Origin of the sequence: Pseudomonas sp. efr-133-TYG-23 (assembly GCF_030209215.1) — a bacterium.
In the GTDB taxonomy this organism is placed as follows: Bacteria; Pseudomonadota; Gammaproteobacteria; order Pseudomonadales; family Pseudomonadaceae; genus Aquipseudomonas; species Aquipseudomonas rhodesiae.
Window position 1 is genome coordinate 1 of the sequence record NZ_JARVSL010000041.1, and the last position, 57,671, is coordinate 57,671.

At 59.6% G+C, this 57,671-nt stretch carries 53 protein-coding genes and 1 tRNA gene (1 of these 54 running past the window's edge); 29 read left to right on the forward strand and 25 right to left on the reverse strand.

Annotation, left to right across the window (positions count from 1 at the left end; translation table 11 throughout):
• Positions 1-89: 89 nt before the first annotated feature.
• Positions 90-1,289, reverse strand: a complete 1,200-nt coding sequence (gene tyrS / locus QRN41_RS24030; protein WP_167417609.1) for a tyrosine--tRNA ligase — start codon at positions 1,287-1,289, stop codon at positions 90-92.
• A 211-nt stretch (positions 1,290-1,500) separates the two neighbouring features.
• On the opposite strand from tyrS, the gene QRN41_RS24035 reads away from it, so the two are divergent.
• Together QRN41_RS24035 and QRN41_RS24040 are read left to right on the forward strand one after the other, a co-directional pair.
• Complete coding sequence (locus tag QRN41_RS24035) at positions 1,501-2,919, forward strand: peptidoglycan DD-metalloendopeptidase family protein (protein ID WP_167417610.1); 1,419 nt, start codon at positions 1,501-1,503, stop codon at positions 2,917-2,919.
• A 3-nt stretch (positions 2,920-2,922) separates the two neighbouring features.
• Entirely contained in the window at positions 2,923-4,014 is a 1,092-nt protein-coding gene (locus tag QRN41_RS24040; protein WP_034139523.1) for an anhydro-N-acetylmuramic acid kinase, read from the forward strand.
• A 65-nt stretch (positions 4,015-4,079) separates the two neighbouring features.
• Here the strand turns inward: QRN41_RS24040 and erpA are convergent, their stop codons facing one another.
• Together erpA and argC are read right to left on the reverse strand one after the other, a co-directional pair.
• Positions 4,080-4,430, reverse strand: a complete 351-nt coding sequence (gene erpA / locus QRN41_RS24045; protein ID WP_007906865.1) for an iron-sulfur cluster insertion protein ErpA — start codon at positions 4,428-4,430, stop codon at positions 4,080-4,082.
• 164 nt (positions 4,431-4,594) lie between these two features.
• Positions 4,595-5,629, reverse strand: a complete 1,035-nt coding sequence (gene argC, locus QRN41_RS24050; RefSeq protein WP_285422200.1) for an N-acetyl-gamma-glutamyl-phosphate reductase — start codon at positions 5,627-5,629, stop codon at positions 4,595-4,597.
• A 135-nt stretch (positions 5,630-5,764) separates the two neighbouring features.
• Here argC and hemJ point away from each other — a divergent pair, with 135 nt between their 5' ends.
• The 6 genes from hemJ (at position 5,765) to coq7 (ending at position 10,215) form a co-directional block, all read left to right on the forward strand.
• Positions 5,765-6,193, forward strand: coding sequence for a protoporphyrinogen oxidase HemJ (gene hemJ, locus QRN41_RS24055; protein ID WP_094064192.1), 429 nt, complete (start codon positions 5,765-5,767; stop codon positions 6,191-6,193).
• Positions 6,194-6,217: 24 nt separating this feature from the next.
• Positions 6,218-7,180: an NAD(P)H-dependent flavin oxidoreductase gene (locus QRN41_RS24060; RefSeq protein ID WP_167417611.1), complete on the forward strand. Its 963-nt coding sequence runs from the start codon at positions 6,218-6,220 to the stop codon at positions 7,178-7,180.
• Between the two features lie 71 nt (positions 7,181-7,251).
• Complete coding sequence (locus QRN41_RS24065; RefSeq protein WP_167417612.1) at positions 7,252-8,214, forward strand: DUF805 domain-containing protein; 963 nt, start codon at positions 7,252-7,254, stop codon at positions 8,212-8,214.
• A gap of 62 nt (positions 8,215-8,276) precedes the next feature.
• Positions 8,277-9,065 (forward strand): SDR family NAD(P)-dependent oxidoreductase, encoded by a 789-nt coding sequence (locus tag QRN41_RS24070; protein ID WP_047882516.1) that lies wholly within the window; start codon positions 8,277-8,279, stop codon positions 9,063-9,065.
• A 46-nt stretch (positions 9,066-9,111) separates the two neighbouring features.
• On the forward strand, positions 9,112-9,450 hold the full coding sequence (locus QRN41_RS24075) for a histidine triad nucleotide-binding protein (RefSeq protein WP_167417613.1): 339 nt from the start codon (positions 9,112-9,114) through the stop codon (positions 9,448-9,450).
• A gap of 117 nt (positions 9,451-9,567) precedes the next feature.
• Positions 9,568-10,215 carry a 2-polyprenyl-3-methyl-6-methoxy-1,4-benzoquinone monooxygenase gene (gene coq7 / locus QRN41_RS24080; protein ID WP_083377941.1) on the forward strand — a complete coding sequence of 216 codons (648 nt, stop codon included), beginning with the start codon at positions 9,568-9,570 and terminating at the stop codon, positions 10,213-10,215.
• 62 nt (positions 10,216-10,277) lie between these two features.
• On the opposite strand, the gene QRN41_RS24085 is transcribed toward coq7, so the two are convergent.
• Entirely contained in the window at positions 10,278-10,700 is a 423-nt protein-coding gene (locus QRN41_RS24085) for an OsmC family protein (protein WP_034101039.1), read from the reverse strand.
• Between the two features lie 246 nt (positions 10,701-10,946).
• On the opposite strand from QRN41_RS24085, the gene crp reads away from it, so the two are divergent.
• Positions 10,947-11,591 carry a cAMP-activated global transcriptional regulator CRP gene (gene crp / locus QRN41_RS24090; protein WP_034101041.1) on the forward strand — a complete coding sequence of 215 codons (645 nt, stop codon included), beginning with the start codon at positions 10,947-10,949 and terminating at the stop codon, positions 11,589-11,591.
• Here crp and QRN41_RS24095 read toward each other — a convergent pair.
• From QRN41_RS24095 to QRN41_RS24160, 14 genes are all read right to left on the reverse strand, one after another.
• Complete coding sequence (locus QRN41_RS24095; protein ID WP_040267161.1) at positions 11,588-12,283, reverse strand: lipoate--protein ligase family protein; 696 nt, start codon at positions 12,281-12,283, stop codon at positions 11,588-11,590. The genes crp and QRN41_RS24095 overlap by 4 nt on opposite strands.
• A gap of 143 nt (positions 12,284-12,426) precedes the next feature.
• Complete coding sequence (gene trpC / locus QRN41_RS24100) at positions 12,427-13,263, reverse strand: indole-3-glycerol phosphate synthase TrpC (protein WP_040267160.1); 837 nt, start codon at positions 13,261-13,263, stop codon at positions 12,427-12,429.
• Positions 13,260-14,309 carry an anthranilate phosphoribosyltransferase gene (trpD, locus tag QRN41_RS24105; protein ID WP_034115267.1) on the reverse strand — a complete coding sequence of 350 codons (1,050 nt, stop codon included), beginning with the start codon at positions 14,307-14,309 and terminating at the stop codon, positions 13,260-13,262. Before trpD ends, trpC begins: the two co-directional genes overlap by 4 nt.
• Before the next feature lie 9 nt (positions 14,310-14,318).
• Positions 14,319-14,912: an aminodeoxychorismate/anthranilate synthase component II gene (locus QRN41_RS24110; RefSeq protein ID WP_034101046.1), complete on the reverse strand. Its 594-nt coding sequence runs from the start codon at positions 14,910-14,912 to the stop codon at positions 14,319-14,321.
• Between the two features lie 9 nt (positions 14,913-14,921).
• Entirely contained in the window at positions 14,922-16,403 is a 1,482-nt protein-coding gene (gene trpE, locus QRN41_RS24115; protein ID WP_034101048.1) for an anthranilate synthase component I, read from the reverse strand.
• Between the two features lie 71 nt (positions 16,404-16,474).
• The gene (locus QRN41_RS24120; protein WP_034139534.1) at positions 16,475-17,293 is read right to left on the reverse strand and encodes a phosphoglycolate phosphatase; all 819 of its coding nucleotides are present in this window, start codon (positions 17,291-17,293) and stop codon (positions 16,475-16,477) included.
• On the reverse strand, positions 17,290-17,964 hold the full coding sequence (rpe, locus tag QRN41_RS24125; protein ID WP_034101050.1) for a ribulose-phosphate 3-epimerase: 675 nt from the start codon (positions 17,962-17,964) through the stop codon (positions 17,290-17,292). Before rpe ends, QRN41_RS24120 begins: the two co-directional genes overlap by 4 nt.
• Before the next feature lie 84 nt (positions 17,965-18,048).
• Positions 18,049-19,197 carry an iron-containing alcohol dehydrogenase gene (locus QRN41_RS24130; RefSeq protein WP_236217959.1) on the reverse strand — a complete coding sequence of 383 codons (1,149 nt, stop codon included), beginning with the start codon at positions 19,195-19,197 and terminating at the stop codon, positions 18,049-18,051.
• A gap of 140 nt (positions 19,198-19,337) precedes the next feature.
• Complete coding sequence (locus QRN41_RS24135) at positions 19,338-20,162, reverse strand: ABC transporter permease (protein ID WP_034115270.1); 825 nt, start codon at positions 20,160-20,162, stop codon at positions 19,338-19,340.
• 12 nt (positions 20,163-20,174) lie between these two features.
• On the reverse strand, positions 20,175-21,422 hold the full coding sequence (locus QRN41_RS24140) for an ABC transporter permease (RefSeq protein ID WP_034101053.1): 1,248 nt from the start codon (positions 21,420-21,422) through the stop codon (positions 20,175-20,177).
• Between the two features lie 95 nt (positions 21,423-21,517).
• Complete coding sequence (locus tag QRN41_RS24145) at positions 21,518-22,558, reverse strand: ABC transporter substrate-binding protein (RefSeq protein WP_034139536.1); 1,041 nt, start codon at positions 22,556-22,558, stop codon at positions 21,518-21,520.
• A 45-nt stretch (positions 22,559-22,603) separates the two neighbouring features.
• Complete coding sequence (locus tag QRN41_RS24150) at positions 22,604-23,716, reverse strand: ABC transporter ATP-binding protein (RefSeq protein WP_034139537.1); 1,113 nt, start codon at positions 23,714-23,716, stop codon at positions 22,604-22,606.
• A 225-nt stretch (positions 23,717-23,941) separates the two neighbouring features.
• Entirely contained in the window at positions 23,942-24,571 is a 630-nt protein-coding gene (locus QRN41_RS24155) for a response regulator (protein ID WP_034101058.1), read from the reverse strand.
• Positions 24,572-24,589: 18 nt separating this feature from the next.
• Entirely contained in the window at positions 24,590-26,584 is a 1,995-nt protein-coding gene (locus QRN41_RS24160; protein WP_285422201.1) for a PAS domain-containing sensor histidine kinase, read from the reverse strand.
• A 77-nt stretch (positions 26,585-26,661) separates the two neighbouring features.
• On the opposite strand from QRN41_RS24160, the gene QRN41_RS24165 reads away from it, so the two are divergent.
• A complete protein-coding gene (locus tag QRN41_RS24165) occupies positions 26,662-27,636 on the forward strand; it encodes an alpha/beta hydrolase family protein (RefSeq protein ID WP_094064202.1) in 975 nt (324 codons plus the stop codon).
• A gap of 61 nt (positions 27,637-27,697) precedes the next feature.
• Here QRN41_RS24165 and QRN41_RS24170 read toward each other — a convergent pair whose 3' ends face one another.
• The 3 genes from QRN41_RS24170 to QRN41_RS24180 are packed head-to-tail and all read right to left on the reverse strand — an operon-like array spanning position 27,698 to position 30,163.
• On the reverse strand, positions 27,698-28,465 hold the full coding sequence (locus tag QRN41_RS24170; RefSeq protein ID WP_285422203.1) for a TerB family tellurite resistance protein: 768 nt from the start codon (positions 28,463-28,465) through the stop codon (positions 27,698-27,700).
• Between the two features lies 1 nt (position 28,466).
• Complete coding sequence (gene murU / locus QRN41_RS24175) at positions 28,467-29,141, reverse strand: N-acetylmuramate alpha-1-phosphate uridylyltransferase MurU (RefSeq protein WP_285422204.1); 675 nt, start codon at positions 29,139-29,141, stop codon at positions 28,467-28,469.
• Positions 29,138-30,163, reverse strand: a complete 1,026-nt coding sequence (locus QRN41_RS24180) for an aminoglycoside phosphotransferase family protein (RefSeq protein ID WP_285422205.1) — start codon at positions 30,161-30,163, stop codon at positions 29,138-29,140. Before QRN41_RS24180 ends, murU begins: the two co-directional genes overlap by 4 nt.
• Positions 30,164-30,293: 130 nt before the next feature.
• Between QRN41_RS24180 and QRN41_RS24185 the strand changes: the two genes are divergently transcribed.
• The 11 genes from QRN41_RS24185 (at position 30,294) to QRN41_RS24235 (ending at position 44,355) form a co-directional block, all read left to right on the forward strand.
• Entirely contained in the window at positions 30,294-33,095 is a 2,802-nt protein-coding gene (locus QRN41_RS24185; RefSeq protein WP_034139543.1) for an LPS-assembly protein LptD, read from the forward strand.
• Positions 33,070-34,410: a peptidylprolyl isomerase gene (locus QRN41_RS24190; protein ID WP_285422206.1), complete on the forward strand. Its 1,341-nt coding sequence runs from the start codon at positions 33,070-33,072 to the stop codon at positions 34,408-34,410. The genes QRN41_RS24185 and QRN41_RS24190 overlap by 26 nt, the downstream gene beginning before the upstream one ends.
• Complete coding sequence (gene pdxA / locus QRN41_RS24195) at positions 34,407-35,396, forward strand: 4-hydroxythreonine-4-phosphate dehydrogenase PdxA (protein ID WP_285422207.1); 990 nt, start codon at positions 34,407-34,409, stop codon at positions 35,394-35,396. The genes QRN41_RS24190 and pdxA overlap by 4 nt, the downstream gene beginning before the upstream one ends.
• A complete protein-coding gene (gene rsmA / locus QRN41_RS24200) occupies positions 35,393-36,205 on the forward strand; it encodes a 16S rRNA (adenine(1518)-N(6)/adenine(1519)-N(6))-dimethyltransferase RsmA (RefSeq protein ID WP_034101068.1) in 813 nt (270 codons plus the stop codon). The genes pdxA and rsmA overlap by 4 nt, the downstream gene beginning before the upstream one ends.
• Before the next feature lie 106 nt (positions 36,206-36,311).
• Complete coding sequence (gene apaG, locus QRN41_RS24205) at positions 36,312-36,692, forward strand: Co2+/Mg2+ efflux facilitator ApaG/CorD (protein ID WP_034101069.1); 381 nt, start codon at positions 36,312-36,314, stop codon at positions 36,690-36,692.
• Complete coding sequence (locus QRN41_RS24210; RefSeq protein ID WP_285422208.1) at positions 36,692-37,543, forward strand: symmetrical bis(5'-nucleosyl)-tetraphosphatase; 852 nt, start codon at positions 36,692-36,694, stop codon at positions 37,541-37,543. Before apaG ends, QRN41_RS24210 begins: the two co-directional genes overlap by 1 nt.
• 32 nt (positions 37,544-37,575) lie before the next feature.
• A complete protein-coding gene (gene glpE / locus QRN41_RS24215; RefSeq protein ID WP_285422209.1) occupies positions 37,576-37,905 on the forward strand; it encodes a thiosulfate sulfurtransferase GlpE in 330 nt (109 codons plus the stop codon).
• A gap of 285 nt (positions 37,906-38,190) precedes the next feature.
• The gene (locus tag QRN41_RS24220; protein WP_034101074.1) at positions 38,191-40,113 is read left to right on the forward strand and encodes a PrkA family serine protein kinase; all 1,923 of its coding nucleotides are present in this window, start codon (positions 38,191-38,193) and stop codon (positions 40,111-40,113) included.
• Positions 40,114-40,228: 115 nt separating this feature from the next.
• The gene (locus tag QRN41_RS24225) at positions 40,229-41,500 is read left to right on the forward strand and encodes a YeaH/YhbH family protein (protein WP_034139548.1); all 1,272 of its coding nucleotides are present in this window, start codon (positions 40,229-40,231) and stop codon (positions 41,498-41,500) included.
• Positions 41,497-43,062, forward strand: a complete 1,566-nt coding sequence (locus QRN41_RS24230) for a SpoVR family protein (protein WP_034101076.1) — start codon at positions 41,497-41,499, stop codon at positions 43,060-43,062. The genes QRN41_RS24225 and QRN41_RS24230 overlap by 4 nt, the downstream gene beginning before the upstream one ends.
• A gap of 63 nt (positions 43,063-43,125) precedes the next feature.
• Positions 43,126-44,355, forward strand: coding sequence for a multifunctional CCA addition/repair protein (locus QRN41_RS24235; RefSeq protein ID WP_285422210.1), 1,230 nt, complete (start codon positions 43,126-43,128; stop codon positions 44,353-44,355).
• Here QRN41_RS24235 and folK read toward each other — a convergent pair.
• Both folK and folB read right to left on the reverse strand, forming a co-directional pair.
• Entirely contained in the window at positions 44,350-44,868 is a 519-nt protein-coding gene (folK, locus tag QRN41_RS24240; RefSeq protein ID WP_034101079.1) for a 2-amino-4-hydroxy-6-hydroxymethyldihydropteridine diphosphokinase, read from the reverse strand. The genes QRN41_RS24235 and folK overlap by 6 nt on opposite strands.
• Positions 44,859-45,212 (reverse strand): dihydroneopterin aldolase, encoded by a 354-nt coding sequence (folB, locus tag QRN41_RS24245; RefSeq protein ID WP_034101080.1) that lies wholly within the window; start codon positions 45,210-45,212, stop codon positions 44,859-44,861. The genes folK and folB overlap by 10 nt, the downstream gene beginning before the upstream one ends.
• Positions 45,213-45,286: 74 nt before the next feature.
• Between folB and plsY the strand changes: the two genes are divergently transcribed.
• Positions 45,287-45,856, forward strand: coding sequence for a glycerol-3-phosphate 1-O-acyltransferase PlsY (gene plsY, locus QRN41_RS24250; RefSeq protein ID WP_285422211.1), 570 nt, complete (start codon positions 45,287-45,289; stop codon positions 45,854-45,856).
• A gap of 19 nt (positions 45,857-45,875) precedes the next feature.
• Here plsY and tsaD read toward each other — a convergent pair whose 3' ends face one another.
• Positions 45,876-46,901 carry a tRNA (adenosine(37)-N6)-threonylcarbamoyltransferase complex transferase subunit TsaD gene (gene tsaD / locus QRN41_RS24255; protein ID WP_034139550.1) on the reverse strand — a complete coding sequence of 342 codons (1,026 nt, stop codon included), beginning with the start codon at positions 46,899-46,901 and terminating at the stop codon, positions 45,876-45,878.
• A gap of 202 nt (positions 46,902-47,103) precedes the next feature.
• Between tsaD and rpsU the strand changes: the two genes are divergently transcribed.
• The 5 genes from rpsU (at position 47,104) to QRN41_RS24280 (ending at position 55,612) form a co-directional block, all read left to right on the forward strand.
• Complete coding sequence (gene rpsU, locus QRN41_RS24260) at positions 47,104-47,319, forward strand: 30S ribosomal protein S21 (protein ID WP_002551877.1); 216 nt, start codon at positions 47,104-47,106, stop codon at positions 47,317-47,319.
• A 444-nt stretch (positions 47,320-47,763) separates the two neighbouring features.
• A complete protein-coding gene (gene dnaG, locus QRN41_RS24265) occupies positions 47,764-49,737 on the forward strand; it encodes a DNA primase (protein ID WP_034139551.1) in 1,974 nt (657 codons plus the stop codon).
• 67 nt (positions 49,738-49,804) lie between these two features.
• Positions 49,805-51,655: an RNA polymerase sigma factor RpoD gene (gene rpoD / locus QRN41_RS24270; RefSeq protein WP_034101087.1), complete on the forward strand. Its 1,851-nt coding sequence runs from the start codon at positions 49,805-49,807 to the stop codon at positions 51,653-51,655.
• Positions 51,656-51,776: 121 nt separating this feature from the next.
• Complete coding sequence (locus QRN41_RS24275; RefSeq protein ID WP_285422212.1) at positions 51,777-55,520, forward strand: EAL domain-containing protein; 3,744 nt, start codon at positions 51,777-51,779, stop codon at positions 55,518-55,520.
• 15 nt (positions 55,521-55,535) lie between these two features.
• A tRNA-Ile gene (locus QRN41_RS24280) sits at positions 55,536-55,612 on the forward strand.
• 102 nt (positions 55,613-55,714) lie between these two features.
• Here QRN41_RS24280 and QRN41_RS24285 read toward each other — a convergent pair.
• A complete protein-coding gene (locus QRN41_RS24285) occupies positions 55,715-56,140 on the reverse strand; it encodes a VOC family protein (protein WP_285422213.1) in 426 nt (141 codons plus the stop codon).
• Between the two features lie 243 nt (positions 56,141-56,383).
• Between QRN41_RS24285 and QRN41_RS24290 the strand changes: the two genes are divergently transcribed.
• Positions 56,384-56,830, forward strand: a complete 447-nt coding sequence (locus QRN41_RS24290; RefSeq protein ID WP_034115283.1) for an Lrp/AsnC family transcriptional regulator — start codon at positions 56,384-56,386, stop codon at positions 56,828-56,830.
• Positions 56,831-56,997: 167 nt separating this feature from the next.
• Positions 56,998-57,671: the 5' portion of a flavin monoamine oxidase family protein gene (locus QRN41_RS24295; RefSeq protein ID WP_034101758.1), read on the forward strand. The gene runs 1,009 nt beyond the window's last position; the window shows 674 of its 1,683 coding nt (coding positions 1-674); it begins with the start codon at positions 56,998-57,000; its stop codon lies beyond the right edge, outside the window.

Sequence of the window (57,671 nt, forward strand, 5' to 3'; positions counted from 1 at the left end):
GTTTACCAAGGAGTTTTCCGTTTCGACTGCGCCGGAAGTGGGGCGAATTATAGACAGATATAATTCGCCGTCAACACTTAATTTCAGGATTATTCCGATTTGAGCGTAATACGTGCAAATGCCTTCTTGCCAGCCTGGCAAACATGGGTCGCGCCCAGCTGATATATAAAGGAGCGTTCCACAACCTCACCATCAACTCGCACGCCACCCGATCCCAAAAGATCACGCGCAACCGCCGAGTTCTTCACCAACCCTGCCTTATTAAGGACAGCCGCGATTGGCATGGCCTCAGTCGCAGTCAGCTCAACCTCCGGCAGGTCGTCAGGCAACTCGCCATCCTTCATACGATTGCCCGCAGCACGATGAGCGCTGGCAGCAGCCTCCTCACCATGAAAGCGCGCAACGATCTCTTCGGCCAGCTTGATTTTCACGTCACGAGGATTGACCCCTGCTTCAACCTCAGCACGCAGTGCATTGATCTCATCCATCGAGCGGAAGCTCAACAGTTCGAAGTAGCGCCACATCAACGCATCAGGAATCGACACAAGCTTTCCGTACATCACACCCGGCGCTTCCTGGATGCCCACGTAATTGCCCAAGGACTTGGACATCTTCTTAACACCATCCAACCCCTCCAATAGAGGCATGGTCAGAATGCACTGAGCCTCCTGTCCATAAGCGCGCTGCAGCTCGCGCCCCATCAGGAGATTGAACTTCTGATCCGTACCACCAAGCTCAACGTCCGCGCGCAACGCTACCGAGTCGTAACCCTGAACCAGCGGATAGAGGAACTCGTGGATCGCGATCGGCTGATTGGTGGAGTAGCGCTTGTCAAAATCATCGCGCTCCAGCATGCGTGCCACGGTGTACTGGGAGGTCAGACGGATAAAGTCTGCCGGCCCCATCTGATCCATCCAAGTGGAGTTGAACGCCACTTCGGTCTTGGCTGGGTCGAGAATCTTGAACACTTGGGTTTTGTAGGTCTCGGCATTGTCGAGAACCTGCTCGCGCGTCAACGGAGGGCGCGTCGCGCTCTTGCCACTGGGGTCACCGATCATCCCGGTGAAATCACCTATAAGGAAGATCACCTGGTGCCCCAGCTCTTGGAACTGACGTAGCTTATTAATAAGCACGGTGTGCCCTAGGTGCAGATCCGGCGCCGTCGGATCAAAGCCGGCCTTGATACGCAGGGGCTGGCCACGCTTGAGCTTTTCAATCAGCTCAGCTTCGACCAACAGTTCTTCCGCACCACGTTTTATCAGCGCTAGCTGCTCTTCAACCGACTTCATAACAGACCCGCAAGGCTCAGATTCAAAAGGGAACCAACCATACAAGATCAGGGACTAATTACAAGTTTTGCCCTGCGAACGGACACCGTTCAGCAAGCCCAGCGTTCGCGAGCTTGCGCCACAGATGATTTGGTTATATTTTATACAGTTATTTCATCTTCATCATGTCATTCATCTTTTCCATTTCATCTTTTCAAAGTCAAAATTACCTATGACCACTGAACCGTCTAAAGCGCCGCCGCTTTACCCGAAGACCCACCTGCTCGCCGCAAGTGGTATCGCCGCTCTTCTCAGCCTGGCACTCCTGGTATTCCCTTCCAGTGACGTGGAAGCCAAACGGACGTCTCTGAGCCTTGACTTGGAGACTCCGGCTGAACAACTGACACAAGATCAAGACGCTTCTGAGGTTCAACAAGCCACAAATGCTCCCGTCGAATCACCCTTCGCTCAGATAGAAAGCTCTCCCGAGGACACCCAGCAAGCCGCTCAGAGCCAGCCCGCGCCGGCTGCAACCCCTGCGAAAAACCCGCAACACCGCGAAGTGATCGTTTCTAAAGGTGACACGCTGTCTACCTTGTTCGAAAAGGTTGGCCTCCCGGCCACATCCGTAACCGAAGTGCTTGCCAGCGATAAGCAAGCCAAGCAATTCACTCAGCTCAAACGTGGCCAGAAACTTGAATTCGAACTGACCCCCGATGGCCAACTGAGCAACCTGCACACCAATCTCAGCGACCTGGAAAGTATTACGCTGACCAAGGGCGCTAAAGGTTTTGCCTTCAATCGCATCACCACCAAGCCAGTGATGCGCTCCGCCTATGTTCACGGCGTGATCAACAGCTCACTCTCGCAATCCGCCGCCCGAGCCGGCTTGTCACACAGCATGACCATGGATATGGCCAACGTGTTTGGCTACGACATCGACTTCGCCCAGGACATCCGCCAGGGTGATGAATTCGACGTGATCTACGAGCAAAAAGTCGCTAACGGCAAAGTGGTCGGCACCGGCAACATTCTTTCCGCGCGCTTCACCAATCGCGGCAAAACCTACACCGCTGTGCGCTACACCAACAAACAAGGCAACACCAGCTACTACACCGCTGATGGCAACAGCATGCGCAAGGCCTTCATCCGTACCCCGGTAGACTTCGCGCGCATCAGCTCGCGCTTCTCCATGGGTCGTAAACATCCGATCCTGAACAAGATCCGCGCCCACAAAGGTGTCGACTATGCTGCCCCGCGCGGCACGCCGATTAAGGCTGCCGGCGATGGCAAGGTCTTGCTGGCCGGCCGTCGAGGCGGTTATGGCAACACCGTGATCATCCAACACGGCAACACTTACCGCACGTTGTACGGCCACATGCAAGGGTTCGCCAAAGGCGTGACGACTGGCGGCACCGTGAAGCAAGGCCAGGTCATCGGCTATATCGGCACCACCGGCCTATCCACCGGCCCGCACTTGCATTATGAGTTCCAGGTCAACGGCGTACACGTCGACCCATTGGGCCAGAAGCTGCCGATGGCCGACCCCATCGCCAAGGCCGAGCGCGCACGCTTCATGCAACAGAGCCAACCGCTGATGGCGCGCATGGATCAGGAGCGCTCTACCTTGCTGGCATCGGCGAAGCGCTAAGCGATGCCGCGCTATATTGGAGTGATGTCCGGAACCAGCCTGGATGGCCTGGACATTGCGCTGATCGAACAAGATTCGGCGATCAAGTTGATCGCCACTCACTACATCCCGATGCCAGATACGCTGCGCGCCGACCTCCTGAGCCTGTGCGCCAGCGGGCCGGATGAAATTGCCCGCTCAGCCATCGCCCAACAACACTGGGTATCGCTCGCAGCCCAAGGCATTCATGCCTTGCTGGAACAGCAGGCGCTCAAACCGACGGACATTCGCGCGATCGGCAGCCACGGCCAGACAATTCGCCACGAGCCTTCCCGAGGCTTTACGGTCCAGATCGGCAACCCCGCACTGCTCACTGAATTGACCGGAATCACCGTCGTCAGCGACTTCCGCAGCCGCGATGTGGCTGCGGGCGGCCAAGGCGCGCCTCTGGTACCGGCCTTTCATGAGGCACTATTTGGCGAGCGCACTGGCAGCCGCGCGGTATTGAATGTGGGCGGGTTCAGCAACCTCAGCCTGATCGAGACCGACAAGCCCGTCGCGGGCTTCGACTGCGGACCAGGCAACGTACTGCTGGATGCGTGGATCCATTGGCAACGGGGCGAGCACTTTGACCGTGATGGTCAGTGGGCCGCCAGCGGTAACGTTGAGCAGCAGTTGCTCAGCACACTGCTCAGCGATCCGTTCTTCTTGACCAAGGGCCCGAAAAGCACCGGCCGTGAAGTGTTCAACCTGGATTGGCTGCAACGGCACCTTGCCCGCCTACCGACGTTCGCTCCCCAAGATGTCCAGGCAACCTTGCTGGAACTGACGTCGCTGACCATCGTCGAGTCCCTGCGAGCAGCACAAAGCCACACTGAAACCCTGCTGGTGTGTGGTGGTGGCGCCCATAACACCACGCTGATGAACCGCCTGGCCGATCTACTGCCCTCCACTCACGTCAGTACGACCGCTCCATACGGCGTTGACCCGGACTGGGTAGAGGCCATGGCATTTGCGTGGCTGGCACACTGCTGCCTGGAAGGTATCCCCGCTAACCGCCCAAGCGTCACCGGCGCGCGCGGGCTGAGAATACTCGGCGCGATCTATCCCGCCTGAACCCCAGACAGCAAAACGCCGCTTGGCCGATCAAAGCCAAGCGGCGTTTTTGTATGCGCTATCGATTAGATCGAGAACGAAGACCCGCAACCACAGGTGGTGGTGGCATTAGGGTTTTTGATCACAAAACGCGAGCCTTCCAGACCTTCCTGATAGTCCACCTCAGCGCCAGCCAGGTACTGGAAGCTCATCGGATCGACGACCAGGCTTACACCCTCGCGCTCAACGATGGTGTCGTCATCGGCCACTTCTTCATCGAAGGTAAAACCGTATTGAAACCCTGAACAACCGCCGCCCGTAACGAATACGCGCAGCTTCAAGCGATCATTACCCTCTTCATCGACCAGGCTCTTCACCTTGTGCGCAGCACCGTGGGTGAATTGCAAAGCCGTGGGGGTGAAGGATTCAACGCTCATGCTGATAATCTCCCGGCGTCGCGCCGCCATATGCGTAATGGCGGGCATTATCCGCTTCTCCTAGAAAAGCGGTCAACTATTGTTACGGTATATCAATCTGCTCGGCAGGGCTTAAAAACACAAAAGGCCCGATCAACGGGCCTTTTGCAAAGTAACAGACGCCCTTACGGCAACATGCCCGCATGGGACAAGCCCAGCTTCTCATCTAGGCCAAACAGGATGTTCATGTTCTGTACTGCCTGGCCTGACGCGCCTTTGACCAAGTTATCAATCACCGACAACACCACGACCAAGTCACCGTCCTGCGGGCGATGCACGGCGATCCGGCACACATTGGCACCACGTACGCTGCGGGTTTCCGGATGGCTGCTGGCTGGCATTACGTCGACGAACGGCTCGTTGGCATAGCGTTTTTCAAACAGTGCCTGCAGGTCTACCGAACGATCGGTCACGGTCGCGTAGAGCGTGGAGTGGATACCACGGATCATGGGGGTCAAGTGCGGCACGAAGGTCAGCCCAACGTCCTTACCGGCAGCGCGACGCAGCCCCTGACGGATTTCCGGCAAGTGACGATGCCCTTTTACCGCGTAGGCCTTCATGCTTTCCGACGTCTCGGAGTACAAAGAACCCACCGCGGCGCCGCGCCCCGCGCCACTGACACCTGATTTGCAATCAGCGATCAGACGCGAAGCATCCGCCAGGCCGGCTTCAAGCAACGGCAGGAACCCCAACTGAGTCGCGGTTGGATAGCAACCCGGCACGGCGATCAGGCGCGCCTGCTTGATCTGCTCACGATTGACTTCCGGCAGACCGTACACCGCTTCTTCCAACAACTGCGGTGCGCCGTGAGGCTGACCGTACCACTTGGCCCATTCGTCGGCGTCCTGCAGGCGGAAGTCCGCCGACAGATCGATGACCTTGGTTCCCGCAGCCAGCAACTCGCCAGCCAGTGCATGGGCGACGCCGTGGGGGGTGGCGAAAAAAACCACATCGCAGGCGCCCAAGGTTTGGGTGTCCGGGACGCTGAACGCCAGGCCGTCGTAATGGCCGCGCAGGTTCGGGTACATATCCGCCACAGCCAGGCCGGCCTCGGATCGGGAGGTGATGACCACCACCTCAGCTTGCGGATGCTGAGCCAACAGACGCAGCAATTCGACACCGGTGTAACCCGTGCCGCCGACGATACCGACCTTGACCATAAACCTGCCCTCAACGAACCCACTGGAAAGCCGTCGATAATAGGGGCCGCATCGATCTGCGACAACCGCCAACGTGACGTATGGACGCATCTGCCACTACTATCCTCGCTACCGTGAACCTGGGAATAACTAAAAATGCTCTATCTATGGGTCAAAGCCTTCCACATCGTCAGCATCGTCTGCTGGTTTGCAGCGCTGTTCTATCTGCCACGCCTGTTCGTCTACCACGCTCAAAGCGAGGACACCGTCAGCAAGGAACGCTTCAGCATCATGGAGCGCAAGCTGTACCGCGGCATCATGAATCCGGCGATGCTTGCCAGCCTTGTCTTCGGTATCTGGCTGATCGCGCTGAACCCCGGCATCTTCAGCACGGGCGGCTGGATTCACGCCAAGCTGACCCTGGTCGTGCTGCTGATCGGTTACCACCATATGTGCGGCGCTCAGGTAAAACGTTTTGCCCGTGGCGAAAACACCCGCAGCCATGTCTTTTATCGCTGGTTCAATGAAGTTCCAGTTCTGATATTGCTGGCTGTCGTAATTTTGGTGGTGGTCAAACCGTTCTAACGTCAATCAATCGGGGTACATCCAATGTCGCTGCCCGCTCTGCTCCAACAACGTCTGCGCCTACCCGTGGTGGCTGCGCCGATGTTTCTGATTTCCAACCCACAGCTGGTCCTGGCGTGTTGCCGCAACGGGATCGTCGGCAGCTTTCCGGCGCTCAACCAGCGTGAAAGCAGCGGTTTCAAAGCCTGGCTGGAAGAAATCGAAGCGGGTCTGGCGCAGTTGGATAGCCCCGCGCCCTATGCCGTCAACCTGATCGTGCATGGCAGCAACCCACGCCTTGAGGCCGACTTGGCGATCTGCGTCGAGCACAAAGTGCCGATCGTCATCACTAGCCTTGGCGCGGTCAAAGAGGTGGTGGACGCGGTGCACAGCTACGGCGGCCTGGTGTTTCATGACGTCACTACCCGGCGGCACGCCGAAAAAGCTGCCGAAGCCGGCGTGGATGGCTTGATCGCCGTGGCCGCCGGCGCCGGTGGTCATGCCGGGACCTGGAGCCCGTTCGCGCTGATCGCCGAGATCCGTCAATTCTTCGATAAAACCGTACTGCTGGCAGGCTGCCTCAACCACGGGCATGAGGTTCTCGCTGCTCAAATCATGGGCGCAGACCTGGCCTATCTGGGCACCCGTTTTATCGGCACCACCGAAAGCCACGCTCCGGATGCGTATAAAGAGATGCTGCTCACATCGCGCGCCGCTGACATCGTGCACACTCCCGCTGTCTCCGGCGTGCCTGCAAGCTTTATGCGCCAGAGCCTGGAAAACGCCGGTTTCGACTTAAATGCGTTGCAAGGCAAAGGTGAAGTCAACTTTGGCTCCAAGCTCAAACCGTTGAACGACGAAGCCAAGGCCTGGAAGACTGTTTGGTCCGCCGGCCAAGGTGTCGGTGAGATTGATGATTTACCCAGCGTCGATGAACTCGTTGCCCGCCTGAATGCCGAATACCGCGAGGCGCAAAAACAGGCGACACAGTTACACTGGCCACGCTGAACAACCCTGCAAGGCCCGCGCATTGGCACGGGCCTGCACTCCCCTAATGTTTGAATGACAAGGATGCCCGCATGAGCGACAACCGTTTCAAGATTGTGTTTGATGGAGCCTTGCTCCCGGGTGTCGAAAGCACCACGGCCAAGCTGAACCTGGCCGAACTGTTCAAAAGTGACGTCGAGGCCATCGAAAAACTCTTCACCGGCCGCACCGTCGCGCTCAAACGCGACCTGTCCCGGCCGGACGCCGAAACCTACCTGACCGCGCTGAAAAACGCCGGGGTCGATGCACGCATCGAAGCCGAGCAGCCGCTGGCCTTCAGTCTCGCCGAAACTCACGAAACGGATTCCGGCTCCACCGATTTCTCCAGCCCCGCCGCATCACCGTACGCGCCGCCACGGGCTGCCGTGGGTGACAACCTGCCGGAATATGCCACCCTCAAAGTGTTCACCATCAATGGGCGCATCGGTCGCCTGCGGTACCTGGCATGGACGCTGGTACTGACCGTCGCAATGCTTGTGGCAGCCGGCATCCTGAGCACCGTGGGTTTTGCCGTGGCGACTGCCTCGCCGACTATCGCCATCATCCTCGGCTCGCTGCTGGGTTTCGCGCTATTCGTGGCGCTCGTCGTCGTGAGCGTGCAGATCGGCGTGCAGCGCTTGCACGACCTGGGCTGGTCCGGCTGGTTGTATTTGCTTAACCTCGTTCCGCTGGTCAACAGCGTTTTCCCGCTATTACTGCTGGTATTGCCGGGTAACACAGGCGCCAACCAGTACGGCGCGCCTCCGCCGCGCAACTCCACCGCGGTCAAAGTCCTGGCTTCGCTGTGGCTGGCCTTTATCCCTTTGATGTTGATCATCGTGGTCGGCCTTGGGATGAACGGCTATCTCGATCAACTCGAAAGCAACGTAGACAGCAGCTACGAAAGCAGCTCCATGACATACGACGAGGACGCCGACCAGAGCGGTACCGTCGAGGAAGAAGACACGCAAAGTGCTGACGAAGCGGCCGACCCTGTAGACTCTCCAGATCAGTAAAGAAACGCCCCGTGTCGATGATGCCCCCATCATCGGCACGGGACGTTGCGATGGAGAAACGCATGACCCGTTACGCTCTGATCACCGGTGCCTCCAGTGGCATTGGCCTGGCTTTGGCCGAAGCATTGGCCCGTCGCGGTCGCAGCTTGATTCTGGTGGCCCGCCAGCGTGATCAGTTGGAAAGCATTGCAATCGAATTAACTCAACGCTTTGGCGTAGAGGTGCTGTTTCGCGCCTGTGACCTGGGCGAGCCGCTACGTTTATCCGGGTTTCTGCTGGAGCTTGAAGAAGGCGAGCGGCAGATCGATCTGCTGGTGAACTGCGCCGGCATCGGTACCAGCGGGCCGTTTCTGGCTCAGGACTGGATGACCGAGCAGGATCTGATCGAAGTCAACATCCTCGCCCTGACCCGCATGTGTCACGCCCTGGGGAATGCCATGGCGTTGCAGGGCGGCGGGCAGATTCTCAACGTCGCCTCGATTGCGGCTTTTCAGCCGGGCCCGTGGATGAGCAGTTATTACGCCAGCAAGGCGTATGTGCTGCATTTTTCCGAGGGCCTGCGCGAAGAGCTGAAAAGCTGCGGCATCAAGGTCTCGGTGCTGTGCCCAGGGCCGACGCGCACCGCGTTTTTCGGCACGGCAAACATGGACGCCGCCAAGCTCGAACGCAGTGACCAGTTGATGAGCCCGGAGCAAGTGGCGCTCTACACCGTACGCGCGCTGGAAAAGAACAAAGCCATCATTATTCCCGGGCGACGCAACCGCTGGCTGGCATTCAGCCCTCGATTCAGCCCGCGCTGGCTGGCCCGCAAGATCGCCGGCGCAATCAATAAGGCCTATTGCCCCCGCTGAGCGCCTGAGTACACTCAACCTGCCCTTTCATCATGGAGAAACCGCTGTGGATACTCTGTTCACCAAGATCATCAACAGAGAAATACCCGCGAAGATCATCTACGAAGATGATCAAGTCCTCGCTTTCCACGACATCGCCCCGCAGGCACCGGTGCATTTTCTGGTGATTCCGAAAAAGCCTATCCGTACATTGAACGACCTCACCGAGGCCGATAAAGGTCTGGCCGGCCATATCCTGTTCACAGCCCAGCGCCTAGCCCTGGAGCTGGGTTGCGAAGAAGGTTTCCGCGTGGTCATGAATTGCAATGAGCTGGGCGGACAAACCGTTTATCACATCCATATGCACATCCTGGGTCAGCGCCAGATGAACTGGCCGCCGGGCTGATCGCCCTATAAGCCGGGGTCAAGTCTCAAGGCTGCGACCCCATGCCCTTGATGCAGCGCAAACGCGCCCCTCTCTCTTGCGGTAAACTGGCCGCCGAGATTCTTCCCGGAGGTCAGCATGACTACCCAACGTCACTACTCGCCGATTGACCGTCTGTTGCTGCAAGCCGATACGGCCATGCGCACGCTGCTGCCCTTCAGCGGCCAACCTTACCGTCCATCTCCCGCTCTGCTGCAGCCCGATGTGCAGATGAACGAGGCCGACACCCGTCACGTCGCCGGTTTGATGCGCATCAACCATACCGGCGAAGTGTGTGCCCAGGCGCTGTATCAGGGCCAGGCGCTGACCGCCAAGCTGCCGCAAGTGCGCGCGGCCATGGAACATGCGGCAGAGGAAGAAATCGACCACCTGGCGTGGTGCGAACAGCGCATCCGTCAACTGGGCAGCCACCCTAGCGTGCTGAACCCGCTGTTCTACGGCTTATCGTTTGGCATCGGCGCCGTGGCGGGCCTGGTCAGCGACAAGGTCAGCCTGGGTTTCGTCGCGGCCACGGAACATCAGGTGTGCAAGCATCTGGACGAGCATCTGGAACAACTGCCCAGTGAAGACGACAAGTCCCGCGCCATTCTTGAACAGATGCGCGTCGACGAAGAACACCACGCCGAAAGCGCCCTGGACGCCGGCGGCTTCCGCTTCCCGGCACCGGTACGCTTCGGCATGAGCCTGCTGGCCAAGGTCATGACCAAAAGCACGTACCGCATCTGACCCAAACGGCAGACGCAAAAAAGGGCGCTTTCAAAGCGCCCTTTTCTTTGGTCGACGGGTTATCAACCCAACTCGACGATCTCGTAATCATGGGTAATGGCCACACCGGCCGCGCCCAACATGATCGACGCCGAGCAGTATTTTTCGGCCGACAATTCGATGGCACGTTTGACCTGAGCCTCTTTCAACCCCCGGCCTTTCACCACGAAGTGCATATGGATCTTGGTGAAGACCTTCGGATCTTCGCTGGCGCGCTCTGCGTCTAGGAAGGCTTCGCAGCTTTCTACGGCCTGACGGGATTTTTTCAGGATGCTGACCACATCGAAATTGCTGCAACCACCTACACCCAGCAGGAGCATTTCCATCGGGCGTACACCCAGGTTACGGCCACCGGCTTCCGGCGGGCCATCCATGACCACCACATGGCCACTGCCCGACTCACCGAGGAACATGGCTTCGCCCGCCCATTGGATGCGTGCCTTCATCGCCCAGACTCCACTGCTTAAAAAGGGTCGCCAGCTTAGCACAGGGGCCGATCACGGCAGTGCATCCCATGAAAGTGAATCGATAACAGGGTTTGCTCGGTAAATTCCCTAATCGAGTCAGAATGTGTCTGTTAAGCTGGCGTCAAATCGATGGCTCATTGCCACACTTTATCCAGCTTGTCTCTGTGCCGATACGCTGCATACAACAACGCCAACCCCTTTGCGACGCCTTTTCGGGATACAACCATGGTTGCCCTTACTCCCATACCCAAGATCAAGAACATAGACAAGTTGCTGATGCACTGCCAACGCCGACGTTATCCGGCCAAGCACAACATCATCTGTGCCGGCGAGCGTTCCGAAACGCTGTTCTTTATCGTCAAGGGTTCCGTCACCATCCTGATCGAGGATGAAGATGGCCGGGAAATGATCATTGCCTACCTCAACACAGGGGACTTTTTCGGCGAACTGGGCCTGTTCGAACAGGCCGGCAAGGAACAGGAACGCAGCGCCTGGGTGCGCGCGAAGGTGGAATGCGACGTGGCCGAGATCAGTTACGCCAAATTCCGCGAACTGGCGCAACACGATCCCGATATTCTTTACGCCCTCAGCGGCCAGATTGCCCAACGCCTGCGCGACACCACGCGCAAGGTCGGCGACTTGGCGTTCTTCGACGTCACCGGGCGCGTGGCCCGTTGCCTGCTGGAGTTGTGCAAGCAGCCGGATGCCATGACCCACCCCGATGGCATGCAGATTAAAGTCACGCGCCAGGAAATCGGGCGCATTGTCGGTTGTTCGAGGGAAATGGTCGGTCGCGTACTCAAGGACTTGGAAGAACGCAACCTGGTGCACGTCAAAGGCAAGACGATGGTGGTGTTCGGCACTCGCTAGACCGGCATGAAGCTGGCCAGCATCTGGCGGTACAGCGTGTCCAATCGACTGATGGCATCCGGCGCAGGGAACGCCTCATGCAAGGCGATGTGACGGTCGGCCCGGACTCGCTGCTCCAGCCCACAGGCTTGGTTGAAGCGATTGACCGCCGCGATCAGTTCTTCGCGATCGTTTTCCAGCAACAGCGCCCCATGCACCAGCCCCACCGGGCGGCCGCCGCTCTGGCGCCAGCGCTGGGCAGTGCCGACCATTTTGCGGCCATTGAGGTTGACGTTGTAACGACCGTCACAGAAGGCACCTTCGATTTCCCCGACGGAGGCGTCGCCGCCCAGCTCGATCAACAGATCGCAGATCGGCTGGCACAAACGCTGGTAACCGGTCTCGATGCGATTCTGATCGCCTTCGCTGCGTGGTGGAGCATAGACCAGCGCAATGTTGACCGTAGCGCTGGACTGGGGCACCGGTTCGCCGCCGGTTTCGCGCAAGAGCACCGGCCAACCGGCATCCGCAGACACGCGACTGGCGACATCGAAAGCAGGCAATCTGCTCAAGCGGCGTGGCATCACCAATGCCTGATCGCTGGGCTGCCAGAACAACAACCCAAACGCCTGCTCACCCGCGCAAACGGCGGCCAATAAGGCTTGCTCCGCGGCAAGACCTGCTTCAACACGCATCGACACTGGCTGGATCAACGAGCACCTACCTATCTGAACAAACACAAACTCAAATGTGAGAGGGGGCTTGCCCCCGATAGCGGGATGTCAGTCAAGGATGCTCCCACTGAATCGCCGCCATCGGGGGCAAGCCCCCTCCCCCACTTTGATCGCGTTTCAAATCAATCGAGGGTGGAACCGCTGACCGGTACACCACGCTCCGGGAAGAACAAGCGCTGCAATTCCGCCCCTGGATTCTCAGCGCGCATGAACGCCTCGCCGACCAGGAAAGAGTACACATTGCTGATTTCCATCAGTTCCACGTCCGCGCGGTTGAGGATGCCGCTTTCGGTCACCACCAAACGGTCGCGCGGAATACGCGGCAGCAGGTCGAGGGTGGTTTCCAGGCTGACTTCAAAGGTATGCAGGTTACGGTTGTTGACCCCCACCAGCGGTGTGTCGAGGGTTTTCAACGCACGTTCCAGCTCATCGCCATCGTGCACTTCCACCAGCACATCCAGGCCGACGCTTTTGGCCACGGCAGCCAGTTCGGCCATCTTCACGTCATCCAGCGCGGAAACGATCAACAGCACACAGTCGGCGCCCAAGGCACGGGCTTCGACGATCTGGTACGGGTCGACCATGAAATCCTTGCGGATCACCGGCAACTTGCACGCGGCGCGAGCCTGTTGCAGGAACAGGTCGGCGCCTTGGAAGTAGTCGATATCGGTGAGCACGGACAGGCATGTCGCCCCGCCCTTTTCGTAGCTGACGGCGATCTCGGCAGGCACGAAGTGCTCACGGATCACGCCTTTGCTCGGCGAGGCCTTTTTGATCTCGGCGATCACCGCCGGCTGCTTCTTTTTGGCCTGATCGATCAAAGCCTTGGCGAACCCACGCGGCGCATCCGCAGCTTTCGCTTGGGTCTCCAGTTCAGCCAGGCTGACACGGGCGCGGCGCTCGGCGACTTCTTCTGCCTTGCGGGCCAGGATCTTTTCCAGAACGGTCGGCACGCTCATCCTTCATTCTCCATCTTGAATACGGCAGTGAATGCTCCCAGCTCTTCGAGCTTCTCGCGAGCCAGACCGGTGTGCAGTGCATCGTGGGCCAATTCGACACCTTCCTTAAGACTATAGGCATGGTCTGCTGCGTAAAGTGCCGCGCCAGCATTCAGAACAATCATCTCCGCAGCCTTTTGGCCGTTTTCGGTCTTACGACGCCCCAAAGCATCACGAATCAGTTCCAACGATGCCGCCGGGCTTTCCACCGCCAGGCCGTGCAGGCTTTGGCTCTTCATGCCCAAGTCTTCAGGCTCGACCCAATATTCGGTGACTTGATCATTCTTGAGCTCGGCGACAAAGGTCGGCGCCGCCAGGCTGAACTCGTCCAGGCCATCCTTGGAATGCACCACCAGCACATGCTTGCTGCCCAAGCGCTGCAGCACTTCTGCCAATGGCCGGCACAACGCTTGGCTGAACACCCCAACCACCTGATGCTTTACACCGGCCGGATTCGTAAGCGGGCCGAGCATGTTGAAGAGTGTGCGCAGGCCCAGGTCTTTACGTGGGCCTGCGGCGTGCTTCATCGCACCGTGGTGGGACTGGGCAAACATAAAGCCGATGCCGACGCTGTCGATGCAGCGCGCCACTTGTACCGGGGTCAGGTTCAGGTAGATCCCGGCCGCTTCGAGCAAGTCGGCGCTGCCGCTCTTGCCGGACACCGCACGGTTGCCGTGCTTGGCCACAGTGCAACCCGCCGCCGCCACGACAAAAGACGAAGCCGTCGATACGTTGAAAATATTCGCGCCGTCACCACCGGTGCCGACCACATCCACCACGCCGTCGAGGGTCTTGAGTTCGACCTTGTCCGCCAGCTCGCGCATCACCGACACGGCACCGACGATCTCGTCGATGCTCTCGCTCTTCATGCGCATGGCCATCATAAAGGCGCCGATCTGCGCGTCGGTGCATTGACCGGTCATGATCTCACGCATCACATCGCTCATTTCAGCGGTGCTCAGGTCCAGATGGCCGACGATACGGCTCAGGGCAGTCTTGATATCCATGGAAAGTCCTTAGCGCGTGCCGCCGCTCTGCTTGAGAAAGTTAGCGAACAGCTCGTAGCCCTGCTCGGTGAGGATCGACTCGGGATGGAATTGCACCCCTTCGACATTCAGTGTTTTGTGGCGCAGCCCCATGATCTCGTCGACGGAGCCGTCTTCCAGCTGAGTCCAGGCGGTCAGTTCCAGGCACTCCGGCAAAGTCTCGCGCTTGACTACCAGCGAATGGTAGCGAGTGACCGTCACCGGCAGGTTCAGGCCCTGGAAAACACCCACATTGTTATGAAACACCGGGCTGGTCTTGCCGTGCATCACCTGGCGCGCGCGCACCACATCACCGCCAAAGGCCTGGCCGATAGACTGGTGCCCCAGGCACACGCCCAGGATCGGCAGCTTGCCGGCGAAATACTTAATGGCTTCGAGGGAAATACCCGCCTCGGTCGGCGTGCAAGGGCCTGGCGAAACCACGATGCGTTCGGGGTTCAGCGCGGCAATTTCAGCCACGGTCAGTTCGTCGTTGCGCACCACCTTGACCTCGGCACCCAGCTCGCCCAGGTACTGCACCACGTTGTAGGTAAAGGAGTCGTAGTTATCAATCATCAGCAACATGGGGGAACCTCAGGAATTGGGGGTCTGTTCGGCCAGCGCCACAGCGCGGAACATTGCGCGGCGCTTGTTCAAGGTTTCTTCCCATTCGAGGGCCGGCACCGAGTCGGCGACGATTCCGCCACCGGCCTGTACATGCAGCTCCCCGTCCTTGATCACCGCGGTGCGGATCGCAATCGCGGTGTCCATGTTGCCATTCCAGGCGAAATAGCCAACCGCACCGCCGTACACGCCGCGTTTGACCGGTTCCAGCTCATCGATGATTTCCATCGCACGGATCTTCGGCGCCCCCGATAACGTACCTGCCGGCAGAATCGCCCGCAGTGCGTCCATCGCGGTCAGCCCGGCTTTCAACTCGCCGGTAACGTTGGACACGATGTGCATCACGTTGGAATAGCGCTCGATCACCATCTTCTCGGTGAGTTTGACCGAACCGATTTCCGAGACGCGCCCGGTGTCGTTGCGGCCCAGGTCGATCAGCATCAGGTGCTCGGCGATTTCCTTGTCGTCGCTCAGCAGGTCTTCTTCCAGGGCCAGATCCGCTTCTTCGGTCGCGCCGCGCGGACGCGTGCCGGCAATCGGGCGCACGGTGATCAGGTTGTCTTCGACGCGCACCAGCACCTCCGGCGAACTGCCCACCACGTGGAAGTCACCGAAGTTGAAGAAGTACATGTACGGCGTCGGGTTGAAGCAGCGCAGCGCGCGATACAGATCGATCGGCGCCGCCTTGAAGTCGATGGACATGCGCTGCGACGGCACTACCTGCATGCAGTCACCAGCGAGGATGTATTCCTTGATGGTGTCGACCGCACGCTCGTAGTCATCCTGGGTGAAACTGGAGCGGAACACCGGGTCGGCCGCCGGCGGCCGGCTGAGGTCCAGGCCGCGACGCGGAGTGATTGGCTGGCGCAGCTTTTCCAGCAGCGCTTCGAGGCTGGCCAGGCCTTGCTCGAACGCGTCCGCCTGGGCCGGGTCGGCGAGGACAATGGCGTGCATCTTGCCGGCGAGGTTATCGAACACCACCACCGCGTCGGAGACCATCAGCAGAATGTCCGGCACGCCCAAAGGATCGGGGTTCGGGCACTTGCCCAGGCGTTGCTCCACATAGCGCACGCAGTCGTAGCCGAAATACCCCACCAGGCCACCGTTGAAACGCGGCAGGCCGGCGATGGTCGGCACGTTATAGCGCGCCTTGAACGCTTCGACGAAGGCCAACGGGTCTTCTACGTCGTGACTTTCGACTTCGACGCCATCGTGGGTAATGCTGATGTGATGGTCGTAAACCCGCAGCACGGTGCGGCACGGCAGGCCGATGATCGAGTAACGGCCCCATTTCTCGCCGCCCTGCACCGACTCCAACAGGTAGGAGTTGGGGGCGTCGGCCAGTTTCAGGTAGATCGACAGCGGCGTATCGAAGTCGGCCAGGGTTTCGCAGGCCAGGGGGATGCGGTTATAGCCGGCAGCGGCCAAACGCAGGAATTCTTCACGGATCATGAGGTGCCTCGTGGTGTGAGGGTCTAACAGTCAGGTAGGCAAACGTGCCGCACAGGTGCGGCCAGGATCAGTCAGGCGCGCCAACGCCAGCGGGCCAGGGCCTTGATGACTTTCATCCAGAGTTTGCGAGTGACCACCACGATGGAATTTCCAGAAGGGGACGGATCGGTGTCGGGCAACGTTATCTCAGCGCCCGCTCCCAAGCAACCGGGGATTAGCAGTCGCAGGTCATCGATCACCAATGTCGGCGATTCTTCGGCAATCGGCCGACCATGGTTATAGCCGTAACTGAGCGCCACACACTGCACGCCGGCCGCCTTGGCCGCCAGCACGTCATTGCGCGAATCGCCGACGAACAATGACTGGGAGGCCGGGATATTGGCCATTTTCATCACGAAAAACAGCGCCGCTGGGTCGGGTTTTTTCTGTGGCAAGGTATCGCCGCCGATGATCCAGCGGAAATAACGACCGATTTTCATCTGGTCCAGCAATGGCGCAACAAAGCGCTCCGGCTTGTTGGTGATCAGGGCCATTTCCACGCCCTGTTTGCTCAACCATTTGAGGGTGTCTCGCACGCCGGGGTAGACCACCGTAAGTTCGTGGCTGCCTTCATAGGCTTCATTGAACAATTCCAGTGCCCGCTCGGCCTCGACCTCATCGACACCCTGGGCATCGATGTGATTGGCCAGGGCCCGACGCACCAGCATCTGCGCGCCGTTACCAACCCATTCGCGCACCGCTTCGATGCCCACCGGCTTGCGCCCCAGTTTGAGCAGCATGTGGTCCACCGCCGCTGCCAGGTCGGGCACCGAATCGATCAAAGTACCGTCCAGATCGAACATCACCAGCCGTGGCAATTTGCCGGGGAACAACTGCTCAAAGCCGCTCATGGACGCGCCAGCGCCAGTTCAGCGCGCATCTTAGCGATAACTTCCTGATAGTCCGGGGCATTGAAGATCGCCGAGCCGGCCACAAAGGTGTCAGCGCCGGCAGCGGCGATTTCGCGAATGTTGTTGACGTTCACCCCACCGTCGATTTCCAGGCGGATATCACGGCCGGAGGCGTCGATCAGTGCACGGGCTTCGCGCAGCTTGTCGAGGGTGCCGGGGATGAACTTCTGCCCGCCGAAGCCAGGGTTGACGCTCATCAGCAACACCATATCGACCTTGTCCATCACGTACTTGAGCACGTCCAGCGGCGTCGCCGGGTTGAACACCAGGCCGGCCTTGCAGCCGCCTTCGCGGATCAGTTGCAAGGTGCGGTCGACGTGCAGCGAGGCTTCCGGGTGGAAGGTGATGTAAGTGGCGCCGGCTTCAACGAAGTCGCCGATGATGCGATCCACCGGGCTGACCATCAGGTGCGCGTCGATAGGCGCGGTGATGCCGTACTTGCGCAGCGCCGCGCAGACCATCGGGCCGATGGTCAGGTTGGGCACATAGTGGTTGTCCATAACATCAAAGTGGACGAAGTCGGCGCCGGCGGCCAGTACCTTGTCCACTTCTTCGCCCAGGCGGGCGAAGTCGGCGGAGAGAATCGATGGAGCAATGACGAAGGGCTGCATGACGCACCTTTTCTGAGCTAAATCACGATGGCGCGCATTGTATACCTCATGCTTTGTCCCGCGCACCGTGACCTGGCTCAATGGCTAGTAGGCGGCTCGGTAGATTTTCTCGATGTCAGCCGCGCTGAGCTTGCGCGGGTTGTTGCGCATCAAGCGCTCAATACCTGCCGCCTCCGCAGCCATGGCGGGGATGGCATCTTCGGTTACCCCGAAACTGCGCAGCCCGGAGGGGATCTCCACATCGGCGCACAGGCGCATCATCGCCTCGACGGCCTGATCGGCGGCAGCGTTGACACTCAAGCCGGCCACATTCACGCCCATGGCCTCGGCGATGTCGCGCATGCGTTCGACGCATGCCAACTTATTCCACTGCATCACGTAGGGCAGCAGCAACGAGTTACTCACGCCGTGACCGACGTTGTAGCGCCCGCCCAGCGGGTACGCCAAGGCATGCACCGCGCCCACGCCGGCGTTACCGAAGGCCATGCCGGCCATCAGGCTGGCGGTGGCCATGTCGTCACGAGCCTTCAGGTCAACCGGGTTGGCGTAGGCCTTGGGCAGCGCGTTGACGATCAGCTTGATCGCGCCAATGGCAAGCGCATCGGTGATCGGCGAGGCATTGAGCGACAAGTAGGATTCGATCGCGTGTACCAGTGCATCCACGCCGCTGGCGGCGGTGACGCTGCGCGGGCAGGTCAGGGTCATTTGCGGGCTGATCAGCGCGACATCCGGCAACAGGTAATCGCTGACGATGCCTTTTTTCAACTGGGCGGCCTTGTCCGAGAGGATCGCCACATTGGTCACCTCCGAGCCGGTGCCGGCGGTGGTGGGAATCGCGATCAGCGGCGGGCCCTTGCGCGGCACCTGGTCGACGCCGAACAAATCCGCCAACGCACCGTGATATCCGGCGTAGGCAGCCACGCTTTTGGCAATGTCGATGGCGCTGCCACCGCCCACGCCAATCAAACCGTCGTGCCCGCCGTCGCGGTACGCCTGCATGCAGTCTTCGACAATGGCGATTTCCGGGTCGGGTTTTACGCGGTCGAAAATCTCATAGCTGCGCCCGCCCAAATGCTCCAGAGCCAGCGCCACCGTGCCGGACTGGACCAGTGCGGCATCGGTGACAATCAGTGGGTTATCCACATCCAGGCGCGTCAGCTCGGCGGCCAGTTGCTCGATGGCACCGGCGCCGGTCAGCAGTTTGTGGGCGATCTTGAATGAGGAAGAACTCATGTGCGCGGCCTCTTTTTGATGGATGGGCTGGCACAAGAGTAGCTGACTGAAACAGGTTGTCTTTCATTCAGCGGCTGAATGGTCATAGAACCTATGTGGGATGAAGCTTGCCCCTTCCCCCATAGGTTCTGCGCTGGACTTTACACCTGAGCAGTACGCAGTTTTTCGCTGCGCCCGCGCAGCCATTCCAGGGTCAGCAACAGCAGCACCGAGAACGCAATCAGCAACGTCGCCGCCGCGGCAATGGTGGGGCTGAGGTTTTCGCGGATGCCGCTAAACATCTGACGTGGCAAGGTCGCTTGCTCGGGGCCGGCGAGGAACAGCGTCACCACCACCTCATCGAACGAGGTGGCGAACGCGAACAGCGCTCCCGAAATTACCCCCGGCGCAATCAGCGGCAACGTCACCCGACGGAATGCGGTCAACGGCGACGCCCCCAGGCTGGCCGCCGCCCGCACCAGGTTATGGTTGAAGCCCTGCAAAGTGGCCGACACGGTGATGATCACGAACGGCACACCCAACACCGCATGCACCACGATCAGCGAGAAGAAGCTGTTGCCCAGGCCCAGCGGCGCGAAGAACAGGTAGCTGGCCACGCCGATGATCACCACCGGCACGACCATCGGCGAAATCACCAAAGCCATCACCAGCGCCTTACCGGGGAAGTCGCCGCGGGTCAGGCCGATGGCCGCCAAGGTGCCGAAGACCATGGCCAGCACCGTGGCCGCCGGGGCGACGATGATGCTGTTTTTCAGGGCGCGCATCCACTCCGCCGAGGCGAAGAAATCTTGGTACCAGTGCAGAGAGAAGCCTTGCAGCGGGTACACCAGAAAGCTGCCGCTGTTGAACGACAGGGGGATGATCACCAGCACTGGCAGTATCAGAAACAGCAGGATAAGGCCGCAGAGAATCCGCAAGCTGTAAAACCACACCCGCTCCACCGGTGACATATAAGGGCTCAGCATCGCAAGGTCTCCTTAGCTCAGGCGCAGGCGGCTGGCGCCGACCAGCCGGTTGTAGATCAGGTACAGCAATACGGTCGCCAACAGCAGCAAGCCGCCCAGTGCCGTGGCCATCCCCCAGTTGATGCTGGTGTTGGTGTAGAAGGCCACGAAGTAGCTGACCATCTGGTCGTTCGGGCTGCCCAGCAGCGCCGGGGTGATGTAGTAACCAATCGCCAGAATGAACACCAGCAGGCAACCAGCGCCAACGCCGGCGTAGGTCTGCGGGAAGTACACGCGCCAGAAACTGGTGAATGGGTGGCAGCCGAGGGAAATCGCCGCGCGCATGTAGGTTGGCGAGATACCCTTCATCACGCTGTAGATCGGCAGGATCATGAACGGCAGCAGAATGTGCACCATGGAGATGTAGACCCCAGTGCGGTTGAACACCAACTCCAGGGGCTTATCGATCAGGCCCATGCTCAGCAGCGCGCTATTGATCAGCCCGCCGGATTGCAGCAGCACGATCCACGCCGCCACCCGCACCAGGATCGAGGTCCAGAACGGCAGCAACACCAGGATCATCAGCAAGTTGCTTTTGCGCGCCGGCAGATTGGCCAGCAGGTACGCCAACGGGTACGCCAGCAGCAAGCAAATGGCAGTGATCACCAGGCCCATCCAGAACGTACGGGCGAAGATATCCAGGTAAATCGCCTGATCCGGAGTGGCCGGCGCCACTTCGCCGAGGTCGTCGATGCGGTGATCCACCGCCGCCAGCAGGTAGAACGGCGTAAAGCTGTTGGTGTTGCGCCGGATCGCCTGCCAGTACGCTGGGTCTCCCCAACGCTCGTCGAGGTTTTCCAACGCTTCTTTATAAGAGCCGGGCACTTCGGTAAACGGCAGCGCCCGTGCGGTTTTGGTCAGCAGGCTGCGATAGCCGGCCAGTTCCATGTTCAAGCGTTTGGACAGATCGCCCAGGGTCTGATTTTTGCGCGCTTCGCCCAAATCTTCGCTGAGCGCCTGGTACACCGGCTCGCCCGGCAGACCTCGCCCATCCCAGGTTTTCACCGCCACCACGGTCCGCGGCAAACCGCCTACCACTTCTGGGTTACCGACGCTTTTGTAGAGCAATGCGACGATTGGCACCAGAAACACCAACAGCAGGAACAGCACCAGCGGCGCAATCAACGCTTGGGCTTTCCAGCGATTGAGCCGCTCGGCACGCGCCAGGCGCTGCTTGAGGGTGGGGCTGTTGACCTCGTTCGAGGGAACGGCGATGGCCATGGCTGACTCCGAATCTTGAAAATGAATGCAATCTTTCACACACAAGAAATCCCTTGTGGGAGGGGGCTTGCCCCCTCCCACAGGGTTATGCGGTGTTACTTCGCAGCCCAGGAGTTGAAGCGCTGTTCGAGCTGCTCACCGTTATCAGCCCAGAAGCTCACGTCGATCTGCACCTGATTGGCGATGTTTTCCGGGGTGGTCGGCATGTCTTTGAGGATGTCCTTGGCCAGCAGCGGTACGGCTTGGGTGTTGGCCGGGCCGTAGGCAATGTTTTCCGAGTAGGTCTTCTGCTGCTGCGGCGCAACCGAGAAGGCGATGAACTTCTTCGCCGCTTCGGCGCGGTCCTTGGCCAGGCCTTTTGGAATGGCCCAGGCGTCGAAGTCGTAGATACCGCCGTTCCACACCACTTTCAGGTTGCTTTCTTTCTGCACGGCGGCGATACGACCGTTGTAGGCCGAGCTCATCACTACGTCACCAGAGGCCAGGTACTGCGGCGGTTGCGCGCCGGCTTCCCACCATTGGATCGACGGTTTGAGTTCATCGAGCTTTTTGAACGCACGGTCCTGGCCATCTTTGCCGGCCAGCACTTTGTAGACGTCTTTGGGTGCGACGCCGTCGGCCATCAATGCAAACTCCAAGGTGTACTTGGCGCCCTTGCGCAGGCCGCGCTTGCCCGGGAATTTCTTGGTGTCCCAGAAATCCGCCCAGCTGGTTGGCGCGGAGGCCAGTTTGTCGGCGTTGTAGGCCAGCACGGTCGACCAAACAAAGAAGCCCACGCCGCACGGCTGGATGGCGCCCTTCACGTAGTTCGCGCTGTCGCCGAACAGTTTCGGGTCCAGTGGCTCGAACATGTCTTCGTCGCAACCGCGGGACAGTTCCGGCGACTCCACTTCCACCAGGTCCCAGGACACGCTCTTGGTGTCGACCATGGCTTTGACCTTGGCCATCTCACCGTTGTACTCACCGGCGACGATCTTGCCGTTGCCCGCGCTTTCCCACGGTGCATAGAAGGCCTTGACCTGTGCCGCCTTGTTCGCGCCGCCGAACGACACGACGGTCAAATCCGGGCCGGCCATGGCCTGTGTTGCGCCCATCAAGCCAATTGCCAGGGCCGAATACTTCAGGGATCTCAACATTGTTGTTCTCTCCACGTGCAGGGTTGGTGAAGCCATGGGGGGCGATCAATTCGCCTCTAGAAGTGGGTCGAGTGCGCGAACGTGCTCGACTTGCCAGCCAATCGGTACCACGTCGCCGACTGCCAGGGCTGGGTCCAGCTCGGCGATCGGTTGTTTCACAAAAAAATCGGCCTTACCGCAGACTTCCAGGCGCACCCGCACGTGGTCGCCCAGGTAGATAAATTCCGCCACACGCCCCGAGAAGCGGTTGACGCAGCTTTCGCTGGAACCATTGAGGCTGACGCGCTCCGGGCGCACCGACAACGTCACCGGGCCGCCGACCTGGCCGACGTTCACCGCCAGCGCCTCGACCTTCTCGCCCCGCGCCAGCTCCACCACGCAGCGTTCGCCGCTGCGGCTGTGCAGGCGACCGTTGAGACGGTTGTTTTCGCCGATGAAGTTGGCGACGAAGGTGTTCTTCGGCTCTTCATACAGGGTGCGCGGCGCGGCGATCTGCTGGATCTCGCCCTGGTGGAACACCGCAACGCGGTCGGACATGGTCAAGGCTTCGCCCTGGTCGTGGGTCACATACACCACGGTCACGCCGAGGCGCTGGTGTAGGTGCTTGATCTCCATCTGCATGTGTTCGCGCAGTTGTTTGTCGAGGGCGCCGAGGGGTTCGTCCATCAGCACCAGTTGAGGTTCGAACACCAGTGCTCGGGCCAAAGCCACGCGCTGTTGCTGACCGCCGGAGAGCTGCGCCGGGTAGCGCTGGGCGAAGGCGTCGAGCTGGACCATGCTGAGCACGCGTTTGACGCGCTCGCTGATGTCGGTCTTGCTCAAACCGCGCACCGACAGCGGGAACGCCAGGTTCTCGGCGACGGTCATGTGCGGGAACAACGCGTAGTTCTGGAACACCATGCCGATATCGCGCTTATGCGGCGGCACGTTGTTGATAGAGCGCCCGGCCAGCTGGATCTCACCGGCGGTCGGGGTTTCGAAGCCGGCGAGCATCATCAGGCTGGTGGTCTTGCCCGACCCTGAAGGCCCGAGCAAGGTGAGGAACTCGCCCTTGCGGATCTCCAGGTTGAGGTCTTTGACGATCAGGTTCTCGCCGTCGTAGCTCTTCTGCACGCCACGAAAGCTGACCAGCACATCATTTGAATCCACCTCGCTCATACCCGCACCTTTTATTTTGGACTGCTGTGGCACAAGCGTAGTCCAGGGGCGAGGCCCCGGAAATCGGGGGCCAGGAGAGAATCTCATCAGCCGGTTGGAAGGTTGGGGGTAGGGATCGCCCTACACCGATGGCGGGCACTGGACAGTGCGGCGGCAAGAGCCCCGCTGCAAGCGGCAGGAATGGGTGCTGCGCGGTTTTGCGGGGTGTCGCAAATAGATATGCCGCTACAGAAGCTTGTGTTCCATGGCGTACCGCACCAGCTCGGCCAGGGAGGTGATATTAAGCTTCTGCATCAGGCGCGCCTTGTGGGTACTGATGGTCTTGCTGCTGAGGGCCAGTTGCTGGGCGATGTCATTGACATTGGCGCCCTGCGCCAGGCGTTCGAACACCGAGAACTCGCGCTCCGAAAGCAATGAATGCAGTGGGCGGGCATCGGTGAGGCCGACTTCGAAGACCATCCGGTCGGCCAGGTCCGGGTCGATATAGCGCCCACCGGCCGCGACCTTGCGAATCGCGGTGAGCAGCAACGCCGGATCACTGTCCTTGGTGGCGTAGCCGGCGGCGCCGACCTTCAAGGCCCGCGCGGCCATCTGCGCTTCGTCATGCATCGACAGCACCAGGATCGCCGGCGGGTTGTTCAATGCCCGAATCCGCGCAATCGCTTCCAGGCCATTGACGCCCGGCATGGAGATGTCCAGCAACACCACCTCGCAGGCCACATGGCGCAGCGTCTCCAATAACTGCTCGCCATTGCTCGCCTCTCCCACCACCTGCAGGTCTTTGGCCAGGCCGATCAATTGCTTGATGCCTTCACGGACGATGGTGTGGTCTTCGGCTACCAGTACACGGATCACAAGGCTTTCCTCTTATTGTCAGGCATCCAACGGCACCGTCACGCTCAGGGTGGTGCCCTCCCCCAACTCGCTGTGCAGGCTCAGTTGCCCGCCCATGATCAACACCCGCTCGCGCATGCCCACCAGGCCGAACGAGGTCGCACGGCCTTGTGCCTGAACGAAGCCGACGCCGTCGTCGCTGATGGTCAGGCGCAGGTCGGTGCCTTCAATCGCCAGGCTAAGTTCCACAGTATGCGCCTGGGCATGGCGCATCACATTGGTCAGCGCCTCTTGCAAGATACGAAACAGGCCGACGGCCTTTGCGTCGCTCAGGGCCGGCAGGTTATCCGGCACCTGCACCAGGCAAGGAATGTGCGTGCGCGCTTCAAAGCGCCGGGCCTGCCACTCGATGGCCGAGGCAATGCCCGCGTCGAGAATCGGCGGGCGCAGCGCGGTGGCCACGTCGCGCACCAATTGGAAAAGCTGGGCGATCAGGCGCTTCATGCTGTTCAGGCGCTCATGCAGGCCGGGGTCCAACTGCGCGTAGGCCAGCTCGCACATGGAGGTTTCCAGCTTGAGCACGGTGAGCATCTGGCCGAGTTCATCGTGCACTTCACGGGCAATGCGGGCCTTTTCTTCTTCGCGCACGGTTTCCAGGTGGGCCGACAGCTCGCGCAATTGCGCCTCGCTTTGCAGCAAGGCGGCCAGGGTGCGGCGCAGTTCGGTGACGTCGTTGAGGTACACCACCAGGTACTCGGCATCGGCAAAACGCACAAAACTCAAGGAAACGTTGGCCGGCAGGATGCTGCCATCGGCGCGCAAACAATCGGTGGCGAAATTCTGCGGTCCTTCTTCGGTGGCCCGTGCGCGTTTCCACAGATTGAGCCAGCGGTCCATGTCCAGCGTGGGGTCGAGGTCGACCAGCGGCCGCTCGATCAAAGTGCCGGGGCCATAACCGAGCATGTTTTCGGCCGCACGGTTGGCGTAGCGCACATGACTGTCCCAGTTCACCCAGAGAATGCCGACGGTGCTTTGATCGATGGAAAACTGCGTCAACCGCAGCGCCTGGGCACCGGCCGCACGGGCGGCGCTTTCTTCGCGGGCGGCCAGCAGGTCGTGTTCCAGTTGGCGTTGGTGGCGACGCTGCCAGAACACTACCGCCAGGCTGGCGAGCAGCAGCAGGCACAGCAACAGGCTCAGGTTCTGCCATAGGCCCGGGGACTGCGTTAGCCGGGGATATTGGGGTTGCAGCCAGCGGTTGTGCAGTTGGTCCAGGTCACGGGCGGGAATGGCACGCAGCGCGCTTTCCATGATGCCCGCCAGTTCCGGCCATTCGCGGCGGGTGGCTACACGCAAGAGTTGCGGTAGGCCGATATCCCCCACCACCGCCAGCCCGGCGAATTCCGCTTCGGCGGACAGACGACTCAGTTGCGCTTCATCCACCACCGCATAGCGGGCCTGTTGGCTGACCAGCAATTGCAGGGCCTGGCGCTCCATGGGCACGCCTTGCAGATTGAGATTGGGGTATGTGCTGCGTAGGTAATCGGCCACGGCACTGGGCATGCGCACCGCAACGCGGGATTGATCATCGAGTTTTTCAAGCTCCACGGCAGCGCCGCCCTCACGAATGCCCACCACACGCTGGGGCACGCGCATATAGGGGTCGGTGAACAACCACAGACGCAGGCCGGCCGGGGTCTGCTGCAGGCCGGGAGCCATGTCTACCTCGCCCTCGCGTACGGCCTCTTCCAACTGCTCCTGGGTGGGAAAGTTGCGCCACGTCAGTTCGATATTCAGCGCTTTGGCCAGCCACTGCATCAATTCGACATTGGCCCCCGACAAACGCTGTAGGCGCCGATCGTACTGCGCGTAAGGCGCTTGCAGCACTACGCCGACCCGCAGCTCCGGATGCTCAGTCAGCCATTGGCGCTGCTGCGCAGTGAGTTGCGCCTGCGGTACGCCAGGCGCGGGGGCGGCGTTTGCCATCAAGGCAACGCACAAACAGCCGATAAGCAGCAGACAGCGAAAACCCATGATCCACGTCTCACATCACTGACAAATACTGACCAACCTATTAGGCTGCTGGAATCACTTCTGGCCGGGAATTAACGATGCCCTTTCACCACCGTTCGGCACTGCCAGCATTGTGCCTGTCGCTGCTCTTTACCAGTGCCTTTTCTGTACAGGCCGCTGACGCTCCCGCGCCAGAAGCCGAAAAACCCGTAGAGCGCCAGCCGCTGCCGGAGCGCAGCCAGGCTGAAGCCAGCGCCCTGGAACGCACAATCCCACAACAAGAGCAGCAGCAATTGCAGGCCGGCAGCGATTCCTTCCTAGCCCTGTGGAAACCCGCCAACAGCGCCGAACCGGAGGGCGTGGTGATTATCGTACCGGGCGCTGGGGAAAATGCTGACTGGCCGCAAGCAATCGGCCCTTTACGCCGCAAATTGCCGGATGCCGACTGGGGCAGCCTGAGCCTGTCGTTGCCGGATGTGAGCCTAGACACCCTGCCGCCGCGCGTTATGGAAGCGCCCAAAGCCACGGTCGACACCAGCAGCAAAGAAGCCAGCACCGCGGATAAACCCATCGAGCAAGCCGCCAGCGCCGAAGCCGAGGGCACCGACCCGTCGGTGGTTCCGGGCGCCGACGAGCAGGATAAGACCGATGCCTCGCGCATTTTTGATCGCATCGACGCCGCCGTGGCCTTCGCCCAAACCCAGAGTGCGCGCAGTGTAGTGCTGCTCGGCCATGGCACCGGAGCTTGGTGGGCGGCGCGCTACTTGACCGAGAAGCAACCGTCCCAGGTGCAGAAGTTCGTCATGGTCGACGCCAAGACACCCAATGGCCGTCAGCCGGACGTGCAGCAACTGGCCCCCGGCCTGAAAATGCCGACTGCCGACGTTTTCTATCAAGACAACACACAGTCCAGCAAAAACGCCATGGCTCGCCTGCAGGCGGCCAAGCGGTTGAAGAATGACGGCTATAAACAGGTGTCGCTCAAGACCCTACCCGGAAACAGCGCCGCCGAGCAGGAACAGCTGTATCGCAGGATTAGAGGCTGGTTGAGCCCCCAAACGACACAAGACTGAAGTGGGAGGGGGCAAGCCCCCTCCCATATTTTGATAGGAGTTCTATCTTCAACGGTGGCGACTAACGAAAATCCCGGCGTTCGCGAATCAACGCATAGGCGTTGTGCAACTCGCGGGTGCGCTCGGTGGCCTCGCGTACCTGCGCTGGGCTGGCGCCGGTGCCGGCGATTTTGTCCGGATGGTGACGGCTGAGCAGGCGACGGTAGGCGCGCTTAATCGTTGACGGGTCCGCGGTGGCCGTCACCCCCAGCAACCGCAGGGCGTCCTGATACGTTGCGCTGCGATTGACCAACGGCTTGCGCTCGGGCGCGTAGTCAGCGGCCAGCGCCTTGAGTTGTTGCGGCGTCCAGCCGAGCCAGCGCCCCCACTGCTCGATCAAGTCGCGCTCGGCGTCATCCGCACGGCCGTCCGCCCAGACCATCCGCCAGCAGGCGCGCAGCACGCCTTCGGCCGCATGGGGCTGAGCCTTGAGCACACGCAAGTATCTGCGCACCCGGTCGGACCCGGATTTGCCCCGATTGAATGCCGCAATCGCACGCCGCTGAGCTGATTCGGTCATGTCCAGGGCGCGCATTTCCTGCCGCGCCTGCTGAATATGCCCATCCACCACGCGGCCATTGCTCTTGGCCAGCCGCCCCAGCAACACAAACAGCAATTCGTCATTGCGTAACGCCGGGCGACCGCCCAGGCGCTCGCGCAACTGCGCCCAACTGTGCAGTTGCAGGCGACGATCCAGCGCCTGCCCCAGCAGTGCCCCCAACAAAGCCCCCGGAATACTGGCAATGGCAAAGCCAGCCCCGGCGCCAATCAGCGTCCCTGGCCACAACATGTTACTGCCCCGCTATGAGCAGGGATTCGACTTGCGCCAGGCGCTCCAGCGTACCGACATCAATCCAGCGTCCTGCCATGTGCTCCCCCGTTACCTGACCTTTCGCCATGGCCGCGCGTAGCAGCGGCGCCAACTTGAAGGCACCCGCGCTGCAACCTTCAAACAACTTGGGGTCGAGCACGGAAATGCCACTGAAGGTCAGGTTATCGGCACCAGGCGCCGCATCATGAAGAAGACCGTGATCCAGGTAAAAATCACCGCCCGAAGGGTGATGCGCCGGGTTATCCACCATCACCAAATGCGCCAGCCCCTTGAGTGGTTGCTTGAGCTGGGTGAAATCGTAGTCAGTCCAGATATCGCCATTGACCACCAGAAAAGGTTGATCCCCCAGCAATGGCAGTGCCTGGAAAATTCCGCCGCCGGTCTCCAGCGGCTCGCCCTCCGGGGAGTAACGGATGCGCAGCCCGAATTGCGCGCCGTCGCCCAGATAACTTTCGATCTGCTGACCGAGCCAGGCGTGGTTGATCACGATGTCGGTGAAGCCGGCCTTGGCCAGCGCCTCCAGGTGATACTCGATCAGGCGCTTGCCACCGGCCTGCACCAATGGCTTGGGGGTGTGCAAAGTGAGCGGACGCATCCGTTCGCCTTTGCCCGCGGCCAGGATCATGGCCTTCATACAACGGCCTCGGCCGGCTGGCGCAGGCTGACCAACAGCTCGGATAGTTCACTCAACTGCGGACGCTCAGCCACTACCGCTTCTATATAAGCGAAGAAGCGCGGCACGTCGGCCAGGTAGCGAGGCTTGCCGTCGCGGTGGCAGATACGCGCAAAAATGCCGATGACCTTGAGATGGCGCTGCACGCCCATCAAGTCGCTGGCGCGCAGGAATTCATCGAAGTCCGCCTGCACCGGGATGCCAAGTTTCATGGCCTGCGCCCAATAACCACGCTGCCATTCCCGCACGCGGGCCTGGGGCCAACTAAGAAAGGCGTCTTTGAACAGACAAGTGATGTCGTAGGTGACCGGACCATAAACCGCATCCTGGAAATCCAGCACGCCGGGTTTGGGCTCGCTGATCATCAGGTTGCGCGGCATATAGTCGCGGTGCACCAGCACTTTGGGCTGCGCCAGGGCGCTGTCGACCAACCGATCGCTGACGCACTGCCAGAGGGCTTGTTGATGGGTATCCAATTCGATGCCCAGGTGTCGGCGCACGTACCACTCGGGAAACAGTTCCAGCTCGCGCCGCAGCAAGGCGACGTCATAACTGGGCAGCGGCGCATCCATCGGCAATTGCTGGAAAGCCAGCAAGGCATCGATGGCCTCGGCGAATAATTGATCAGCGTTGTGCTCGTCGATCACGTCCAAGTAGGTTTTTGTGCCCAGGTCATTGAGCAAAAGAAAGCCTCGCGGCAGATCTTCTGCATAAATTTTCGGAACATTTATCCCAGACCTCGCAAGTAAATGCGCGATATCGACGAAAGGTTTGCAGTTTTCCTGGGGGGGTGGCGCATCCATGACCACGAAAGTTCGGCCACCTCCCTCCCAACGGAAATAGCGCCTGAAACTCGCGTCGCTGCTGGCCGCGGTCAATGTGGCCGGGGGTACGGCACCCCAGCCGTGAGCTTTGAAAAGGATCGGCAACTGCTCATCCAGCCAGACTTCCAGCTGTTGTAAACGTAGATCTTGCTCGGGCATTACAAGGGTCTCCGACGGCGCTAGCCGTCAAGCGGGTCATGCTTTATTATCACGCATCTTTTTCAGACCATCGAGAGGCGTGCGGCCCACACCGCGGGCAGATGGCACGCAGGAAGCCCGGACTAATAAGATGGCATTGAAATCCCCCGCGTTTCGTAGAAAATTTCCGTTGCTGGTAACCGGCAGTCTGCTGGCCATGCAACCTTTCGCCACCTCATTCGTGGTCGCCGCGGAACAGTATGACTGCTCAGTCTCTGCTTCGGGTGCCTGGGATTGCGCGCCGAAAACCGCCGCTGCCCCGCTACCACCGCGCCCGGTGCATGACGGTGCAGCCGTCAGCTCGGCCAACAGCACGGCGCAAGCCGATGCCGGTGGCAGCGCTGAGGCCGAGCCCAAGACCGCACTGGTCACCGAAGCCAAGGGCCGCGGCCTGCGCTCGCGCAGCGCCGACTATAGCCACTTGGACTGGGTGCCTCGCGAAAAGTTGACCGCGGCCCAACTGGCCGAAACCGGTCCTTACTGCGCCGGTGCGTACGTCGAACCGACACGTCCTGGCATGAACGACAAGACCAACAAGAGCGACGCGCCGACCTTCATCGGTGCCAAGGCCTCTCGTTACGAGCAGGAATCGCAAGTTGCGACCCTGGCCGGTGACGTCGTCATGCGCCAGGGCAGCATGCAGCTCGAATCCCAGGAAGCCAGCCTGTACCAGGCCGAGAACCGTGGCGAGCTGAACGGCAATGTGCGTCTGCGTGACAACGGTGCACTGATCGTCGGCGACCACGCCCAAGTTCAGTTGGACACCGGCGCCGCCCAGATCGACAACGCCGAATATGTGATGCACAAGTCGCGCATCCGCGGCAGCGCGCTGTACGCCAAGCGTGCCGAAAACGCGATCATCCGTCTCAAGGACGGTACGTACACCACCTGCGAGCCGGACAGCAACGCCTGGCAGCTCAAAGGCAATAACATCACGTTGAACCCGGCCACCGGTTTCGGTACGGCGACCAACGCGACGTTGCGGGTCAAGAACATCCCGATCCTGTATACGCCTTATATCTACTTCCCGATCGACGATCGTCGTCAGTCCGGCTTCCTGCCGCCGAGCTTCGCCACTGGTGGCGAAACGGGCTTTGCGCTGACCACGCCGTACTACTTCAACCTGGCGCCGAACTATGACGCCACGTTGTACCCGCAATACATGACCAAGCGCGGCCTGTTGATGGAAGGCGAATTCCGCTACCTCACCAAGTCCAGCGAAGGCCAGTTCGGCGGCGCGTACCTGAACGACGACAGCGACGAGCGCAGCAAACAGACCGATTACGAAAAAACCCGCTATATGCTCAATTGGCAGCATAAGGGTGGGTTGGATTCGCGGTTGTCGACTCAGGTCGATTACACCAAGATCAGCGATCCGTTCTACTTTCAAGATTTGAAAAGTAACCAAATCGGCGTGGAATCCCAGGACTTCCTCAATCAGCAGGGATCCGTTACCTATCGCGGTGATTCTTATCAGGCTCGCTTGAATCTTCAAGCTTACCAACTGGCAACTATTTCCCAGATAACGCCGTACGACAGACTGCCGCAAATCACCTTCAATGGTGCACTGCCTTATCATCCAGGCGGACTGAACTTCAGTTATGAAACAGAAGCCGTAAGATTTGATCGAGACCTGCGCAGCGGTAGGGTTCTTGACAAAGATGGCGGCCCTGCCAATTCAGATGGCACCTTTGGTGAAAGACGCCTTGATGAAAACGTCACAGGCCTAACACGTGCTAATGGCACTCGACTTAATGTTGCCCCAGCCGTTGATTACCCAATGAACTGGACCTACGGCTTCATTACACCGAAGCTCAAGTACGTCTATACCAAATACGATCTGGACCTGGACGGAACAGGCAAGTCGCAGATGGCGAATGCCGGTCAAACCTTCAAAAGCTCTCAAGATCGTGCGGTGCCCATTGCCAGCGTGGACAGCGGCCTGTACTTCGACCGCCAGACCAACTGGTTCGGCAAAGCCTACAACCAGACCCTCGAACCGCGTGCTTACTACCTCTACGTCCCGAACAAGGACCAGAGCGATATTCCTGTCTTCGACACCAGCGAGTACGCATTCAGCTACGGCTCGCTGTTCCGCGACAACCGCTTCAGCGGCTCTGACCGGATCGGCGACGAGAACAAACTGTCCCTGGGCGTAACCAGCCGCTGGATCGAAGAGAACGGTTTCGAGCGTCAGCGCGTCAGCGTCGGCCAGGCGATTTACTTCAAGGACCGTGAAGTTCAACTTCCAGGCGTACTGGCCGCTGACCGTGCCGATGCACAGTCCGACGTATCCCCTGTCGCCTTGGAATATGAGTTCCGCTTCAACCGCGACTGGCGTGCCACTGCCGATTACAACTGGGACACAGAAGAGCACAGTGCCCGCTCCGGCAGCGCAATGTTCCACTACCAGCCGGAAGACAACCCCAACAAGGTGGTCAACCTTGGTTATCGCTATCGCAACGACCAGGTGGTCTACAACCAGCTGACTGGCAAATGGCAGTTCGGTGGGGACTACGGCACCGAAGGTCAACCGAACTTCGTGAAGGATTACTACAAAATCCAACAACACGACTTCTCGATGATGTGGCCGATCATTCCACAGTGGAACCTGATTACCCGTTGGCAGTATGACTATGCCCGCAACCGCACCCTGGAAGCGTTTGGTGGTTTCGAGTACGACAACTGCTGCTGGAAATTGCGTGTCATCAACCGTTACTGGGTTTCCAACGACGAATATACCCAGCTCGCCCCGCTTAACGAAAAGGGTGACCACGGGCTCTTCTTCCAGATCGTCCTCAAAGGACTCGGCGGCCTGACCGGCGCCAAGGTAGAGAGCTTCCTCGACAAAGGCATTCAAGGTTATCGTGAACGTGAAGATCAAGCTTTCTGATTGTCTGCGCCCGCTCCTGCTGGGCGCGCTGTTCCTGGGAACCGCAGCGGCGCATGCCGCGGTCCAGCCGCTGGACAAGGTCGTGGCCATTGTCGATAACGACGTGATCATGCAGAGCCAACTGGACCAACGGGTCAAGGAAGTTCAGCAAACCATCGCCAAGCGTGGCGGTGGCGTGCCACCTACCAGCGTCCTGGATCAACAGGTACTGGAACGCTTGATCGTCGAGAACCTGCAACTGCAGATCGGCGAACGTTCCGGCATTCGCATCTCGGACGAAGAGTTGAACCAGGCGGTAGGCACGATTGCTCAGCGCAACAATATGAGCATCGACCAGTTCCGCGCCGCCCTGGCGCGTGACGGCCTGTCCTATGAAGATGCCCGTGATCAGATCCGCCGTGAGATGATCATCAGCCGTGTACGTCAGCGCCGTGTGGCCGAGCGGGTTCAGGTGTCCGAGCAGGAGGTGAAGAACTTCCTGGCCTCGGACCTGGGCAAGATGCAGCTTTCCGAAGAACTGCACCTGGCCAATATTCTGATTCCGACACCGGACAGCGCCAACTCCGAACAGCTCAATGCAGCCGCCGCCAAGACCCAAGCGATTTATGATCGCCTCAAGGCCGGTGCTGATTTTGCGCAAATGGCTATCGCCCAGTCCGGCAGCGACAACGCCCTTGAAGGCGGTGATATGGGCTGGCGTAAGGCCGCTCAATTGCCACCGCCGTTCGACCGTGAACTGAGTGCGATGGAAGTGGGCGGCATTACCCAACCAGCGCGCACGCCGGGCGGTTTCATCATCCTGAAGTTGTTGGAGCGTCGTGGTGGCCAAACCTCGTTGAAAGACGAAGTACATGTTCGTCACATCCTGGTCAAACCAAGTGAAATCCGCACCGAAGCGCAAACCAAGGAATTGGCCCAGAAAATCTACGAGCGCATCCAGAATGGTGAAGACTTCGCCACCTTGGCCAAGAGCTTCTCGGAAGATCCGGGTTCGGCCCTCAACGGCGGCGACCTGAACTGGATCGACCCGAAAGCGCTGGTGCCAGAGTTCCAGCAGGTCATGGCCGATACTCCGCAAGGTGTGTTGTCCAAGCCGTTCAAGACTCAATATGGCTGGCATGTGCTGGAAGTCCTTGGCCGTCGCGCCACCGACAACACCAGCCAAGCCCGCGAACAGCAAGCGCTGAACGTACTGCGCAACCGCAAGTACGATGAGGAGCTGCAAACTTGGCTGCGTCAGATCCGTGACGAGGCCTATGTGGAAATCAAGCTGCCAGGCGCCGAGCAAACAGGCACCGACCAGGCAGTTCAGTGAAACCTCAGCGTTTCGCGGTGACACCCGGCGAGCCCGCCGGCATCGGTCCAGACCTGTGCCTGCTGCTCGCCTCGCAACCTCAGCCACACCCCCTGATTGCCATTACCAGCCGCGACCTGCTCCTTGAGCGGGCCGCGCAGCTGGGTGTGGCTGTGGATCTGCTGGACGTGGCACCGGGCAACTGGCCCGACGTGCCGGCACCGGCAGATAGCCTGTATGTGTGGGACACCCCACTGCACGCCAAGGTCGTGGCCGGGCAGCTGGATACGGCCAATGCGGCGTTTGTGTTGCAAACCCTGACTCGCGCCGGGCAAGGCTGCCTCGATGGCGACTTCGCGGGCATGATCACCGCGCCGGTGCACAAGGGCGTGATCAATGAGTCCGGCATCGCGTTTTCCGGTCACACCGAGTTCCTTGCCGAGCTGACCCACACCACACAAGTCGTGATGATGCTTGCCACCCGCGGCTTGCGTGTAGCCCTGGTGACCACGCACCTGCCGCTGCGTGAAGTTGCCGACGCCATTACCGCCGAGCGTTTGGAGCGCGTGACGCGCATCTTGCATGCCGACTTGCGCCAAAAATTCGGCATCGCCCAACCGCGCATCCTGGTCTGCGGGCTCAACCCCCACGCCGGCGAAGGCGGCCACTTGGGCCATGAAGAAATCGACATCATCGACCCCACCCTGGAGCGTCTGCGCCAAGAAGGCATGGACCTGCGCGGCCCACTGCCCGCGGACACTCTGTTTACCCCCAAATATCTGGAGCACTGCGACGCAGTGCTGGCGATGTACCATGACCAAGGGCTGCCGGTGCTGAAATACAAAGGCTTCGGCGCCGCCGTCAACGTGACCCTGGGCCTGCCGATCATCCGTACCTCCGTCGACCATGGCACTGCCCTGGACTTGGCGGGCAGCGGCAAGATCGATACCGGCAGCCTGCACGTGGCCCTGGAAACCGCCTATCAGATGGCCGAGACCCGTATATGACCGAGCATTACCAACACCGGGCGCGCAAGCGCTTCGGGCAGAATTTCCTGCACGACGCAGGCGTGATCGACCGCATCCTGCGCTCCATTCACGCCAAGCCCGAAGACCGCCTATTGGAAATCGGCCCAGGCCAGGGCGCACTGACCCAAGGCTTGCTGGCCAGTGGCGGGCAGTTGGACGTGGTGGAGTTGGACAAGGACCTGATCCCGATCCTCAATCAGCAATTCGCCGGCAAGTCCAACTTCAACCTGCATCAGGGCGATGCGCTGAAGTTCGACTTCAATAGCCTCAACGCCGCGCCTAATAGCCTGCGCGTGGTCGGCAACCTGCCCTACAACATCTCCACACCCCTGATCTTCCACCTGCTGAACAACGCAGGGATCATCCGCGACATGCACTTCATGCTGCAAAAAGAAGTGGTGGAGCGCCTGGCCGCTGGCCCTGGAGGCGGCGATTGGGGTCGACTGTCGATCATGGTTCAGTACCACTGCCGCGTCGAACACCTGTTCAACGTTGGGCCGGGCGCCTTCAACCCGCCGCCGAAAGTTGATTCGGCCATCGTACGCCTGGTCCCCCATGCCGTGCTGCCACACCCGGCCAAGGATCATCGCTTACTGGAGCGCGTGGTACGCGAGGCGTTCAACCAGCGCCGCAAAACTTTGCGCAACACGCTCAAGGCGCTGCTGAGCAACGCCGAAATCGAAGCCGCCGGGGTAGACGGCAGCCTGCGCCCCGAGCAACTGGACCTGGCCGCGTTCGTGCGCCTGGCTGACCAGTTGGCCATCCAGCCTGCGCCAGCCGCAGACTGAAACCTGCTGTGCATGGGCCAGACGGCATGTCTGGCCTAGTGCCCACCTCTTGGCCTAGACTGATCCGCATCTGCTGTCTTCCGCTTTTGCTTTTAAGGCCTCTTGCATGTCCGATCCTCGCTACCAGATCGACGTCAGCGTCGTCACCCGCTTCCTGGCGGAACAATCGCAACCTGAACAAAACCGCTACGCCTTTGCCTACACCATCACGGTGAAAAACAACGGGCTGGTGCCGGCTAAACTCCTCTCTCGCCACTGGGTGATTACCGACGGTGACGGCCAGGTCGAAGAAGTCCGCGGCGCCGGCGTTGTCGGCCAGCAGCCATTGATCGACAGCGGCGCCAGCCACACTTACAGCAGCGGCACGGTGATGACCTCCAAGGTCGGAACCATGCAGGGCTCCTATCAAATGAAAGCCACCGACGGTCATTTATTCGACGCCATGATCAAACCATTCCGTCTCGCCGTGCCCGGAGCCCTGCACTGATGGCGACGTATGCGGTCGGTGACCTGCAAGGTTGCCTGGAGCCCCTCAAATGCCTACTGCAACGGGTCGCCTTCGACCCGGCGCAGGATCGCCTGTGGCTGGTGGGTGATTTGGTCAACCGTGGCCCCGAGTCGCTGGAAACCCTGCGCTACCTGTATAACCTGCGACATTCGTTGGTTTGCGTGTTGGGCAATCACGACCTGCACCTGCTGGCAGCGGCGAATAACATCGAACGTCTGAAAAAAGGCGATACGCTGCTGGAAATTCTCGAAGCACCTGACCGCGACGAACTGCTGGACTGGCTGCGTCGGCAAAAGATCATGCATTACGACGAAGGCCGCCGCATGGCGCTGGTGCATGCCGGCATCGCGCCGCAATGGACGCTGAAAAAAGCTCTTAAATGTGCGGCCGAGGTCGAGCACGCTTTGGCCGACGATAGCCTGTACACCGCCTACCTGGACGGCATGTACGGCAACGAGCCGGTTAAATGGGATAACGACCTTACCGGCGTCGCTCGACTGCGGGTCATCACCAACTACTTCACGCGCATGCGCTTCTGCACCGCCGAGGGCAAACTGGACCTCAAGAGCAAGGAAGGCGCGGACACCGCATTGCCCGGCTATAAACCCTGGTTTGCCCATAAAGAACGCAAGACCCGTGACACCAAGATCATCTTCGGCCACTGGGCGGCCCTGGAAGGCCAGTGCGACGAGCCCGGCGTGTTTGCCCTCGACACCGGTTGCGTGTGGGGTGGCGCCATGACCCTGATGAATATCGACACGGGCGAGCGCCATCGCTGCCAGTGCCAACCCCCTCTTCCCGTTACACAGCCGGCCGCCGCCAAGCGCTAGACGCCGCTTGCCGCCCGCCCAAGGAGCCCGCCATGAGCGAATTCAAACGTATCCCTCCCGAACAAGCCAAGGCTCTGCGCGAGCAAGGCGCGGTAGTAGTCGATATCCGTGACCAGCCGACCTACGCCGCTGCGCACATTGCTGGCGCCAAGCACTTGGACAACGTCAACATCGCTGACTTTATCCGCGACGCCGACCTCGATGCACCAGTGATCGTGGCGTGCTACCACGGTAACTCCAGCCAGAGCGCAGCCGCGTATCTGGTCAATCAAGGCTTCTCCGACGTCTATAGCCTGGATGGCGGGTTTGAGCTGTGGCATGCGACCTTTCCTGCAGACATCGCATCAGTCGATTCGCAATAATTTTTTTCACACCCCGCTACCCCGCGTGACGCTTGGGCTCGCGCCGTTTCTGACGAACGGCGCGGTCAAACTAATTACGTATCGCGCCTTGACCTCTCCGATTCCGAACTATCCTTAAGCGCAGGCCATCCGAATCAGGGGAGAGCCGGTACACCGGCGTGCGGGTCATCGGTAGCGTTTCAGGGTGTTCTGGGGGGAAAACAACCATTGGCGATCGTCGATGGTTGCCAGCATCGACTGATTGATCCGGCGTCGGCTCCACGTATCGAGCGAGGTGACGACGTCATGAGTATTTTTAGCCACTTCCAACAACGCTTCGCATCCACACAGCAGGAGGAACTCACGCTTCAGGAGTATCTCGAGCTGTGCAAGCAGGACCGCAGTGCCTACGCATCCGCCGCCGAGCGCCTGCTGTTGGCCATCGGTGAGCCGGAGCTGGTAGACACCTCGAACAATTCGCGTCTATCGCGAATATTTTCCAACAAGGTGATCCGCCGTTACCCGGCCTTTGAAGACTTCCATGGCATGGAAGAGTGCATCGATCAGATCGTCTCCTACTTCCGCCACGCCGCCCAAGGCCTGGAAGAGAAGAAACAAATCCTCTACCTGCTCGGCCCCGTGGGCGGCGGCAAATCGTCCCTGGCCGAAAAGCTCAAGCAACTGATCGAGAAAGTGCCCTTCTACGCCATCAAGGGTTCGCCGGTGTTCGAATCGCCCCTGGGCTTGTTCAACGCCACGGAAGATGGCGCGATCCTCGAAGAAGACTTCGGCATCCCACGGCGCTATCTCAATACCATCATGTCACCCTGGGCCACCAAACGCCTGGCCGAGTTCGGCGGAGATATCAGCCAGTTCCGCGTGGTGAAGCTTTATCCATCGATTCTCAATCAGATCGGCGTGGCCAAGACTGAACCGGGGGACGAGAACAACCAGGATATTTCCGCATTGGTGGGCAAGGTCGATATCCGCAAGCTGGAAGAATTCCCGCAGAACGACGCCGACGCCTACAGCTACTCAGGCGCATTGTGCCGAGCCAACCAGGGCCTGATGGAGTTCGTGGAAATGTTCAAGGCACCGATCAAGGTGCTGCACCCACTGCTTACCGCGACCCAGGAAGGCAACTACAACAGTACCGAAGGCCTGGGCGCCATTCCATTTACCGGCATCCTGCTGGCCCACTCCAACGAATCGGAATGGCACACCTTCCGCAATAACAAGAACAACGAGGCGTTCATCGATCGGATCTACATCGTCAAGGTGCCGTACTGCCTGCGGGTCAGTGATGAGATCAAGATCTACGACAAGCTGCTGTTCAACAGCTCCCTGTCCAAGGCTCATTGCGCGCCCGACACCCTGAAGATGCTGGCGCAGTTCACCGTGCTGTCGCGGCTCAAAGAACCGGAAAACTCCAACATCTACTCAAAAATGCGGGTGTACGACGGCGAGAACCTCAAGGACACCGATCCCAAGGCCAAGTCGATTCAGGAATATCGCGACTCCGCTGGAGTGGACGAGGGCATGAACGGCCTGTCGACCCGCTTCGCGTTCAAGATCCTGTCCAAAGTGTTCAACTTCGATCCCCACGAGATTGCCGCCAACCCGGTACATTTGCTGTATGTGCTGGAACAGCAGATCGAACAGGAGCAGTTCCAGGCAGAAACTCGCGAACGTTACCTGCGGTTCCTCAAGGAATACCTGGCACCGCGCTATATCGAGTTTATCGGCAAGGAAATCCAGACTGCGTACCTGGAGTCCTACAGCGAGTACGGCCAGAACATCTTCGACCGCTACGTGCTGTATGCAGACTTCTGGATCCAGGATCAGGAGTACCGCGACCCCGAAACCGGCGAAATTCTCAACCGTGTAGCGCTCAACGAAGAACTGGAAAAAATCGAAAAACCTGCCGGCATCAGCAATCCGAAGGATTTCCGCAACGAAATCGTCAATTTCGTACTGCGCGCCCGTGCCAACAACAACGGCAAGAACCCTACCTGGCTCAGCTACGAGAAGCTGCGGGTGGTTATCGAGAAGAAAATGTTCTCCAACACCGAGGATCTGCTGCCGGTCATCAGTTTCAATGCCAAGGCCAGCAAGGAGGATCAGCAAAAACACAACGACTTCGTTACTCGAATGGTCGAGCGTGGCTATACCGACAAACAGGTACGCCTTCTTTCGGAATGGTACCTGCGGGTCCGGAAATCGCAGTGAGAGAAGCAGCTGTAAGCTTCTAGCGACACGCGGCAAGGGAAAAGCGACAGAGCCCGTCAGTGGGCTCTGCCTTGCGGCTTGAAGCTCACGACTTGAAGCTCCCCGGAGGGGCCCCATGAGCTATGTGATCGACCGACGCCTCAATGGCAAGAACAAGAGCACGGTAAACCGCCAGCGTTTCCTGCGGCGTTACCGTGACCACATTAAAAAGGCGGTTGAAGAAGCCGTCAGCCGCCGTTCCATCACGGACATGGAGCACGGCGAACAAATCAGCATCCCCGGACGCGACATCGACGAACCCGTCCTGCACCACGGCAGAGGCGGCAAACAGACCGTCGTGCATCCTGGCAATAAGGAGTTCACCACGGGTGAGCATATCCAACGTCCCCCAGGCGGTGGCGGCGGCAAGGGCCCGGGTAAAGCCGGCAATTCTGGCGAGGGCATGGACGAGTTCGTGTTCCAGATCACTCAGGAGGAATTCCTCGAATTCATGTTCGAGGATTTGGAACTGCCTAACCTGGTCAAACGCAACCTGACCGGCACCGACACCTTCAAGACCGTGCGCGCCGGCATCAGCAACGAAGGCAACCCCTCACGGATCAATATCATCCGCACCCTGCGCTCAGCTCATGCGCGGCGGATTGCCTTGTCAGGCAGTAGCCGCGCCAAGCTGAAGCAGGCCAAAGAGGAACTGGCGCGCTTGAAGCGGGATGAGCCGGACAACTTCGGTGATATTCAGGAGGTAGAGGCGGAAATCGAAAAACTCAGTGCGCGCATTCACCGCGTGCCGTTTCTCGATACATTCGATTTGAAATACAACTTGCTGGTCAAACAACCCAATCCCAGCTCCAAGGCCGTGATGTTCTGCCTGATGGACGTGTCCGGCTCCATGACCCAGGCCACCAAGGACATCGCCAAACGTTTCTTTATCCTGCTGTACCTGTTTCTCAAGCGGAACTACGACAAGATCGACGTGGTGTTTATCCGCCATCACACCAGCGCGCGGGAAGTCGACGAAGAGGAGTTTTTCTACTCGCGTGAAACCGGCGGCACCATTGTGTCCAGTGCCTTGAAGCTGATGCAGGAGATCATGGCCGAGCGCTACCCGGCCAACGAATGGAATATCTACGCCGCCCAGGCCTCAGACGGCGACAACTGGAACGACGACTCGCCAATCTGCCGTGACATTCTGATCAACCAGATCATGCCGTTCGTGCAGTACTACACTTACGTCGAAATTACCCCCCGTGAGCACCAGGCCCTGTGGTTCGAATACGAGCGTATCGGCGAAGCGTTTGCCGACACGTTCGCCCAGCAGCAATTGGTCTCGGCCGGCGATATCTACCCGGTCTTCCGTGAACTCTTCCAGCGCAGGTTAGTGACATGACCGCCAAAAAAGAGACTAAGCGCCAACCCCTCTCCACCGGGTCCGAATGGACCTTTGAACTGATCCAGGCCTATGACCGGGAAATCAGCCGTATTGCGGCGGGTTATGCCCTGGACACTTACCCCAACCAGATCGAGGTGATCACCGCCGAACAAATGATGGACGCCTATGCCTCGGTCGGCATGCCCCTGGGCTACCACCATTGGTCATATGGTAAACACTTTCTCAGCACCGAAAAGTCCTACAGCCGCGGCCAGATGGGCCTGGCGTACGAAATCGTCATCAACTCCGACCCCTGCATCGCTTACCTGATGGAAGAAAACACCATCTGCATGCAGGCGCTGGTCGTGGCCCACGCCTGCTATGGGCATAACAGTTTTTTCAAAGGTAATTACCTGTTCCGCACCTGGACCGATGCCAGTTCAATCATTGATTACCTGGTGTTCGCCAAGCAGTACATCATGCAATGCGAAGAGCGCCACGGCATCGACGCGGTGGAGGATCTGCTCGACTCCTGCCATGCCCTGATGAACTACGGGGTCGACCGCTACAAAAGGCCTTATCCGATTTCCGCCGAAGAAGAGCGCCTGCGCCAGAAAGAGCGCGAAGAGCATCTGCAAAAACAGATCAATGATCTATGGCGCACGATTCCAAAACGCGCCGGCAAAAATAACGATAAGGATAATGCTCGCTTCCCCGCCGAACCCCAGGAAAACATTCTGTATTTCCTAGAAAAACACGCGCCGCTGCTGGAGCCCTGGCAAAGAGAAATCGTGCGTATCGTGCGCAAGATCGCCCAGTACTTCTACCCTCAACGCCAGACCCAGGTAATGAATGAGGGCTGGGCAACCTTCTGGCACTACACGCTGATGAACGACCTTTACGATGAAGGCCTGGTTACCGACGGTTTTATGATGGAGTTCCTCACTTCCCACACCAGCGTGGTGTTCCAGCCGGGTTTCGACAGCCCCTATTACAGCGGCATCAACCCCTATGCGCTGGGCTTTGCCATGTACCGTGATATCCGGCGCATGTGCGAAAACCCAACCGAGGAGGATCGCCGTTGGTTCCCGGAAATCGCGGGCAGTGACTGGCTGTCCACGATCAAGTTCGCCATGAGTAGCTTCAAGGATGAGAGTTTTATCCTGCAGTACCTGTCACCCAAGGTGATCCGCGACCTCAAGCTGTTCAGCATTCTGGATGACGATCTCAAGGACGATCTGGTGGTACCGGCCATCCATGACGAGCCGGGCTACCGCATCATCCGCGAAACCCTGGCCGCGCAATACAACCTGGGCAATCGCGAACCCAATGTGCAGATCTACAGCATCGATGTACGCGGCGACCGCTCGCTGACGTTGCGCCATCAACAGCACGATCGTAAACCGTTGGGCGATTCCACCGATGAAGTCCTCAAGCACCTGCATCGACTATGGGGTTTCGACATCCATCTGGAAACCTTACAAGGCGATCAGGTCATGAAGACCCACCATGTCCCGCCGCGCAGCGATCACAATGACAACGACTATGGCCGCCTGGACATGGCCGTCGTGCATCTCTGAAGCAGCAAAGCCTCCATCGGTCAGGCACAGACGGTATCCTGTGCAGCTAATGGAGGCTTTTTCATGAAAATCTACAAGGTTGGCGGCGCAGTGCGCGACCGCTTGCTAGGCATCGACGTCACAGACATTGACCGCGTCGTTGTGGGCGCGACCACTGAAGAGATGCTGGCCAAGGGGTTCAAGCCTGTCGGCGCTGATTTTCCGGTATTTCTGGACCCGAAGAACGGCGACGAGTACGCCCTCGCCCGCACCGAACGCAAGAGTGGCCGGGGTTATGGCGGCTTTGTGTTCCATGCAAGCCCAGAAGTTACGCTGGAAGAAGACCTGATTCGCCGCGACCTGACCATCAATGCCATGGCGGAGGACGATGACGGCAACCTGATCGACCCTTACAACGGCCAGCAAGACCTGAAAGCCCGCGTCCTGCGTCATGTTTCCCCGGCGTTCGCCGAAGATCCTCTGCGAGTGCTCCGCGTAGCACGATTCGCCGCGCGTTATGCACATTTGGGTTTCAAAGTCGCACCGCAAACCCTCGTATTGATGCGCCAACTCAGCGAGTCCGGAGAACTGGAAGCCCTGACCCCTGAACGCAGTTGGAAGGAAATCTCCCGCGCATTAATGGAAGATCAGCCTCAGGTATTTATTCAGGTACTGCGCGACTGCAACGCGCTGAAAACCCTGATGCCTGAAGTCGACGCCCTGTTCGGCGTACCGCAGCCCGAGGCACACCATCCTGAAATCGACACCGGCGTGCATACCCTCAGCGTGCTGGAACAGGCCGCTCTGCATCGGCAACCGTTGACCGTTCGCTGGGCCTGCTTGCTCCACGATCTGGGTAAAGGTCTGACACCTGTGGATAAGTTGCCGCAACACATTGCCCACGAACATAGGGGGCTGAAGCTGATCAAGGCGGTCAATGAACGCTTCAAAGTGCCGCGGGACTGCCAGGAGCTGGCGCTGCTGGTTGGCCAATATCACACCCACGGCCATCGCGCCCTGGAGCTGAAAGCCTCGACATTACTGGAGTTATTGCAGAGTTTTGATGTGTATCGCCGGCCGCAGCGTTTCGAAGAATTCGTGGTCGCCTGCGAAATGGACGCCCGTGGTCGCAAAGGCCTTGAGCAACGCAGTTATCCACAGGCGGATTATCTGCGCGGTGCGGCGCAAGCGGCACGCAGCGTTGCGGTGGCGCCGCTGCTGGAGAAAGGTTTCAAGGGCCCTGAACTGGGTGAAGCGCTCAAGCGGGAAAGACTCAAGACACTCAAGGCTTACAAGGAACAGCGCGCTTTATAACAGCGCGCTCGGCGTCAATGGCTGGCCCCGCCATTCAAATGCAACCGGCGCCAGCACCTGATCGATGTGCGAATCACGCCATAAATGCGCCATCGTCTTGCCCGCTTCGGGGTGTAGGCGATCCGGCGCCATCAATGACAGCGGCCATAACACAAAGGCGTTTTTCAGGATTTCCGCTCGCGGCAGCACCAAACCGTCAAAGTTGCCGACCAGTTCGCCGTACAACAGCACATCGATATCCAGGGGCAACCCTTTGCGATCCGGCGCATAACGACCGTTATCCGCTTCAATCGACTTCAACCGGCGATCCAGCTCCATCAACGGCAGGTCGGTATACGCCGACACCACCAAGTTGAAGAACGGCCCGCTCTTGATACCGACCGGCTGGCTCTCGAACACTGCCGAACAGCGTACATCCACCAGAAAGCCCGCCAGCGCATCCAGCCCCGCGCGCAAGTGGCGTTCGCGCTCGATATTGCTGCCAAGGCCAAGGTAAATCTGAGTTAGCGACATCCGCGCTCGATCTCCACGCCGACACCCTTGGCGGCCGGGACGGCTCCGGGCTTGGTCAATTTGAGGTGCAGCCAGGGAATCTGGAATTCGCCCATCAAGACTTCGGCCAGACGCTCGGCAAAGGTTTCCACCAACTGGAACTGGGATTGCTCGGCGAACGCCTGGATCCGTGCGGATACGCTCGCGTAGTCCAGCGCCAGGGTCAGGTCGTCACCGGCCGCGGCCGGGCGATTGTCCCAGGCGAAGCTCAGGTCCAGACGCAGGCATTGTCGGATGCCGCGCTCCCAGTCGTAGGCCCCGATCACGGTGTCGACTTCCAGGCCTTCGATAAACACTCTGTCCAAGCACTTTTCTCCGCAGCACGACAAGGGCGCGATGCCCCGTTAGAATCAGGGCGTCCTCGCCCGGAATAGTTAGCATGTTTTGGTCACTGGCGACTCTCGCCTACCTGCTCGGCTCGCTGTCCTTCGCCATTTTGCTCAGCCGCCTGACGGGAAATCCCGATCCGCGAATGGGTGGCTCCGGCAATGCCGGCGCTACCAATATGCTGCGTCTGGCCGGCAAGAAACTTGCGGTCCTGACATTACTAGGCGATGTGTGCAAAGGCCTGTTGCCCGTGCTGATCGCCAGCCTTGCCGGCCTGCCCCTGCAACAACAGGCCTGGGTGGGCGTATGCGCCGTACTCGGCCACCTGTTTCCCTTGTACTTTCGCTTTCGCGGCGGCAAAGGTGTCGCTACGGCGGCCGGCATGCTGCTGGGGATCTACCCGCCGGCGGCGCTGCTGGCCGTACTGGCCTGGCTGCTGACGTTCTACCTGACCCGCACCAGCTCGCTGGCAGCGCTGATCGCCACGCCCCTGACCTTGCCGCTGCTGGCCTGGCAGGAACCGGCGGCGCTATTACCGATGAGCGTGTTGACGCTGCTGATCGTCTGGCGCCATCGCGGCAATTTACGCGACCTGTTTGCTGGGCGCGAACGGCATTTTTAAATACCGGCTCACACCCCCGTTACAAAGGCGACAACTGCTCCATCGGCCAGCGCGCCTGCACGCTGATCGCTAGGCTTTCATGCTGCCCCGCCTGCAAACGCTGGCAACCGGCATAGGCAATCATCGCGCCATTATCGGTGCAGAATTCAGGGCGGGCGTAGAACACATCACCCTTCATATCGCCGAGCATTTTTTCCAGAGAACTGCGCAACGCCTTGTTGGCGCTGACGCCGCCGGCGATCACCAGACGTTTCATGCCCGCCTGCTTGAGGGCGCGCTTGCACTTGATGGTCAAAGTCTCCACCACGGCCTGCTGGAACGCCAGCGCGATGTCGCAACGGGCTTGTTCGCTGTCGTCCCCGGCGCTGATACTTTGCTGCCAGGTATTGAGCGCGGAGGTTTTCAACCCGCTGAAGCTGAACATCAGACCCGGGCGATCGCACATGGGCCGCGGGAACGTGTAGCGACCGGCGACGCCCTTTTCGGCGAGGCGGGCGATTTCCGGTCCACCGGGGTAATTGAGGCCCATCATCTTGGCGGTCTTGTCGAAAGCTTCGCCGGCCGCATCATCCAAGGACTCGCCGAGGAGGGTGTATTGGCCGATGCCGTCCACCTGAACCAGCTGCGTATGACCGCCGGATACCAACAAAGCGACGAACGGGAACTGTGGCGGTGTTTTTTCCAGCATGGGGGCCAATAAATGGCCTTCCATATGGTGCACTCCGAGGGCCGGAATGCCCCAGGCGAAAGCCAACGCCTGAGCGCAAGAGGCCCCAACCAGCAGGGCTCCGACCAATCCAGGGCCGGCGGTGTAGGCAATCGCGTCAATCTCGGTCGGCACACAACCGGCCTCGGCCAACACCTGGCGAATCAGCGGCAGCATGCGCTTGACGTGATCACGACTGGCCAGCTCCGGCACCACGCCGCCATAGGCGCGATGCAAGTCGATCTGACTGAACAGTGCGTCGGCCAAAAGCCCGCGTTCACTGTCGTAAAGTGCGACACCGGTTTCGTCGCAGGAGGTTTCAAGTCCCAGTACTAGCATGGGTTTGCGCCTTGTAGAGGCTGAATTCGAAGGCGCGCATAATAGTCGCCGCTCCACTTCCCGACTAGCGGTTTTCGATCAGAGGCTTTGCATTCCGGGCAATGAGGGGTTAACATCCGCAACCCTTAAAAACCGACGACCTCAGCCGTGAATTGTTTGCGACGAGAACGTTGATCCCGGTAATGAAAGAAGGTAGCTCTGGATGCCAGCCGTCAAAGTTAAAGAGAACGAACCCTTCGACGTAGCTCTGCGTCGTTTCAAGCGCTCCTGCGAAAAAGCCGGTGTACTGGCTGAAGTTCGTAGCCGCGAATTTTACGAGAAGCCAACTTCTGAGCGTAAGCGTAAAGCAGCAGCCGCTGTTAAGCGTCACGCCAAGAAAGTTCAGCGCGAACAGCGCCGCGCCGTTCGTCTGTACTAATACACAGACGATCGTAGCAAGCTTCTGCCAAGCCCGGCCCTCAGCCGGGCTAATGGCATTTGCGGATAACGCTTGATGCTTCATCGTCGACGCCGCACATGCGACCGAGACACTGCTTCACACGTCAGGACTGGCTCTTCTGCCAGCGGTGCACGTCTCTTCTGACGAGCCTAACAAGGCTACTGACGAGCACACTTATTTTTTACAAACAGGCGATCAACCGTGTCGGCTGTGCCCATCACCGAGCTTCCGAGGCCCACCATTGGCCAAGACCGGATGCCTGGGCGACATTTCCAAGCCGAAGACTGATAGACACTAACGTCAGCGAATGTTCGGCAGATACACTTCCTGACAGTCCAAGCAGAGAATTGATGATCAAGCCACCTGACGTGCGCTTGAATACTTCATGAGCCCTCATTTACACGCAGTGATGACGAGAACGCCATGGCCGGGCTAATTCCCCAGAGCTTTATTGACGACCTTCTGAACCGCACCGACATCGTCGATGTTGTCAGCTCGCGCCTGCAAATGAAGAAAGCCGGCAAGAACTACACCGCCTGCTGCCCATTTCACAAAGAAAAGACCCCATCCTTCAGCGTCAGCCCCGACAAGCAGTTCTACTACTGCTTCGGCTGCGGCGCAGGCGGCAATGCCCTCGGCTTTATCATGGACCACGACAACCTGGACTTCCCCCAGGCCGTCGAGGAGCTGGCCAAAGCCGCCGGCATGGAAATCCCCCGCGAAGAAAGTGGCCGCCCGCACAAACCGCGACAGCCCACCGATTCACCGCTGTACCCGCTGCTGACGGCCGCTGCCGACTTTTATCGTCAGGCGCTTAAAAGCCACCCACAGCGTAAAGCGGCCGTTGACTACCTCAAGGGGCGCGGCCTCACCGGTGAAATCGCCCGCGACTTCGGGCTTGGCTTCGCCCCACCGGGGTGGGACAACCTGTACAAACACCTGAGCAGCGACACCCTGCAGCAGAAAGCCATGATCGACGCCGGCCTACTGGTGGAAAACGCCGAGACCGGCAAGCGCTATGACCGTTTTCGCGATCGAGTGATGTTCCCGATCCGCGACAGCCGCGGACGAATCATCGCTTTCGGCGGCCGCGTACTCGGCGACGATAAACCCAAGTACCTGAACTCCCCGGAAACGCCGGTCTTCCACAAAGGCCAGGAGTTGTACGGGCTATTCGAGGCGCGCAAAAACAACCGCAACCTTGACGAAATCATCGTGGTTGAAGGTTACATGGACGTGATCGCCCTCGCCCAACAGGGCCTACGCAATGCCGTCGCCACCTTGGGTACTGCCACCAGCGAAGAACACATGAAACGCCTGTTTCGCGTGGTGCCCAGCGTATTGTTCTGCTTCGATGGCGATCAGGCTGGCCGCAATGCCGCTTGGCGCGCACTCGAAGCCACGCTGTCGAGCCTGCAAGATGGCCGACGCGCGCGCTTCCTGTTCTTGCCCGAAGGCGAAGACCCGGACACCCTGGTGCGCTCCGAAGGCACCGACGCCTTCCGCGCACGCATCAATCAACATGCGCAGCCGCTGGCGGACTATTTCTTCCAGCAACTGACCGAAGAAGCTGACCCGCGCTCCCTCGAAGGCAAGGCCCACATGGCCACCCTCGCAGCGCCGCTGATCGACAAAGTGCCCGGCGCTAACCTGCGCACCTTGATGCGCCAGCGTCTTTTGGAAATCACCGGACTCAGCGGCGAAGCCGTAAGCCAACTGGTCCATAGCGCACCGCAGGACGCACCGCCCGCCTACGACCCCGGCATGGACTATGACGCCATGCCGGACTATGCCGACTTCCATCCACAGCAGGAGGCTTACGCCCCGCAGCAGGAATGGACACCGAAAAAACCCGGCACCGGCGGCAAGAAGTGGGACAACAAGAAACCCTGGAACAAGAACGGTAAACGCGGTGATCGCGATGAGGCATATGCCCCACGCACACCGGTCGCTGTAGAAGCGCCAACGCTGATTGCCCTGCGCACTCTTATTCACCACCCGCAATTGGCGGGCAAGGTTGAAAGTGCGGATCATTTTGCCAACGAGAGCAACACTTACGCCCAGGTACTGATCGCACTGATCGAGGCGATGCAGAAAAATCCTAAGCTAAACTCTATTCAGCTGATGGCTCGTTGGCATGGCACCGAACAAGGCCGACTGTTGAAAGCGCTCGCGGAAAAGGAGTGGCTAATTGACGGCGATAACCTTGAACAACAGTTTTTAGACACCATTACTAGGTTATCCGCGGGTCAGCATACGCAGACCCTCGATGAACTTATCAAGAGAGCAAGGCAGCCTGGATTATCGGCTGAAGAGCAAATTCAGATAGCAAAACAGATGCGCGACCTCTTAAAACAGAATGTTTCCGCATCAAACCCGACCTCAGCTGGCGTGTGAGGTCATAGCTCGGGTATAATCCTCGGCTTGTTTTTTGCCCGCCAAGACCTTCAGTGGATAGGGTGTTATGTCCGGAAAAGCGCAACAGCAGTCTCGTATCAAAGAGTTGATCACACTGGGTCGTGAGCAGGGTTACCTGACTTACGCGGAGGTCAACGACCACCTGCCTGAGGATATTTCAGATCCAGAGCAGGTGGAAGACATCATCCGCATGATTAACGACATGGGGATCAACGTATTCGAAACTGCGCCAGATAAGGATTCCCTTATGCTGGCCGACGCCGATACCGACGAAGCCGCCGCTGAAGAAGCTGCCGCCGCGTTGGCTGCGGTGGAGACCGATATCGGTCGCACGACGGACCCTGTGCGCATGTATATGCGTGAAATGGGTACGGTCGAGCTGCTGACACGTGAAGGCGAAATTGAAATCGCCAAACGTATCGAAGAGGGCATCCGTGAAGTGATGGGCGCAATCGCGCACTTCCCAGGCACGGTTGACCACATTCTCTCCGAGTACACCCGTGTGACCACCGAAGGTGGCCGCCTCTCCGACGTCCTGAGCGGTTACATCGACCCGGATGACGGCATTGCGCCGCCTGCCGCCGAAGTGCCACCGCCTGTCGATGCGAAAGCCGCGAAAGCCGACGACGATTCCGATGACGACGATGCTGAAGCCAGCAGCGACGATGAAGAAGAAGTCGAAAGCGGTCCGGACCCGATCATCGCTGCCCAGCGCTTCGGTGCGGTTTCCGATCAAATGGAAATCACCCGCAAGGCCCTGAAAAAGCACGGTCGCGCCAACAAGCAGGCCATTGCCGAGCTGCTGGCACTGGCTGAGCTGTTCATGCCAATCAAGCTGGTACCGAAGCAATTCGAAGGCTTGGTTGAACGCGTTCGCAGCGCCCTTGAGCGCCTACGTGCACAAGAGCGTGCAATCATGCAGCTCTGTGTTCGTGATGCACGCATGCCACGTACAGACTTCCTGCGCCAGTTCCCGGGCAACGAAGTGGACGAAAGCTGGACCGACGCACTGGCCAAAGGCAAGGCGAAGTACGCTGAAGCCATCGGTCGCCTGCAACCGGACATCATTCGCTGCCAGCAGAAGCTGAGCGCGCTTGAGGCCGAAACCGGTCTGACGATTGCCGAAATCAAGGACATCAACCGTCGCATGTCGATCGGTGAGGCCAAGGCCCGCCGCGCGAAGAAAGAGATGGTTGAAGCCAACTTGCGTCTGGTGATCTCCATCGCCAAGAAGTACACCAACCGTGGCCTGCAATTCCTCGACCTGATCCAGGAAGGCAACATCGGCTTGATGAAGGCTGTGGACAAGTTCGAATACCGTCGCGGCTACAAGTTCTCGACTTATGCCACCTGGTGGATCCGTCAGGCGATCACTCGCTCGATCGCCGACCAGGCCCGCACCATCCGTATTCCGGTGCACATGATCGAGACCATCAACAAGCTCAACCGTATTTCCCGGCAGATGCTGCAGGAAATGGGTCGCGAACCGACCCCGGAAGAGCTGGGCGAGCGCATGGAAATGCCTGAGGATAAAATCCGCAAGGTATTGAAGATCGCTAAAGAGCCGATCTCCATGGAAACCCCGATTGGTGATGACGAAGACTCCCACCTGGGTGACTTCATCGAAGACTCGACCATGCAGTCGCCAATTGATGTCGCCACCGTTGAGAGCCTTAAAGAAGCGACTCGCGATGTACTGTCCGGCCTCACTGCCCGTGAAGCCAAGGTACTGCGCATGCGTTTCGGCATCGACATGAATACCGACCACACCCTTGAGGAAGTCGGTAAGCAGTTTGACGTGACCCGCGAGCGGATCCGTCAAATCGAAGCCAAGGCGTTGCGCAAGTTGCGCCACCCGACGCGAAGCGAGCATCTGCGCTCCTTCCTCGACGAGTGATACCAAAACCCCCGGCCTAGTCCGGGGGTTTTGTTTTGCCTAGATAAAAATCCCCGCTTCACCCCTCCTGCGAAATGCCCGTCTACACTCGAAACATTCCCCGTGCCATAACGAGACCGTTATGCCCAGTTTGCCGACCGTGATACTGCTGTCGCTGCTGACCTGGACCGCAACGGCTGGCGCGTTGACTCTCACTGATGATGAGCGTGGCTGGTTGGCGGACCATCAGGAGCTGCGCCTGGGGGTGGACACTTCGTGGCCGCCCTTTGAATACCGTGACGAGAATGGCCGCTACCAGGGCCTGGCTGCGGACTATGTCCGCCTGATTCAGGATCGCCTGGGCATCAAGATAAAACTGATCGAACCAGCAAGCTGGGGCCAGGTGTTGGAGCAGGCTCGAAACAGTCAACTCGATCTCATACCGGGTGTTATGTCCACACCGGAGCGCCAGAACTATCTGGCCTTTACTCGACCTTACATCGACTTTCCGATGGTTATCCTTGCCCACGAAGGTGGGGCGCGCCCGCGCACGCTCAAGGAGCTCTATGGGTTGAAAATTGCCGTAGTGGAACACTACGCCCCTCATGAATTACTGCGTACCCATCATCCCGATATCAATCTGGTCGCCTTGCCCAATGTCAGCTCCACGCTACAGGCGCTGGCCACCGGGAAGGTGGACGCCGTAGTCAGCGACCTGGCCTCCAGCGTCTGGAGCCTGCGCGAACTCAAACTCGAAGGCTTGTATGTCAGTGGTGAAACGCCCTACCGCTATCAACTGGCGATGGGCGTACCCCGTAACGACAAAATGCTGGTAAGCATCCTCGATAAAGTACTGGCGGACCTCAGCCCTGACGAAACCAGCGCAATCCAACACCATTGGGTGGGTAACTTCTCGGATAACCGCACTTTCTGGAACGATCTGCTGCTGTACGGCCTGCCCGCACTGCTATTGGTGAGCGCCGTATTGATCATCGCGATTCGGATCAATCGCCGGCTCAGCTCGGAGATTTCCCGCCGCGTCGCACTTGAACAAGAACTGCGCAGCAGCGAATACCACTACCGCAGCCTGGTGGAGAGTTTGTCGGCCATTGCCTGGGAAGCCAGCATCGCTGATTTCACCTACAGCTATGTGTCCCCCCACGCCGAGGAACTGCTGGGCTATCCACGCGCCCATTGGCTGATTCCAGGATTCTGGCGCAATATCATCCACCCCGCCGACCTGACCCGCACCGAAGCCTATTGCCATCGTGAAACCCGCGCCAAGCGCGATCACAGCGTTGACTACCGCGTAATCACTGCCGACGGCCGCTGCCTGTGGGTACGCGACATCGTTAGCCTGATCGAACACGGCCATGAGCCCGTCCTGCGCGGCTTGATGATTGATATCAGCGAAGCCAAGCGCACCGAAGAGGCGCTGCAGCTGTCCGAGCAGAAGTTCGCTTCGGTGTTCCAGCAATGCCCTGACATTCTGGTGATTGCCCGTTTCAGCGATGGACGTCTGCTGGAGGTCAATAAAGCGTTTGAAGACCAGATCGGCTTAAGCGCTGCTCAAGTACTGGGCAAAACCGCCACTGAATTGAACATCTGGGGTATCGACGACGCAGGGCCCGACTTGCTGCACCGCGTGCAGACCACCAGCATTCGCAACCTGGAAATGTCCTTTCGACGTAGCAACGGCCAAGTCTTCACCGGGCTGATTTCCGCGGAGCCGTTCCAGCTCGACACAGTGGAAGCCATTGTCGTGGTGGTGCGCGACATCACCCAGCTCAAGGAAACCCAGCAACAGCTGCAAACCTCCGAAGAGAAATTCGCCAAGGCCTTTCATGCCTCGCCCGATGGCTTGCTGCTCAGCCGCCAGCGCGACGGGCTGCTGATTGAGGTCAATGAAGGTTTCAGCCGCATCACCGGCTTCACCGCTGCCACGTCCATCGATCAGACCGCCTTGGAACTGGGGATTTGGGTCGACCTCAACGAACGCAAACACCTGCTGGAACTGATGCGCCGCGACGGGTTTGTGCGCGATTTCATCTGTCATATCCGCCGTGCCGACGGCCTGATACGCCTGTGCGAACTATCCAGCCGCCCGCTACCCATCGGCGACGAGGACTGCATGCTCACCATTGCCCGGGACATCACTGAACGCCAGCTGATGCAAGAGAAGCTGCAGCAGGCCGCCACCGTGTTCGAGAGCACCGCCGAAGGCGTCCTGATTACCGACACTCGGCAGAACATCAGCGCCGTCAACCGTGCCTTCAGCGAGATCACCGGCTACAGCGAGGCCGAAGCCTTGGGCCAGACACCACGCCTGCTGGCCTCCGGTCTGCATGACAGCGCCTTCTATGCGGCGATGTGGCATCAGTTGACCACTCACGGGCACTGGCAGGGCGAGATTTCCAACCGGCGCAAGAGCGGCGAGCTCTACCCCAGCTGGTTGACCATCAGCGCCGTGCGTAACCGTGACAATGTCGTTACCCACTTTGTGGCGGTTTTCGCCGATATCTCCAGCCTCAAACTGGCCCAGGCCAGACTCGACTACCAGGCCCACCATGACCCCCTCACCGGCCTGCCCAACCGCACGCTGTTTGAAAACCGGCTACAAGCCGCGCTCAACGGCCATCAGCAAACCGGCAAACAAGGCGCTGTGCTGTTCCTCGACCTCGATCGCTTCAAGCACATCAATGACAGTCTCGGCCACCCTGTCGGCGACCTGCTGCTTAAAGGCATCGCGCTGCGCCTCAAGGAGCAACTGCGCGACATCGACACCGTCGCGCGTCTGGGCGGCGACGAATTCATCATCCTGTTACCCGGCCTGCAACATGAAGGCGATGCCGAGCACTTGGCCAATAAGCTGCTGGCATGCTTCACGCCGCCGTTCCAGGCCGGTGAGCATGAGTTCTTTATCAGCGCCAGCATCGGCACCAGCCTCTATCCCCAGGACGGCACTGACGTCGCCACCCTGGTCAAGAACGCCGATGCCGCGATGTACCGCTCCAAGGCCAAGGGGCGTAATCGTGTCGAGTGCTATACCCGCGACCTCACCGTTCAAGCCAAGGAGCGCGTAGCCTTGGAACATGAGCTGCGCCGTGCCATCGAGCGCAATGAGTGCAGTCTCTACTACCAACCCAAACTCTGCCTGAAGACCCACGCCCTGATTGGCGCCGAAGCCTTGATCCGCTGGCACCACCCAACCTTTGGCGACGTGCCGCCCGAACACTTCATCCCGCTTGCCGAAGAGAACGGCATGATCCTGCAGATCGGCGACTGGGTGCTGGAACAAGCCTGTCGCCAGCTTCACGCCTGGCAAGGCACGTTCGACGATTTCGGCCCGCTGTCGGTCAACCTCGCCGGCGCACAGTTGCGTCATCCCAACCTGCTGCCGCGCATCGAACAACTGCTGCACGACTACCGCCTGGAGCCCGGCTGCCTGCAACTGGAGATCACCGAAAACTTCATCATGAGCCAGGCCGAAGAAGCCCTTGATGTGCTGCACGAACTCAAACGTTTGGGCGTTCAATTGGCGATCGACGACTTCGGCACTGGGTATTCCTCCCTCAGCTACCTCAAACGCCTGCCGCTGGATTTCCTCAAGATCGACCAATCCTTCGTTCGCGGCCTGCCCGACGACCCCCACGACGCCGCCATCGTGCGCGCCATTATCGCCCTGGGCCACAGCATGCAATTCACCATCATTGCCGAAGGCGTGGAAAACCCCGCACAACAAGCCTTCCTTGCCGACGAAGGCTGCGAACAGATGCAAGGCTACATCGTCAGCCTGCCTTTGCCGCCGGAGCTTTTTGCCGCCACGTTCCTTCGTATGACAGTTGAGGACTTTTCGGATAGCACAGCGAGGAAACCATCGCTATAATCCGCGACCTGTTAAGGGCCTATAGCTCAGTTGGTCAGAGCAGAGGACTCATAATCCTTTGGTCCACGGTTCAAGTCCGTGTGGGCCCACCAACTCCAAAGCCGCGCATTGCGCGGCTTTCGCGTTTCTGGCGTTTGATAAACAGCAGCCAATAATCTCAAAAAGCCTGATTCCGCCCACAAAACGTCCATAGCTCACTTGGCGAACAACTGCCCAATATCTTTGAACGCCTTGAATTCCAGTGCATTCCCGCACGGATCCAACAGGAACAACGTGGCCTGCTCCCCCACCTGCCCCCTGAAGCGAATATGCGGTTCCAGCACGAATTTCGTCTGCCTGGCTTGCAGGCGCTCGGCCAGGGCATGCCAGTCTTCCCACCCCAACACCACACCAAAATGCGGCACGGGCACGTCGTGGCCGTCGACTGCGTTAGTGTGCGCCGCTTGCTGGGACGCGGTCTGCGGGTGTTCGTGGATCACCAGTTGATGGCCGAAGAAGTTGAAGTCGACCCAGTGTTCGCTGGAACGCCCTTCCTCCAGGCCGAAGACCTCACGGTAGAAGTACCGCGCGGCCGCCAGATCGAATACAGGAATTGCCAGGTGAAAAGGAGCGAGTGCCATCAGGTCAACCCTCTTTTGGATTTTTGAATGCCTGGGAGTTTAGCCTTGCTCCCGCCGATGCAAAGACGATAGTTTTCGCGCCGAGCTCAAATAATTTCGATGATTTAAGGGGCCGAAGCTGCGCGAGTCGCAGCCCTCGTCTCGGTCTCTCGCCATGGCACCTTTGCGGCCACCAGGCTACTTGCTGGCTGGCGCAAGCCTGTAACATGCCCGCCTATCGCCGCCTTCACTGGAGTTCTGCCCTTGTCTGTCCTGGATGAAATCGATCGCCAACTGATCGCCGCGCTGCAGATCAACGCCCGCGAAAGCGTGGCCATGCTGGCCCGCCAACTGGGCATCGCGCGCACTACGGTCACCTCGCGCCTGGCGCGCCTGGAGAAAACCCAAGTGATCACCGGTTATGGCGTGCGCCTGGGCCAGCGCGTGGTGGATGGCGGCCTGCAGGCCTATGTTGGCATCACCGTACAGCCGCGCTCCGGTAAAGAAGTACTGCGCAGGCTCAGCGCCATGGCTCAGGTGCAACAGCTGTGCGCGGTGAGCGGCGAGTTCGATTATGTGGCCTGGTTGCGCACCGATTCGCCGGAACAGTTGGACCAACTGCTGGACCAGATCGGCAGCGTCGACGGTGTGGAGAAAACCACCACGTCGATCATCCTCAGTAACAAATTGGATCGCGGCCAGCCAATTTGACTAATCATCTCGTCATATTGACTAAAATCAATCCAATCCGACGACACATTGCGTCTTATTAACGATCACAACCCTCCCTAAACTGGCTGCCATCTTTTCCTATACTCAGCGGGTCGCGTCCCGCCAAGCCGTCAGTAAGGTCAGCCATGAGCATTCCGTCCAGCACCATCAGCAAGACCAATCGCCACCCCGCAGACGGCAAAAAACCCATCACCATCTTTGGCCCGGACTTTCCGTTTGCGTTCGATGACTGGATCGAACATCCAGCCGGCCTGGGCAGCATTCCCGCCGAACACCATGGCGCCGAAGTGGCGATCGTCGGCGCCGGCATCGCCGGGCTGGTTGCGGCTTACGAGCTGATGAAGCTGGGCCTCAAACCGGTGGTGTATGAAGCCTCGAAAATGGGCGGCCGCTTGCGTTCCCAGGCGTTTGAAGGGGCCGAAGGCATCATTGCCGAACTCGGCGGCATGCGCTTCCCGGTGTCGTCCACCGCTTTCTACCACTATGTAGACAAACTGGGGCTGGACACCAAACCGTTCCCCAACCCACTGACGCCCGCCTCCGGCAGTACCGTGATCGACCTCGAAGGTCAGACCCACTACGCACAAAAATTGTCGGATCTGCCGGCCCTGTTCCAGGAAGTGGCTGACGCCTGGGCCGATGCGCTGGAGGCCGGTTCGCAGTTCGGCGATATCCAGCAGGCCATCCGCGACCGCGACGTACCGCGCCTCAAGGCCCTGTGGAACAAGCTGGTGCCGTTGTGGGACGACCGCACGTTCTATGATTTTGTCGCCACTTCCAAAGCCTTCGCCAAACTGTCGTTTCACCACCGCGAAGTGTT

Bases quoted from the DNA above. Each gene is read 5' to 3' on its own strand.
- tyrS (WP_167417609.1), bottom strand. From the start codon at position 1,289: ATGAAGTCGGTTGAAGAGCAGCTAGCGCTGATAAAACGTGGTGCGGAA.
- QRN41_RS24035 (WP_167417610.1), top strand. From the start codon at position 1,501: ATGACCACTGAACCGTCTAAAGCGCCGCCGCTTTACCCGAAGACCCAC.
- QRN41_RS24040 (WP_034139523.1), top strand. From the start codon at position 2,923: ATGCCGCGCTATATTGGAGTGATGTCCGGAACCAGCCTGGATGGCCTG.
- erpA (WP_007906865.1), bottom strand. From the start codon at position 4,430: ATGAGCGTTGAATCCTTCACCCCCACGGCTTTGCAATTCACCCACGGT.
- argC (WP_285422200.1), bottom strand. From the start codon at position 5,629: ATGGTCAAGGTCGGTATCGTCGGCGGCACGGGTTACACCGGTGTCGAA.
- hemJ (WP_094064192.1), top strand. From the start codon at position 5,765: ATGCTCTATCTATGGGTCAAAGCCTTCCACATCGTCAGCATCGTCTGC.
- QRN41_RS24060 (WP_167417611.1), top strand. From the start codon at position 6,218: ATGTCGCTGCCCGCTCTGCTCCAACAACGTCTGCGCCTACCCGTGGTG.
- QRN41_RS24065 (WP_167417612.1), top strand. From the start codon at position 7,252: ATGAGCGACAACCGTTTCAAGATTGTGTTTGATGGAGCCTTGCTCCCG.
- QRN41_RS24070 (WP_047882516.1), top strand. From the start codon at position 8,277: ATGACCCGTTACGCTCTGATCACCGGTGCCTCCAGTGGCATTGGCCTG.
- coq7 (WP_083377941.1), top strand. From the start codon at position 9,568: ATGACTACCCAACGTCACTACTCGCCGATTGACCGTCTGTTGCTGCAA.
- QRN41_RS24085 (WP_034101039.1), bottom strand. From the start codon at position 10,700: ATGAAGGCACGCATCCAATGGGCGGGCGAAGCCATGTTCCTCGGTGAG.
- crp (WP_034101041.1), top strand. From the start codon at position 10,947: ATGGTTGCCCTTACTCCCATACCCAAGATCAAGAACATAGACAAGTTG.
- trpC (WP_040267160.1), bottom strand. From the start codon at position 13,263: ATGAGCGTGCCGACCGTTCTGGAAAAGATCCTGGCCCGCAAGGCAGAA.
- trpD (WP_034115267.1), bottom strand. From the start codon at position 14,309: ATGGATATCAAGACTGCCCTGAGCCGTATCGTCGGCCATCTGGACCTG.
- QRN41_RS24110 (WP_034101046.1), bottom strand. From the start codon at position 14,912: ATGTTGCTGATGATTGATAACTACGACTCCTTTACCTACAACGTGGTG.
- trpE (WP_034101048.1), bottom strand. From the start codon at position 16,403: ATGATCCGTGAAGAATTCCTGCGTTTGGCCGCTGCCGGCTATAACCGC.
- QRN41_RS24120 (WP_034139534.1), bottom strand. From the start codon at position 17,293: ATGAGCGGCTTTGAGCAGTTGTTCCCCGGCAAATTGCCACGGCTGGTG.
- rpe (WP_034101050.1), bottom strand. From the start codon at position 17,964: ATGCAGCCCTTCGTCATTGCTCCATCGATTCTCTCCGCCGACTTCGCC.
- QRN41_RS24130 (WP_236217959.1), bottom strand. From the start codon at position 19,197: ATGAGTTCTTCCTCATTCAAGATCGCCCACAAACTGCTGACCGGCGCC.
- QRN41_RS24135 (WP_034115270.1), bottom strand. From the start codon at position 20,162: ATGCTGAGCCCTTATATGTCACCGGTGGAGCGGGTGTGGTTTTACAGC.
- QRN41_RS24140 (WP_034101053.1), bottom strand. From the start codon at position 21,422: ATGGCCATCGCCGTTCCCTCGAACGAGGTCAACAGCCCCACCCTCAAG.
- QRN41_RS24145 (WP_034139536.1), bottom strand. From the start codon at position 22,558: ATGTTGAGATCCCTGAAGTATTCGGCCCTGGCAATTGGCTTGATGGGC.
- QRN41_RS24150 (WP_034139537.1), bottom strand. From the start codon at position 23,716: ATGAGCGAGGTGGATTCAAATGATGTGCTGGTCAGCTTTCGTGGCGTG.
- QRN41_RS24160 (WP_285422201.1), bottom strand. From the start codon at position 26,584: ATGGGTTTTCGCTGTCTGCTGCTTATCGGCTGTTTGTGCGTTGCCTTG.
- QRN41_RS24165 (WP_094064202.1), top strand. From the start codon at position 26,662: ATGCCCTTTCACCACCGTTCGGCACTGCCAGCATTGTGCCTGTCGCTG.
- QRN41_RS24170 (WP_285422203.1), bottom strand. From the start codon at position 28,465: ATGTTGTGGCCAGGGACGCTGATTGGCGCCGGGGCTGGCTTTGCCATT.
- murU (WP_285422204.1), bottom strand. From the start codon at position 29,141: ATGAAGGCCATGATCCTGGCCGCGGGCAAAGGCGAACGGATGCGTCCG.
- QRN41_RS24180 (WP_285422205.1), bottom strand. From the start codon at position 30,163: ATGCCCGAGCAAGATCTACGTTTACAACAGCTGGAAGTCTGGCTGGAT.
- QRN41_RS24185 (WP_034139543.1), top strand. From the start codon at position 30,294: ATGGCATTGAAATCCCCCGCGTTTCGTAGAAAATTTCCGTTGCTGGTA.
- rsmA (WP_034101068.1), top strand. From the start codon at position 35,393: ATGACCGAGCATTACCAACACCGGGCGCGCAAGCGCTTCGGGCAGAAT.
- apaG (WP_034101069.1), top strand. From the start codon at position 36,312: ATGTCCGATCCTCGCTACCAGATCGACGTCAGCGTCGTCACCCGCTTC.
- QRN41_RS24210 (WP_285422208.1), top strand. From the start codon at position 36,692: ATGGCGACGTATGCGGTCGGTGACCTGCAAGGTTGCCTGGAGCCCCTC.
- glpE (WP_285422209.1), top strand. From the start codon at position 37,576: ATGAGCGAATTCAAACGTATCCCTCCCGAACAAGCCAAGGCTCTGCGC.
- QRN41_RS24220 (WP_034101074.1), top strand. From the start codon at position 38,191: ATGAGTATTTTTAGCCACTTCCAACAACGCTTCGCATCCACACAGCAG.
- QRN41_RS24225 (WP_034139548.1), top strand. From the start codon at position 40,229: ATGAGCTATGTGATCGACCGACGCCTCAATGGCAAGAACAAGAGCACG.
- QRN41_RS24230 (WP_034101076.1), top strand. From the start codon at position 41,497: ATGACCGCCAAAAAAGAGACTAAGCGCCAACCCCTCTCCACCGGGTCC.
- QRN41_RS24235 (WP_285422210.1), top strand. From the start codon at position 43,126: ATGAAAATCTACAAGGTTGGCGGCGCAGTGCGCGACCGCTTGCTAGGC.
- folK (WP_034101079.1), bottom strand. From the start codon at position 44,868: ATGTCGCTAACTCAGATTTACCTTGGCCTTGGCAGCAATATCGAGCGC.
- plsY (WP_285422211.1), top strand. From the start codon at position 45,287: ATGTTTTGGTCACTGGCGACTCTCGCCTACCTGCTCGGCTCGCTGTCC.
- tsaD (WP_034139550.1), bottom strand. From the start codon at position 46,901: ATGCTAGTACTGGGACTTGAAACCTCCTGCGACGAAACCGGTGTCGCA.
- rpsU (WP_002551877.1), top strand. From the start codon at position 47,104: ATGCCAGCCGTCAAAGTTAAAGAGAACGAACCCTTCGACGTAGCTCTG.
- dnaG (WP_034139551.1), top strand. From the start codon at position 47,764: ATGGCCGGGCTAATTCCCCAGAGCTTTATTGACGACCTTCTGAACCGC.
- rpoD (WP_034101087.1), top strand. From the start codon at position 49,805: ATGTCCGGAAAAGCGCAACAGCAGTCTCGTATCAAAGAGTTGATCACA.
- QRN41_RS24275 (WP_285422212.1), top strand. From the start codon at position 51,777: ATGCCCAGTTTGCCGACCGTGATACTGCTGTCGCTGCTGACCTGGACC.
- QRN41_RS24285 (WP_285422213.1), bottom strand. From the start codon at position 56,140: ATGGCACTCGCTCCTTTTCACCTGGCAATTCCTGTATTCGATCTGGCG.